Consider the following 54624-nt stretch of genomic DNA (forward strand, 5'->3'; position numbering starts at 1 on the left):
GATCGTAGTCGAGGTTGCCGGCCTGCATGTCTTCCATCAGGTCTTCGGCACCGACCTTGTCGGCACCGGCAGCGAGGGCCTTTTCGGCGTTGTCGCCGCGAGCGAACACGGCGACCTTGACGTCCTTGCCCGTGCCCGACGGCAGCGAAACCATACCGCGAACCATCTGGTCGGCGTGACGCGGGTCGACGCCGAGGTTCATCGCGACTTCGAGAGTCTCGTCGAACTTCTTGCTGGCGTGCTCGCGCAGGGCCTTCAGCGCTTCGGCAAAGCTGTAATTCGCGTCGCGGTCGATCTGCGCGGTGACCTTGTTCTTCTTCGTCTGCTTGGCCATCGGATCAGCCCTCCACCACTTCGAGGCCCATCGAGCGCGCGGAGCCCTCGATGATGCGGGTTGCCATCTCGATGTTGTTGGCATTGAGATCGGCCATCTTCAGCTCGGCGATTTCCGAAAGCTTGGAACGCTTGATGGTCCCGGCCTTCACCTTGCCCGGTTCCTTGGAACCCGACTTCAGGTTGGCCGCCTTCTTGATCAGGAAGCTCGCCGGGGGCGTCTTCGTGATGAAGGTGAAGCTGCGGTCGGCAAAGACGGTGATGACGGTGGGAATGGGCATGCCCTTTTCCATCTCGCCGGTCGCCGCGTTGAACGCCTTGCAGAATTCCATGATGTTGACGCCGCGCTGGCCCAGCGCGGGGCCGATCGGGGGCGACGGGTTTGCGGCGCCCGCGGGCACCTGCAGCTTGATATAGCCGTCGATCTTCTTGGCCACTGATGGCCTCCTTTCTCACTGTCGCAGGGGTGCTTCCACCCCGGCTCATGGTAAGCGGTCAGTCGAGACGCCTTCCGGCGGCTCTCCCGCATGGATTTCCCGATGCTGTCGCGTGGGAAGGCGCGCACATAGCGTCCGGGGCGCAAAACGCAAGCAGATCGGCGTAGACCGCGACCGGCCGGGAATGCCGTTCGTCGAACCGACATGGATCGGGCCTTGCCCCGGGCATAAGACCTTCGGATGCGCTTACCCCTGTCTCATTTGCTGGCGATGACTGCGATGACGGCACTGGGCGCTCCGTCGGCGGCTTCCGACGCCCCGGCCGAGGGCCAAGCTCGCGGCAGCACGCCGCAACCGAGGATGCCAGCGCTTCCACCCGCACAGATCGACGATACGCTCGCGGTCGGCGGGGACGAGATTGACGCGCGCAAGCTGCGCACGCGCATGACGGTGCAGGTCCGTATCAACGACACCGGGCCCTATCGGTTCGTCGTCGACAGCGGCGCGGACACCTCGGTGGTGGGCGAGCGGATCTCGACCGCGCTCAGGCTTCGACCGGGCCAGCCGACGATGCTCAACGGCATAACCGATTCGCAACCGGTCCAGCGGGTTTTCGTCGACGAGCTTGAACTAGGCCCCAGCCGCCTGTTCGACCTTGAAGTCCCGGTGCTCAAGGAAAGCAACATCGGGGCCGAGGGCATGGTGGGTCTCGACGCGCTCGTCCATCAGCGCCTCATGCTCGACTTCGAGAAGCGCCAGATTTCGGTCGACGATGGACGGCGAAAGGATACGCGGATGGACGGCGAGATCGTGGTCCGGGCGCGGCTCCAGCGCGGACAACTCATCCTTACACAAGTCATGGCAAACAAGGTGTCGGTCGACGCCATCATCGATACCGGTTCGGAGGTTTCGATCGGCAACGCGAAACTGCGCGACGCGTTGATGTTGAAGAACTCGCGTCAGTTTCAGACGATAACCGTCATCGGTGTAACGGGGACTCCGGCGGAGTTGCAGTTGATCCGGGTCTCGCAGTTGAAGCTGGGATCCGTCACGCTGCGCGATGTCCCGATCGCATTTGCCGACATTCCGCCGTTCGCGGTGTTCGGGATCGACGATCAGCCGTCGCTCCTGCTCGGAACCGACGTGATGGAGACCTTCCGGCGGGTTCAGCTCGATTTCAGGGAAAGGCGGGTGCGCTTCCAGCTACGCAAATGCGCGCAGGTCGTGCGGATTAGCACGACCGGCAATTACGCATCACGCCTGTCGACGGATAACGAGGCGACCTGCCGGCGCTAGGCCGCGCCGCCTGCCTTACTTGACGAGTTCGACCTGCTCGAAGTCGAGTTCGACCGGGGTCGCACGACCGAAGATCGAGACCGAGACCTTGACCTTCTGCTTGTCGAAATCGAGTTCCTCGACAAGGCCGTTGAAGCTTGCGAAGGGGCCGTCGAGCACCTTGACCTGGTCGCCGATCTCGTAATCGACGCTGACGTGCTTCTTGGGTTCGGCCTTCGCCGCCTCGACACCGCCGAAGTACCGCGCGGCCTCGCGCTCGGAAATGGCCTGCGGCTTCTGGCCGGAACCGAGGAAGCCGGTCACCTTCGGCGTGTTCTTGACGAGGTGGTACACGTCGTCGGTCATGGTCAGCTTGGCGAGCACGTAGCCCGGCATAAACTTGCGTTCGACCTGGACCTTCTTGCCGCGCTTGACCTCGGTCACCGTCTCGGTCGGAACCTCGACGGCCTCGACCGCTTCGGAAAGGCCCAGACGCTCGGCCTCGGCGATGATCGAATCGCGGACCTTGTTCTCGAAACCGGAATAGGCGTGGATGATGTACCAACGAGCCATATGTGCGCTTGTCTGTCCGTGTTTGCTCAGGCGAGCGACAGCAGCCAGCGCATCACTGCGCCAAAGGCCGAGTCGATCCCGAGGAAGAAGAGCGAGAGGATAACCATCATGATCCCGACGAAGATCGCCGTGCGAACCGTTTCTTCGCGGCTCGGCCAGACGACCTTGCGCCCTTCGGCACGCACCTGATTTACGAACTCGCCCGGACTGGTCTTGGCCATGATGTTGAAGCTTTCGCCCCCCAGAGATTGAACCGCTTCTTCCGGGATGGGGTCAGCGCCGCCCCGGTTCAAGTACCGGGAGGGCCTAGCATCGCTCATCTGTCGGAAAAAGCGGTGTCGCCCTAGCCCTGCCTCGGCATGAAATCAAGCGGGGCCGCCCACCCGCAGGCGAGCGGCCCCGCTTTCCCCTTTATTCGGTATCCCGGTCAGCGCATGCCGAACAGCCGCGCAATAAGGCCGGGTTCTTCCATGGGGCGGATCGGGCCGTACTTGCGGAGCCGCGTGGAGGGGTCGGAATGCGGGCGGGGTTGCATCCAGCTATCGGGACGACTGCTGCGAAAAGACAATCCGGACATGCGAGCCTCCATCGAACGAGGTTACCCTCTGCTTGTCGATGAAAACAAACGGCTCGTGCCGGCGGTTCCCCGGTCTCGACCGTTACCTGAACGGTAACCATCTAAGTCACGACAGGACACCGGGGATTTTTGGTCGCCGCGTTTACGCGCACGTCCGGACAATCCCGAGGCCGAAGAAAAAAATTGGCAGGGGTGACAGGATTCGAACCCGTGGCCCTCGGTTTTGGAGACCGATGCTCTACCAGCTGAGCTACACCCCTGCGCAGGGACGCGCGCTTTAGGTGCAAACGAAACGCACCGCAAGCGGGCAAACCCTGCTATCGGCGAAAGCACGACCGATGCATGCTCCCGCCCTGCCCCTGATCCCGACCGACCTGTTGTTGCTCGCCTATCGCAACGGCATCTTTCCGATGTCGGACAGCCGTGACGATCCGGAAGTGTTCTGGGTGGAGCCGCGCCGCCGGGCGATCCTGCCGCTGGACGGTTTCAGGCTATCGAAGTCGCTCGCCCGGACGATCCGGCGAGAACGCTTCCGGGTGACGTGCAACGCCGCTTTCGAGCGCGTGATCGAGGCCTGCTCCCAGCCGCGTCCCGATCATCCCGAAAGCTGGATAAGCGGGCGAATCATGGCGAGCTACCGGGCGTTGCATGAAGCCGGGCACGCGCACTCGATCGAGTGCTGGCAGGGCGACGACCTCGTCGGCGGGCTTTACGGAGTCGGTTTCGACCGGGTGTTCTGCGGCGAATCGATGTTCAGCCGGGTCCCCGATGCCAGCAAGGCCGCGCTCGCGTGGCTCGTGGCGCTCATGCGGCGCGGCGGAGCGCGCCTTCTCGACTGCCAGTTCATGACCGATCACCTCGCCTCGCTCGGTGCGATCGAGATCGCGCAGTCGCGCTACGTGGCGTTGCTGGGCGAGGCGTCGGGTGTGGGGGAAGGCGAAGGCGCCGTCTCGGGCGCCGCGGCCGCCTCGCTGCCCGAAGCGTTCGCTTCGCTGGTGTCCGAATCGGAAGCCGGAGGCGTCGCGCCGTCGAAGCTCATCCTGCAGTCCTTGACCCAGGCATCGTAGATCGGGTGCTCGACCACGTTGATGCCGGGCGATTCCTTGAACAGCCAGCCCGAGAACACCTTGCCCCACTCGCCTTCGTCGCCCGCGGCGCGGACGAAGACCTGCGCAAACGCGCCGGTCTGGCGGGGAAATTCCCACGGCGCGGTGCGTTCGCAGGCGGCAAGGCGGACGATCACGTCGCCCCAGCGACGCGCTTCGCCCGGCTTCATCTCGAAGGTCTGCGACAGGTTGTTGCGCTTGTTCAGGACGCCGATCACCGCGACCCTGTCCTCCATCGGCGTGCCTGAGGACTGATCGACCGGCTCAACCATCTTGGGCGAGCGGAGCTCCTCGGGAATCTCGGTCTCGACGGGCCGCGGCGCGGGCGCCTCCTGCGTGCAGGCAAGCAGTGCGCCCGTCGCGGCAAGAGCGATCGCGGCCCGGGCAATGGTCGGGCGCATCGTCAGCCCTCCGGGCTCCACGCTTCGTAATCGCCCGTCGCGGCCGCGCGCTTGCCGCCGCGCTCGAGCGCGCCTTGCGGGCGATAGGCGGCCTGCGTGCCGGTGGCGTTGGGGCTGTAGTCGGCTTCCCAGATGCGCGGCGGCGGAAGGTGGCTTTCGGGCACGGCCGAGCCTTCCTCGTCCGCCCGCGCACCGTGGAGCCAGCCGTGCCATTCGGCGGGCACGTTGCTGGCGTCGTTGGAGCCGGCGTAAATCACCCAGCGACGCTCGTTCCCCGCGAAAGGCTGGCCCGCAGGCACCCGCTTTTTCGAGCGGCAATACTTGTTGCCCGCGAAATCGGTGCCGACGTGCTCGCCGTTGCGCGCCGACCACAGCGATGTGCCGATGGTCGCACCGTCCCACCAGGTGAAGATCTTGGAGAGAATTCCCATGCGACGGGCGCCTAGCCGATTCGCCCGAACGCGCCAAGCACCTGTCCGCCGACCCTCACCACTGGATTTCGCTTCCCGGCACTATGCCGAGTTCGGCGGCGCGCCCCGCCTTCAGTTCGAGGACCGCCGCCGTCAGGTCGAGCGCGCCCACCGGGTCGAGCGAATAGGGCACGGTGTTGGCCCCGACATTGATAACCTTGCGATCGGTGCCGATGAAGATGATGTCGAGCGACATCGGCGTGTTCTTCATCCAGAAGCTGGCCACATCCGGCGGGTTTCGCGGGAAGATCATTCCCTCGTTCGCGCCCATCTCGGTCCGGAACATCAACCCTTTTGCCTGTTCCGCCGACGTGGCGGCCACTTCCGCGCGGATGACGTGTCGCCCGCTCGCAGTGGTCACGGTCACCGGAATGACCTGCAGGCCGGAGACGGGGTGCGTGGCCGGGGCTTGCGCCACGGGTGATGCCTCGGCTGCAGGTTGCGGCGAACAGGCGGCGAGCACGGCGACCAGCGCCAGCGCGACTATACGGTTCATGGAAACTCCTCGACCTCGTTCGCCCACGCTTCGGCGTCGGCGATACTCGCCGCATCGACTACCGCGCGGGCGGCATCGAATCCATGCCCCGCGCGTAACATGGCGGCGATTTGTTTCTCGCGCGCGGCGCGATCCGGCCCGGCGCTGCCCCACGGCCCGACTCGCCGCCGCGCGGCATAGGCCAGCGCGGCCCGCCGCTGCTCGGCCTCGCCGGCGCGCACATCGTTGCGGATCGCCTCGTCGATGCCCGCCGCGCCGAGCGTCTGGTCGACCCGCCGAACGCCGTATCCGCGCCTGAGAAGACTGCCGCCCTTCGCGCGCGCCCACGCCTCGTCGTCGATGTAGCCCAACTCGACGAATCGCTCGACGATGGCCCGGGGATCGGGCGAGCGATCGCCCTCCCAGCCGCGCTCGCGCAGTTTGCGACCGAGATATTGCTCGACTTTCGCCGCGCTTGTCGCAAAGCGCGCCACATAGGCCAGCGCGAGTTCTTCGAGCTTGGCTGGACCAAGCGGGGGCGGCGGACGGCGCTCTCTGACGGTTCGGCGGGTCATCGTTCGCCATATTCGTGCCACACTGTGTAACGAATGGGAAACCTTGGACCACACGCGCGTGAAGGGTCGCGCACCGACGGACTGCATACAGGAAGCGCCAAAGGGGCGCGCAGACAACGGGTTATCGCTCCACACATGACAGATTCGAAACTGACGCCGACGCCGAACGACTGCCCGCTGCCGCGGCGCCGGTCGGACTTCGCCACGTTCGCCGATGCCATCGACTACGCCGCGCTCAGCGAAAAGGGGCTGAACTTCCACGACATGCGCGGCGATCTCGAGCGGGCCTATCCGTTTGCCGAGATGCGCGCCGATGGAATCGCCATGGCCTATCGCCTGATTGCCGCTGGCATCGAGCGCGGCGACCGCGTTGCCCTGGTGGCCGAAACGAGCCCCGAATTCGCCGCGCTGTTCTGCGGCTGCGTCTATGCCGGTGCATGGCCGGTGCCGCTGCCGCTCCCGACCACCTTCGGCGGCAAGGAAAGCTACATCGATCAGCTCGCGGTCCAGCTCGAAAGCTCGGACCCGAAGATGCTGATCTATCCCGGCGAGATCGCCGAGATGGCCTTTGCCGCAGCCGAGCGGCAGGGGTGCCAGGGCATCAGCTGGGAAGAATTCGCACAAGGCGATGCCACGGAGAAGCAGCTCCCCGAACTGCAGCCCGACGACATCTGCTATCTCCAGTATTCGAGCGGATCGACCCGTTTCCCGACCGGCGTCGCGGTCACCCACAAGGCGCTGCTGCACAACCTCTACGGCCACGCCACCGGGGTGGACCTGGGCATCAACGACCGCGTGGTGAGCTGGCTGCCGTGGTATCACGACATGGGTCTGGTCGGCTGCTTCCTGTCGCCGATCGCCAACCAGGCAAGCTGCGACTACCTCAAGACCGAACATTTCGCCCGCCGCCCGCTGGCGTGGCTCGACCTGATCAGCCGCAACCCGGGCAACACGCTCAGCTATTCGCCGACGTTCGGCTACGACATCTGCGCGCGGCGCATCTCATCGCAAAGCCATGTGTCGGAGCGATTCGACCTGTCGCGCTGGCGCACCGCGGGCAACGGCGCCGACATGATCCGGCCGGACGTGATGCAGAACTTCGTCAACGCCTTCGCCGAAGCCGGCTTCCGGGCGAGCGCTTTCACGCCGAGCTACGGCTTGGCCGAAGCGACGCTGGCGGTCACCGTCATGCCGCCGGGCGAAGGCATCCGCGTGGAACTGGTGGAGGAAGAGCGGCTCTCTGGCGCGGAACGCGATCTCAGCCGTCCGGCCCGCTACCGAGCGATCGTCAACTGCGGCAAGCCGCTGCCCGGCATGGAAGTCGAAATTCGCGGCGAGCATGGCGAGATCAAGGGCGACCACCAGATCGGCAAGGTCTGGTGCCGCGGCGAATCGGTCATGCACTCCTATTTCCGCAACGAGGAAGCCACCAACGACTGTCTGGTCGCCAAGGAAGACGGGGAAATCTGGCTCGACACCGGCGACATGGGGTATCTGGGCGACGGCTACCTGTTCATCGTCGGCCGGGCGAAGGACATGATCATCATCAACGGCAAGAACCACTGGCCGCAGGACATCGAGTGGGCGGTCGAACAGCTGCCCGGCTTCAACCACGGCGACGTGGCCGCCTTCAGCTTCGAGACCGACAGCGGCGAGGAAGCGCCCGCGGTCCTGGTGCACTGCCGCGTTTCGGACCCGGAAGAACGACTGCGGCTGCACGAACAGATCCGCGACAAGGTCCGCTCGATCACCGGGATGAACTGCGTCGTCGAACTGGTGCCCCCGCGGACGCTGCCCCGGACGAGTTCGGGCAAGCTGTCGCGCGCCAAGGCGAAGCGGCTGTACCTTGCGGGCGAGATCGAACCGATCAAGCTGCTCGAAGCAGCCTAGGCTCCGTCGTCCGCATCGCCCGCGCCGGGCGCACCCCAGTCCATGCGGATCGGGGCAGCGCCTGCCCGCACGCTGACATCTGTCGCCCCCGCTTCGGACAGGAGCTCGGAGGCGCGGGTCGTTTGCGCGGCGGGTCCGGTCAGGACGAGCGGCGCGCCGATCCGGCGCGATGCCCATCCGGCAAGCGCCAGCGCCCGCAGGCCGTCGGCAGTCGGCTCGCCATCGGCAAACGATACCGTCGGCAGGGCACCGGCGAGCGGCACGATCTCCACTGTCCAGTCGGGCGACGATTCCCTGATCCGCCGCTCGAGCGAGCGCCATGTCGCAAGGTCCGCTCCTTCGAGGGACGACACCCGCACCAGCGCCCGCCGGTTCTCCCGGTCGATCAGCACTTCCTCGCGCTCGACCCCGGCAAGGACGGCCAGTTGCCGTCCGAGCTGGACCGCTTCCTGGTCGGCGCGTTGCTGTCGGTCGCGCGCGGCGGCGAGCTGCGCCTCCTCGGCGGCACTCGCGGTCGTTCCGACCCTGTATTGGACGAGCGACAAGTTTATCGGCTGTCCGATGGCGGCCTCGATCTTCTGGCCGATCCTGCGCTCGGCGCCAGGGTCGAGGCGCGGAGTTAGCACTGCTGCGGAGACGGCGATCGGCTGCGCGCGGAAATCGAACGTGGCTTCCGACAATCTGGCGGACGAACCGAACGGCCGCACGACCTCCGCCCGGATCACGCGTTGGGCCCGCGTTTCCCAACCGATCCGCACCAGCGATAGTCCCAAGGGAACCGCGAGAGCGACAAGCACCCCGAACATGATGATGTTCTGAACCATCGTGTGACGGCCCGACAGGTAGGTCTTGAACCCGTAAAGCCGCGCGATGAGCGCCGCGAACAGGGCGATCGCCACGAAGTTGGTCACGAACAACAGCAGCGCGCCGGAAAATACCGTCCAGTTCAGCGTCGCGAGGCCGAAGCCCACCGTCGCCAGCGGCGGCATCAGCGCGGTCGCGATGGCCACGCCCACGACAGCGCCCTCCTTGCCCCGGATCAGCGCATATGCGCCTGCGAGGCCCGAGAATACGGCCACCAGCAGGTCGAAGAGGTTGGGCCGGGTCCGCGCCGCGATCTCCGACGTGATCTCCTGGAGCGGCGACAGGGCCACGATCAGCGCGGTAAAGGTGACGGCGAGCAACGACCCCCAGGCCAGCGACAGACCCGTCTGGCGCATCCACCGATAGTCGGCGGTCGCCAACGCAAACCCCAGGCCGACGATCGGACCCATCAGCGGCGAGAGCAACATCGCGCCGATGACGACCGCGGGAGAGGACAGCAGTAGGCCAAGGATCGCGATACCCGCCGACATGGCGGTGAGGAACAGGTAGCGCGCAGACAGCGCCCCCTCGTCACGCCGCTCCGCCATGACCCCGGCATGATCGACCGTGCCGATGACCTGCTCGGTCCACCAGGTTCGCCAGCGTACGACGATCCGTCCGATACCGAAGCGACTGATCGCCGGCGAACCTGCCCCCATCACGCGTACTCCTCGTTCGGGCCCGCAAAAAGGCTCCGGTCCGCCAGCCTCTAGCCCGCGAAAGCGCATGGACGCCACCGCCTGCTTGAGGCAAATCGTCGGCTTGAATATTGAAAACTGTGTCTTACACCCCTAATACAGTCGCTGGAGGAGCAAGAGAGCGCAATGTCCACGACCCAGCCCAAGACCGAAACCGCCACGGCGACCGAATTCGAACTGACCCCGCCCGATCCGGTGCCGGTGGTCACGGCCGCGAAGGCATCGGGCCTTGTCCCGGTTTCCGACGACAAGAAATCCAAGCTGGAGGAAAAGGCCGACGCATTCGTCGCCGACCTCGTGGCCCAGGATGCGAACTCGCCCGAATTCGGCAAAAAGGTCGACCAGCTGACCAACATGGGCCGCAAGGAAATCATGGCGGCCGCGGGCATGTCCAACCGCTTCCTCGACCGACCCGTGCGCGCGATGGACAAGGATGAGGGCGTAGGCGCGAACCTCGCCGAACTGCGCCGCGTGGTGGAAGACCTCGACCCCGGCAAGCGCGGCGCGAAAAGCGGACCGCGCAAGATCCTCGGCATCATCCCGTTCGGCAACAAGCTGACCAACTACTTCCGCAGCTATCAGAGCGCGCAGACGCATATCCAGTCGATCCTCGGCAACCTGTCGAGCGGCAAGGACGAGCTCCTGATGGACAACGCCGCGATCGACGTCGAACGGCAGAAGCTGTGGGAGGCGATGGGCAACCTCGAGCAGATGATCCACATTTCGAAGGTGCTCGACGAGAAGCTGGAGGAAAAGGCCGCCGAACTCGACGCGACCGATCCGGCCAAGGCCAAGGCGCTGCGCGAGACGGCACTGTTCTATGTCCGTCAGCGTTCGCAGGACCTGCTCACCCAGATGGCGGTCAGCGTGCAGGGCTATCTCAGCCTCGACCTGGTGAAGAAAAACAACGTCGAACTGGTCAAGGGCGTCGACCGCGCCAGCACGACCACCGTCGGCGCGCTGCGCACCGCGGTGACCGTGGCCGAGGCGATGACCAACCAGCGGCTCGTGCTGAACCAGATCACCGCGCTCAACTCCACGACCGCCGGGATCATCGACAGCACGTCGAAGCTGCTGCGCGAACAGACCGGCAAGATCCACGAACAGGCCGCCGCTTCGACCATCCCGCTCGAGACCCTGCAGCGCGCGTTCCAGAACATCTACGACACGATGGACGAGGTCGACGCGTTCAAGCTGCGGGCGCTCGATTCGATGAAGCAGACGGTGGAGACGCTGTCGGGCGAGGTCGAGAAGTCGAAGGGCTACATTGCGCGCGCCGAGGGCCAGGCCAAGGCCGCCGCTTCGGTCACTGAATCCAAGCTGCTGACGGTCGAAAATTGATCCCGGGAACACCGACTTGTCGAACCTGACCCGCCAGTCCGATCGCGTCCTCGACGAGGCGCGCCGAGTGCGCGACGACAATCGCGCGGGCGGGCGGCATCGGCGCGAGCTGCCAAGCTCGATCGGCAGGGGCTCGCGCAAACTGAAGCAGCGCCACCTGTTCAAGAAGCTGCGCAACATCCTGATCGCGATATTCGCGATCTGGATCGGCGCGGGCATCCTTGGGACGATCGTCAGCGGCATCGGCTTCATGGGCGTGATGGCGCTGATCTTCGCCAGCGTCGTGGCCGTTGCGGTCCTCGGCAAATATCCGAAGATGAAAGTGCCCCAGCGCGCCGACCTGTCGCGAAGCACCGACGCGCGGCAGCTCGTCGGGCGGACGGAGCTTTGGCTCGAGGCGCAGCGACCCGCGCTTCCTGCGCCCGCGGCCGACATGGTCGGCAAGATCGGCGTCCAGCTCGATTCGCTCGGCTTGCAGCTCGACGGGATCGACCCCAACCATCCCGCCGCACGCGAGGTACGAACCCTGGTCGGCGAGACGCTGCCCGAGATGGTCGACAGCTATCGCCGCATTCCGCAGCACCTGCGAGCCGAACAGCGCGCCGGGGCGGCTCCCGACGATCAGCTCGTCGGCGGACTCGGCAAGATCAGCGATGAGATCGAGCGGGTAACCCGCCAACTGGCCGAGGGCAGCCTCGACGACCTGGCGATCAAGACCCGCTATCTCGACTACAAGTACGGCGGCGAGGATGTCGCCCTGCCTCCTCCCACCAAGGACATCACCTGATGCGCGTCGCCATTCCGCACCAGCTCGACAACGACACCGTGCGCGAGCGCCTGCGGTCCAACACCGGATCGATCGGCGACAGCATACCCGGCGGGGGCGCGGTGCAGACCGCGTGGCCGAGCGAGGACCGGATGACGATGGACATCAGCGCGATGGGCCAGTCGCTGCGCGCCAACGTCAATCTCGAGCCGGGGCAGGTCGTGCTCAACGTCGATCTTCCGCCCGCGCTCGCCTTCGTCGAGCCGATGATCGCCGGCGCCATCAAGAGCCAGGGCCACCGGCTGCTGGCCCCGCCCAAGGACTAGATCCGCCGGTCCGGTTCCAGGTATTCGTCCGGAATGCGCAGCGCAGCCGACGCGGCCTGCGTTTCGCGCAGGAACAGGACCAGCGCCCACATCATCAGCCCCACCGCCAGGATGAAGGTCGTGGCGGCCACGCGCTGAAGGTCGGCGCTCAGCAACTCCTCCACGAACAGCACCGCGACCGTCACGCCGGTCGCAAGGCCGCTCGTCACCAATAGACGCAGCGCCCTGCCCACCAGCTTGATCCGCAGATTGACGACGCGCATCTCGCGCACCACCATGTCGTGGTCCACGCCCACGGTCTCGCCGTGCCGCACCTGCAGCGCGCGGCTGCGGTCGACGATCCGGCCGAGGCGGGTGGAGAGCAGGTTCATGATGTTGCCGATCGCCACCAGTACGAAAACCGGGGCGAGCGCGAGCTGAATGGTCTGGGCGATCATCGCCGTCAGATAGGGTGCCTTGCCCCGATTGGAAACGAATCGACGCGCCGCGAGTCGAGTCACCAACAAGAGGGGACATTGCAATGGCCGCACGCGCATACTGGCAGGGTCAGATCAGGCTGGCGCTCGTTTCGATTCCGGTGGAGATCTACCCCGCGACCAAGTCCGGCGCGGCGATCTCGTTCCGCCAGATCCACGAGCCCAGCGGCAAGCCAATCAATTACGAAAAGGTCGTGGCGGGGATCGGTCCGGTCGACCGCGACGAGATCGTCAAGGGATACGAGATCTCGAAGGGCAATTACGTCCTGCTCGACGACGACGAGATCGAGGCCGCGAAGGTCGAGAGCAAGCGGACGCTCGAACTGGTGCAGTTCGTCGATTCGAGCGAGATCGACGTGTTCTATTTCGAAAAGCCCTATTTCGTGGTGCCGCAGGACGAACTGGCCGAGGAAGCCTACATCGTCCTGCGCGACGCGCTGAAGGCGAAGAAGAAGGTCGCGCTGGGTCAGCTGTCGGTGCGCGGTCGCGAACAGCTCGTCAGCCTCAAGCCCTGCGGCAAGGGGCTCGTCCTCGAAACGCTCCGCTACGAGGACGAGGTTCGCAAGGCGCAGACCTATTTCAAGGACATTCCGTCGGCGAAACCCGCCAAGGAAATGCTGGCGCTCGCCGGATCGCTGATCGACCAGAAGACCGCGCCGTTCGAAGCGGGCGAGTTCCACGACCGCTATGTCGACGCGCTCAAGAAGCTCGTCGAGAAGAAGGCGAAGTCCAAGGGCAAGAAGGTGCTCGAGGATGTCGAGGAACCGTCCACCGGCGGCAAGTCGAACGTGATCGACCTGATGGCCGCGCTCAAGCAGTCGGTCGGCGGCAAGGAAAAGGCCAAGCCTGCCGCCAAAACTCCGGCAAAAACGCGCAAGCGGGCCTGATGGACCTGAACCCGCCAACGCTGGTCCACTGGATTCACGTCGACCTGCTCATGCGCCTTTCGGTCGCGGCGGGGCTGGGCCTGCTGCTCGGCCTCGACCGCGAACTGCGCGGCCATGCGGCGGGGCTGCGAACCCACGGCCTGGTGTGCTTCACCGCCGCGGCGATGACGGTGTCGATCATCGCGCTCTACAACCAGCTCGGCGGCGAGCGGATGGATCCGCTGCGGGTGTTCGAAGCGACCGGTTCCTTCATCGGCATCATCGGCGCGGGGCTGATCGTGTTCAGCAAGGGCCGGATCAAGAACCTGACAACGGCCGCCAACCTCTGGCTCGTCGCGGTGATCGGGATCGCCTGCGGTGCGGGTCAGTGGCCGCTGGTCGCGATCGGGGTTGGCGTATCGCTAATCATGATGACGTTCCTGTGGTTCGTCGAGACGCGCTGGTTCCCCGACACGGAACGGGCAGCCGACGAATGAGCGCCCGCGATCCCCTGGCCGAATACAACCGCAAGCGCGATTTCAAGCTGACGGCGGAGCCTGCCGGCAAGCGGGCAAGCTCCAGCGGCGGCAACCGCTTCATCGTCCAGAAGCACGATGCGACCCGCCTGCATTGGGACCTGCGACTGGAAGCGGACGGCGTGCTGAAAAGCTGGGCGGTGACCAAGGGTCCCTCGCCCGATCCCGAGATCAAGCGGCTCGCGGTGCGGACCGAGGACCACCCGCTATCCTACGCCGAGTTCGAGGGCACGATCCCCAAGGGCGAATACGGCGGCGGCACCGTGATGCTGTGGGACCGCGGCACGTGGGAACCGGTCGAGGGCAAGAGCTGGAAGGACATCGACAAGGGCCACCTGCACTTCACGCTGACCGGCGAACGCATGAACGGCGAGTGGCTGCTGATCCGCCTGAAACCCCGCCCCGGCGAAAAGCGCGAGAACTGGCTGCTGCGCAAGATTTCCGACGAATTCGCCGAAGAGGGCGACCCGTTGGTCGAACACGCGCTGACCAGCGTGCTGACCGGGCGCACGATGGCCGAGATCGAGGCGGATACCGGCGGCGAGCACTCGCTGCAGGGCAAGAAGGGCGATGCCTTCGCGGCGGAGATGAAGAAAGCGGCGAAGCACAACGCCAAAGTCCTCCCCGTCACGGGGAGGGGGACCACCCGCAGGGTGGTGGAGGGGGCGGGTCCCAAGCGCGGGGTGGGAGGATCGAAACCACCGAAATTCCGCGCACCCCAGCTCGCCACGCTCGTCGACAGCGTGCCAGCAGGCAATCGCTGGATGCACGAGATCAAATTCGACGGGTACCGCGCGCTGATCGCGGCGGCCGGGGACAAGGTCCACGTCTTCACCCGCAGCGGCAAGGACTGGACCGCCAAGTTCGCTCCGCTGGTGGGCGCGATCGCCGCGCTCGACCTGCCACCGGTCCTGATCGACGGCGAGATCGTCGCTTACGGGAAGGACGGCAATCCCGATTTTTCGTCGCTCCAGGCAGTCCTCAAGCGCGGACACGGATCGGAGGGCGAAAAGGACAATCTCAGCTTCCACGCCTTCGACCTGCTCGAAGCCAACGGCGAGAACCTCGCCAAACTGCCCAACATCGAGCGGAAGGAACGGCTGGAGGCCCTGCTCAAGGGCGTGCAGCCGCCGGTCCACGTGGCCGATCACGTCATCGGAGCAGGGGAGAAGCTCTACAAGGCGATGTGCGACGCCGGGCAGGAGGGGATCATTTCCAAGGCCATCGACGCGCCATACCGGTCCAGCCGCAGCAAGAGCTGGGTCAAGGTCAAGTGCACCCGGCGGCAGGAATTCGTGATCATCGGCTGGAAGAAGTCGTCCGCGAAGGGGCGTCCGTTCTCTTCGCTCCTGCTTGCCCAGCACGAGGGAGATTCCCTGGTGTACAAGGGCAATGTCGGCACCGGCTTCACGCAGGACACGATGGCAGAGCTGGCGGGCACGTTCGCCAAGCTGGAGCGCAAGACGCCGCCCGCCGAGGTCGATCGGGTATCGTCGCGCGGAGTCACCTGGCTCAAACCGGATCTCGTGGCAGAGGTCGCGTTCGCCGAATTCACTGCCGACGGCAACGTCCGCCATGGCAGCTTCCTGGGCCTGCGCGGCGACAAGAAGGCGAGCGCGGTCGTGCCCGAGACGCCCGAAAAGGCGCCCGAGACAGACGACGCGGTGACGATCACCAACCCCGACCGGGTGATCTTCCCCGAGAGCGGCCAGACCAAGGGCGAGCTTGCCGAATACTACCAGGCCGTCGCGCCGCTGATGCTGCCATGGGCCGCGCAGCGCCCGATCAGCCTGGTCCGTTGCCCCCAGGGCCGCGGCAAGAAGTGCTTCTTCCAGAAGCACGACAGCGGATCGTTCGGCCCGCACGTCCACCACGTACCGATCGTGGAAAAAGACGGCGGAGCGGAGGATTACCTATACGTCGAGGATGCCGCGGGTCTGATCGCCTGCGTGCAGATGGGCACGATCGAATTTCACGGTTGGGGTTCGCGGTCGTCCGCCGTCGAAAAGCCCGACCGGATGATCTTCGACCTCGACCCCGACGAAGGGCTCGATTTCGCGGACGTGAAGACCGCCGCCAAGGACATTCACGACCGCCTGAGCGACCTCGGCCTTGCCAGCTATGCCATGCTGTCGGGCGGCAAGGGGGTGCACGTGGTGGTGCCGCTGACGCCCGGCCACTCGTGGGAAGCGCACAAGGATTTCGCCCGCCGCTTTGCCGAGGCGCTGTCGCTGGCCGAGCCGGACCGCTTCGTCGCGACGATGAGCAAGGCCAAGCGCAAGGGGAAGATCTTCATCGACTGGCTGCGCAACCAGCGCGGCAGCACCGCCGTGCTACCCTATTCGGCACGGGCCCGCGAAGGGGCGCCGGTCGCGATCCCGATCGCCTGGGGCGAACTCAAGGATTTCGACCACGCGCACCCGTTCTCGATCTCGGACGCGAAGAAGCTGCTGGCCCGCGCGAAGAGCAAGGGATTGGCGGGATGGTGCTTTGCCGAGCAGGCGTTGCCCGAGATCTGACGCTAGAGCCCTTCGGCGATGTCCATCCGGCCCGCATCGCCAACCGAGCTTCCCCCGTCGACGTCGAGGATGGTGCCGGTGACATAGGCGGCCGAGGGCGAGGAAAGGAACACGGCCGCCTCGGCGATCTCCTCGATCTGGCCCCAGCGTTTCAGAGGTATGCGATGCTCGCTCGCCTGCCGCAGCGCGGGATTGGGCGCGAGCCGGGCCATGCCTTCGGTCCCGTCGATCGGCCCGGGCGAGATGCCGTTCACGCGCACGTGCGGGCCCCACTCGATCGCCAGCGTGCGGATGACCTGGTTCACCCCCGCCTTCGCGGCACAGGCATGTACCTGCAATGCCATCGCCTGTTCCGCCTGACCCGCGGTGATCGCGATCAGCGAGGCGGGCGTGTTCAAAAGGTCGTGGCACGCGCGGAAGGTATTGAATGTGCCGAGCAGGTCGATGTCGACCACCGTCTTGAACGCATTGGCCGACATGCCGAGCGCGGGGGCGAGGAAGTTGCCCGCCGCCCCCGCCACCACGATGTCGAACGCGCCGAACCGGTCGCTGGCGGTCTCCAGCGCGCCGCGGATCGCCGCGAAATCGCGCACGTCGGCGCTGAGGCCCAGGGCATGGTGCCCGATCGCCTCGGCCGCGCGGACCGCCTTGTCGGGATCGCGCCCGCAGACCGCCACGTGCGCACCGAGCGAGGCGAACCGCTTGGCTATGCCGAGGTTGATCCCGCTCGTCCCGCCGGCCACGAACGCGACCTTGCCTTCGAGCAGGCCGTCGCGGAATGCCGATCCGTTCACAGCGCTTCTCCCCTTACATCGACCGGGCGATGAGCATCTTCATGATCTCGTTCGATCCGCCGAAGATGCGCGTGATGCGGCTGTCGCGATACATCTTTGCGATCGCGTATTCGTTGATGTAGCCCCAGCCGCCGTGGAACTGCAGGCACTTGTCGACGACTTCGCCCTGCAGTTCGGTGACCCAGTACTTCGCGATCGACGCGGTGGTTACGTCGAGCTCGCCCTTCAGCACCTTGGCCGTGCAATCGTTGAGGAACACCTTGGCGGCGGTCGCCTTCGCCTTGAGGTCGGCGAGCACGAACTGGGTGTTCTGGAAGTCCCAGATGGTCTTGCCGAACGCCTTGCGCTGCTTGACGTATTCGACCGTGGTATCGAGCGCCTTCTCGATCGTGGTCATGGCGCCGATCGCGATGACGAGGCGTTCCTGCGGCAGCTCGCCCATCAGCTGGTAGAACCCGCGCCCCTCGACCCCGCCGAGCACGTTGTCGCCGGGGATGAACACGTCGTCGAAGAACAGCTCGCTCGTGTCGGACGCGTCCTGGCCGATCTTGTCGAGCTTCTTGCCGCGGCGGAACCCTTCGGCGCCCTCGGTTTCGAGGCACATCAGGCTGATGCCCTTGGCGCCCTCCTTGGGGTCGGTCTTGGCGACGACGATGATGAAGTTCGCCAGCTGGCCGCTGGAAATGAACGTCTTCGCGCCGCTGAGGCGATAGCCGTTGCCGTCCTTGATCGCGGTCGTCGTGATGCTCTGCAGGTCAGATCCGGCGCCCGGCTCGGTCATCGCGATCGCGCTGATGAGCTCGCCCGAGACGAGCTTGGGCAGCCACTTCTTCTTCTGCTCTTCCGTGCCGTGCCGCACGACATAGGGCAGGATGATCACGTTGTGCAGCGAGGCGGCGAAACCGTCGACGCCCTTTTCGGCCTGCTGGTCGAGCACCACGAGATCGTGGCGGAAATCGCCCCCGTGACCGCCGTATTCGACCGGAACCGTCATGCCGAGCAGGCCCGCGGCCCCGGCCTCGCGCCAGAACTCTGCCTCGACCTGCCCGTCCTCGCGCCATTTCTCGACCCGCTTGGCCGGCGCGTGCTGTTCGTAGAACTTGCCGACCGCATCGCGGAAGATGGCGATTTCCTCGTCCTGCATGAACTCGGGATCGGGAACGTCTACGACGGGCATGGAAAGGGTCCTCTCGATTGATTCTGCTATTGGCGCGAGCGTATCAGGCGGGTAGCGATCCGCAACCGAATTTTCCGCTTACGTAAAGGGCAGGCATGGAACTGATTGGCCCCACCTCGCAAAGCTACATCAGCCAGCGCACCCGGCTCCATTATGCCGACTGGGGCAATCCGGATGCGCCCCCGCTGATCCTGCTGCATGGCGGGCGCGACCACTGCCGCAACTGGGACTGGACCGCCGAACACTTTCGCAAGGACTGGCACGTCATCTGCCCGGACCTGCGCGGCCACGGCGACAGCGAATGGAACAACAACGGCCACTACCCGGTGATGGGCTACGTCTATGACCTCGCGCAGTTGATCCACCAGTTGAGCCTCGCCCCGGTCACGATCGTCGCGCACTCGCTGGGCGGCAATATCGCGACCCGTTACACCGGCCTTTATCCGGACAGCGTGCGGCGGCTGGTGACGATCGAGGGGCTCGGCCCCAGCCCCAAGATGATCGAGCAGCGCCGTGCGAAGCCGTACGGCGACCAGTGGACAAGCTGGATCGACAAGAAGCGCGAGGCCAGCGCCCGCTCGGTCAAGAGATACGCCACGTTTGCCGACGCGCTCGAGCGGATGCGCGAGGCGAACAGCTATCTGTCGGACGAACAGGCCCGCCACCTCACGCTGCACGCGGTGATGCGGAACGAGGACGGCACCTTCAGCTGGAAGTTCGATCCCCACCTCCACGCCTGGCCGCCGGACGACGTGCCGACCAAAGGGCAGCAGGCGCTATGGGCGGCGATCACCTGCCCAACGTTGATGATTTACGGCGCGGATTCGTGGGCCAGCAATCCGGAAACGGACGGCCGGCTGCAATACTTCGGCGATAACGTGACGGTGAGCGAGTACGAGCGCGCCGGCCACTGGGTCCATCACGACCGGTTCGACGATTTCATCGCGGAAGTGGCGGCGTTCATCGCCTGACGATCATCGCGCGGGAACCACCTGATGCGCGGCGGGTCTAGTCTATCACGCTCGGTCGCCAGGTCGCGTTCCGAGGCGAACGAGGAGATTGAGAATGAGGAAAATTCTTGTGGCGCTCGCCGTATCGAGCGGTCTGCTGCTTTCGGCGTGCAACACCGTCCGCGGTGCGGTCGACGACGTGGAATCGGTGGGCGATTGCGCTGACGGTCGGCCCGGCAACTGCTGATCGCCAAAAGCCAGACGAAATGAAGGCGGCGCCGCTCGATCAGGTCGAGCGGCGCCGCTTTCACATCCGAACCTCAGGCGACCGTGCCGGCCTGGCGCAACCCCGCGACTTCTTCCGCCCCCATCCCCAGCGAGCCGAGGATTTCCTCGGTCTGGTCACCCGGCATCGGAGCAGGTTGTGGGGCAGCAGTGACGGTTCCCGAATAGCGCGGCGCGGGAGCCGGCTGCATTGCACCCCCGACATCGACGAACGTCCCGCGCGCCGCGTTGTGCGGGTGGGCCACCGCCTCGCTCATGGTCAGAACCGGGGCATAGCAGACGTCGGTATGCTCCATCAGCGCATCCCATTCGGCGCGGGTCTTCGACTTGAACAGTTCGGCGAGCTTGTCCTTGAGCGGTCCCCACGCCTTGCGGTCGTGCTGGGCATCGAACGCGGGATCGTCGGTAAGGCCCGCGCGGGCGCGCAGTTCGGCGTAGAACTGCGGCTCGATGCTGCCGATGCTGACGAACTTGCCGTCCGCAGTTTCGTAGGTGTCGTAGAAGTGCGCGCCGGTATCGAGCATGTTGGCGCCCAGGTCCTCCGACCAGACGCCCATGGCCTTCATGCCGTGCATCATGCTCATGAGCACCGCGGTCCCGTCGGTCATCGCGGCGTCGATCACCTGTCCCGAACCTCCGCGCGCGACGTTGAGCAGGGCCGCGACCATCCCGAACGCGAGCATCATCCCACCGCCGCCGAAATCGCCGACCATGTTGATCGGCGGGGTCGGCTTGCCTCCGGCGCGGCCGAAATGCGCCAGCGCCCCGGCGAGCGCGATGTAGTTGATGTCGTGCCCGGCATAGGGGGCATAGGGCCCCGTCTGGCCCCAGCCGGTCATGCGCCCATAGACAAGCTTCGGATTGTCGCCGAGCAGTTCGTCCGGACCCAGGCCGAGCCGCTCCATCACTCCGGGGCGAAAGCCCTCTATGATCCCATCGGCGCTGGCGCACAGTTTCCGGGCCAGCGCGACGCCCTCGGCGCTCTTGAGGTCGATCGCGATCGACTTGCGCCCGCGGGCGAGCACGTCCCTGGATGTCACCGGTTGCGAGCCTCCGCGCGTTCCGCTGGCCCGGTCGATCCGGATCACCTCGGCACCATGGTCGGCGAGCATCATCCCGCAGAACGGCCCCGGACCGATGCCCGCGAACTCGACGATGCGGATGCCGGCAAGAGGTCCCGCCATCGCTTTACTTGCCCTTCCAGTTGGGCGCGCGCTTCTCGGCGAAGGCGAGGCTGCCTTCGCGCGCGTCCTCGCTCATGAAGACCTGCGGCATCAGTTCCGCCTGCTTGTTCCAGCGGTCGGCGTAGGACCAGTCGGGCGATTCGTTGATCACCTGCTTCGACACGCGCACCGCGACCGGCCCGTTGGCGGTAACCTTTGCCGCGAGCTCAAGCGCGGCATCGAGCGCCGCCCCATCGGTGACGCGGTTGACCAGGCCGAGGTCGTAGGCGCGCTGGGCGTCGATGAATTCGCCGGTCAGCGCCAGTTCCATCGCGATCTTGGGCGGGATCATCTGCGGCAGTTTCACCAGGCCGCCAGCCGCTGCCGCGAGCCCGCGCTTGGCTTCCGGAATGCCGAACTTCGCGTTCGCATTGGCGACGACCAGGTCGCAACTGATCATCAGTTCGAACCCGCCCGCGAGCGCGTATCCCTCGACTGCGGCGATCAGCGGCTTGACCGGCCCTTTCTCGGTGATCCCGCCGAAACCGCGCCCGTCGACGCTGGGTCGCTCGCCACGCAGGAAGCCCTTCAGGTCCATCCCCGAACAGAACGTACCGCCGGCACCGGTCAAAATTGCGACCCGCAGGCTGTCGTCGCTATCCAGCCGGTCCATCGCCGCGGCGATGCCCTGCGCCGCGGCCTGGTTCATCGCGTTCTTCGCTTCGGGCCGGTTGATCGTGACGATCAGCACGCCGTCACGCACTTCGGTCAGCAGTTCTGCAGTCTCGGCTTCCGACAAGGTCACTCTCCCATTTCGCTTTGCAACTGGTCTTGTGCCGGTTGTCCCCAAGGCTTACGCTTGCGTCAACCTGATTCCCGATAACGAGAGAGGATTTGACGACATGGCCGAGGCCTACATCATCGATGCGGTTCGCACGCCCCGCGGCGTGGGCAAGCCCGGCAAGGGCGCGCTGAGCCACCTGCACCCGCAGCACCTCGCCGCCACCGTCCTCAAGGCGATCAAGGAGCGCAACCACCTCGACACGGCGACGGTCGACGACATCGTCTGGTCGACGAGCAGCCAGAACGGCAAGCAGGGCGGCGACCTCGGGCGCATGGCGGCGCTGTCGGCAGGCTACGATGTGAAGGCCAGCGGCACCACGCTGGACCGGTTCTGCGGCGGCGGGATCAGCGCGGTCAACTTCGCTGCCGCCAGCGTGATGAGCGGGATGGAAGACTGCGTCATCGCGGGCGGCACCGAGATGATGAGCTACACCGCCGCCTATGCCGCCGAGCAGGCCAACGCGGGACTTCCGCCGCGCCTGATGGGTTCGGGCCACGAGGCGCTCGACGAGCTCCACCCGCAGAGCCACCAGGGCGTGTGCGGCGATGCCATCGCGACGATCGAGGGGATCGATCGCCAGGCGCTCGACGACCTGGCGCTCGTCAGCCAGCAGCGCGCCGACCGCGCGATCAAGGAAGGCCGCTTCGACAAGTCGTTGGTGCCGGTCCACAATCCGGACGGAACGGTGGCACTGGACCGCGAGGAGTTTCCCCGGCCCGAGACCACTGCCGAAGGTCTCGCCGCCCTCCAGCCGAGCTTTGCCAAGATCGCCGACTTCGAGATCGGCGGGACGACGTTCCGCAAGCAGATCAACCGGCGCTATCCCGATCTCGAGATCCAGCATTTCCACCATGCGGGCAACAGCTCGGGCGTGGTCGACGGCGCGGCGGCGCTGCTGATCGCCTCGCCCGAGTACGCCGAAAAGAACGGCCTCAAGCCGCGGGCGCGCATCGTGGCCTACTGCAACCAGGGCGACGATCCGACGCTGATGCTCAACGCGCCGGTTCCGGCGGCGAAGAAGGTGCTCGAGAAAGCCGGTCTGACCAAGGACGATATCGACGTCTGGGAGATCAACGAGGCGTTCGCGGTCGTGGCCGAGAAGTTCATCCGCGACCTCGATCTGGACCGCGAGAAGGTCAACATCAACGGCGGCGCGATGGCGCTGGGCCACCCGATCGGCGCGACCGGATCGATCTTGGTCGGCACCGCGCTCGACGAACTCGAACGCTCGGGCGGCCGCTATGGCCTGATCACCATGTGCGCGGCCGGCGGCATGGCCCCGGCCCTGATCATCGAGCGGATCGAGGGGTAGTCCATCGGCCCGCGGGCGATGGGATCAGCCGCAGGCGAGAGGAGTGGCGTGCGCGCGATGCCGCGCCCTTCCCCGCACTGACGACGGGCTACTCGTCTACCCGGACGAGCGCCGTTTCCTCGGGCGAACCCGGTCCATTGGCGGATCGGTAGATCTCCCCCCGGATCGGCCGGGCGGGATTCGAAAGATCGAACCACAACTCGTGCTGATACGATTCCGTCGCGGGATCGAGATCGGTCGCGTCGCGGAAAGTGAAGTGCAGTCGTCGCTCCGTCTTTCCGGAGGCGAACAGGCGCGGCTGGTTGCCTTGCGGGCAATAGTGCGTCGCGATCAGGCCGGGGCCGTCGCGGTGATAGATCGTGAGCGAATGCGGACGCCCCCGTACCTCCCAGCTTTCGACCAGGACCGTGCCGCGCGCCGTGAGATAGAACTTGATCCGCAAGGGACTGTCGGTCTCCCCGGCCGGTTTCCACGTGCCGACAAGCTGCGACAGGGCCTCGAACGGGCCGATCGCGCCGGGCACCTCCGCCGTCGGGGCTTGGGCAGCAGACGACGCGTTCGCCAAGCCGGTGGCCTGCAGGAACACGAACGCGGCAATCAAATACTTCATGCTGGCCAGGGCTTCCCCAAAGTCGATCGGAGCCTCCCCTACCCGACCTGCACACGCGTCGCCAGCGGCCGCCAAATCGGGCCCGAACCGATTTGACACCGGGGCGGCAAACCGCTATTTAGTTTCAAACGAAACCACATCTCGCGGAGACCTGCCATGGCCGACCTGTTCGAAAATCCCGCCGGCCTAGACGGCTTCGAATTCGTCGAGTTCTGCGCTCCCGAAAAGGGCGTGCTCGAACCGGTGTTCGAGGCGATGGGCTTTACCCGCGTGGCCCAGCACCGCTCGAAGGACGTCCACCTCTGGCGCCAGGGCGGGATCAACCTGATCGCCAATTACGAACCGAAGAGCGCCGCCTGGTACTTCGCCCGCGAACACGGCCCAAGCGCCTGCGGCATGGCGTTCCGCGTCCGCGATGCGCGCAAGGCTTACGCTCATTTGCTCGAAAAGGGTGCCGAGCCGGTCGCGGTCGAGACCGGGCCGATGGAACTGCACGTCCCCGCCATTCGCGGCATCGGCGGGGCGATTCTCTACCTCGTCGATCGCTACACCGATGAAAACGGTGAGGGATTGACCATCTACGACGTCGATTTCGACTATCTTCCGGGCGTAGAAATTCATCCTGAAGGTGCGGGTTTCGACCGCATCGATCACCTGACGCACAACGTCTACGGCGGGCGGATGAAGTACTGGGCGGACTACTACGAGACGCTGTTCAACTTCCGCGAGATCCGCTTTTTCGACATCAAGGGCGAATATACCGGCCTGACCAGCAAGGCGCTGACCGCACCCGACGGCAAGATCCGCATCCCGCTCAACGAAGAGGGCAAGAGCGGCGGCGGCCAGATCGAGGAATTCCTGCGTGAATTCAACGGCGAAGGCATCCAGCACATCGCGCTGATCTGCGACGATCTGCCCAAGGCCTGGGACAAGCTCAAGCAGCTCGGCGTGCCCTTCATGACCGCGCCCCCGGCCACCTATTACCAGATGCTCGAGGAGCGCCTGCCCGGCCACGGCGAGGATGCCGAAGCGCTCAAGACGCGCGGTATCCTGCTCGACGGTACGACCGAAGGCGGCCAGCCGCGGCTTCTCCTGCAGATTTTCGCGCAGGCGCAAGTCGGCCCGGTCTTCTTCGAGTTCATCCAGCGCAAGGGCGACGAGGGCTTCGGCGAGGGGAACTTCAAGGCCCTGTTCGAAAGCATGGAGCGCGACCAGATCGAACGCGGCGCGCTCGAGGTGAAGGAACCGGCGGAATGAACGCAAACCCCATCAAGCACCCAGTTTCGCTCGGGGGCATCCATCACGCGGCCTACCGCTGCAAGGACGCCAAGGAGACGGTCGAATGGTACGGCCGCGTTCTCGGCATGGACTACACGACCGCCTTCGCCGAAGATCACGTGCCCTCGACCGGGGCATACGACCCATACATGCACGTCTTTCTTGACGCCGGTAACGGCAACGTCCTCGCGTTCTTCGAGCTGCCTCACCAGAAAGACATGGGCCGCGACGAGAACACGCCAGCCTGGGTCCAGCACTTGGCATTCAAGGTCGGCAGCGAGGCGGAACTTCTCGCTGCCAAGGAGCACGTCGAAGCGCAGGGGATCGAGGTGCTTGGTCCGACGCACCACGGGATCTTCAAGTCGATCTATTTCTTCGATCCCAATGGTCACCGGGTCGAGCTCGCGACCGACATCGGCACCGATGAGCAATATGCCGAGCTGAAGCGTGTCGCGCCGATCATGCTTGAGGAGTGGAGCGAGACCAAGAAAGCACCGCGCCACGCCGACTGGCTTCACGAGATCGCCCGCAAAGAGCATGCAGAATGACGCAGTCACGGCGCCCGGGATTCAATTCGGGACGCAGTAACGGCGTCCCGGCTTCAATTCGTTAGTCTGGAATGGGCGCCCTCGGATTCAGCACTTTTCGAGGGAGATCTCGCCTCCGCCGATCATCTACATGCGAGCCGTGTAGCTCCAGACACAATCCCACCCCAGCCAAAATCCCAGCGGCGCTCCCGCCTCCGAACACCAGATTGCTCGCAGCAGCCTATAGTGACTGAGCGCCGTTGCGATATCCGCAAGGAGGCCCCTGCATCGCACGGCTACACTTAGATCCAGTGTTAAGAAAAAGTCGCTGGCTGTGATCAGGCCGGCACCGGGGCCCACGTATTGACTTTCCACCAGAATGAAGGAATTCAGCGCATGTTTCAGGCGCTGATGCGCAGTTGATTGGTCGACGCCTTGCCCCACTCACAAACAGCCAGGGAGTGGTCAGGCAAGGTCGCAGCGTTTGTCCTGTTTTGCGAGGATTTCGATCCAGCTGAAGACCTCGGCGATGTTATCGTTCGCCTTGCCGGCCTGTTAGCGATCGCACCGTCTCCAGTGGCGAAATTATTGGGCTCTCAACCCAGGCGTGGTGTTGTCGACCGCCAGCTGGCCGCGGAGGCCTTCGAAAGCGCCGCTCTGACACTGGTAGGCTCCGAGATCGGATACCTACTGTCGCGATCTCCAAACGGAACAGCTGTCGCCTCGACCTGGATTCCCGGAATGGGTGAAGAGCACACGCTGAAAGCGGCCGACCCGGTTCCGGCGCTGTGCGGAGCCATTGCGCTCACCTGCCTGAGCATAGTCTCGGCACATCCGTCTGTTTCCCGCTCGCCGGCCAGTTAATCGAGATCCGCCTCTGTAACGAGGCGCACGACTTCGGTTGAGGATCGAGCTTCAAGGCGATCAATTACATTAGCCCGATGAATTTCGACGGTTCGCGGACTAATGCCAAGGTGGTTTGCTATCTCCTTGCTCGAATAGCCATGGGCCAAACCGCGCATAACTTGGTGTTCGCGTGGTGACAGCCGGGAAATGAGTTTCAGGGCGCGTGCACGTCGCTCCCGACGCATGTGCTCCGCGTTCGTCCGCCCGATCGCTTCGGGAAGGCGAGCCGCAACGGCGTCCGGATCGAATGGCAAGCGCCAGTAGTCGACTGCACCGGCCCGGATCGCATCTACCACCCGCTCGAGCGTGGCTTCGGCCGAAACGGCAACGAGCGGAAACCAATCCCCCCGCTGGGTCATCAACGCGGCCGACTTCTCTATCGCATCCTCTTCGTCGTGCACGAGAAGCATCGAACGCCTACCGGGCCAGTATCGCTCCAGTTCTGTCGTGTCTTCCACCGGGACAGTGTAGGCAAACCAAGAGATGCTGTTGAAGAGGGTCGCTCGCAGGCGAGCATCGCTGGCGACGACGACGACCGACCTGACTTCGTCCAGTTCGTTCCGATCGAGCATGGGGGAGATGGAGTTCATATCTTTGCGGACCCTGACAGTTGATCAATTATATGCTGGAGGCGTTCAGCTCGGTAAGTAGATTGACCATCGTAGCCAGACCCTTCGGGGTCAGGCGAAGGTTGCGAACGCGCAGGTCGGTGGGGCATGGTATGGTCTCGACCAAGCCAAGCTGCGTGAGTGTGCCAAGCCAACGCAGAGCCGTCGCCATCGGAGCGCCTGATGCGTCACAAGCACGGGTCGTGGACAGTGTTCCGCCGCGCGCGGTTGCGGCGAACAGGGCAAGGAGAATGTTCCAAGCTGGTTCGCTCAGCAATTCGGTAGGCAGGAATAGCGCCCGTCTCGCCCTAGCGTCATGGATCCGGTCGGCATAATCGGCGAGATGTCGCAGTTGGGCAGGGCTCCGTGGTAGACTAGTGTTGTAGCGCCCGATCATACGTCGTTCTTCACAGGCAGATGTCGGTCGCAACGGCAGCGCCATCTCGTCGCCGACTTCCCTCGTGTCCTGCTGTTCGCTCACAGGAGACCTCGCCGCCGCATGCTGACCATCGACTTGCGCCCAATCACGAAGTGATCGTGCACCACCAGGCCAATTGGCCGGCAAAGCGCCACGAGCTGCCGCGTAGCGACTACGTCGTTGGCGCTCGGACAGGGGTCTCCCGAGGGGTGATTGTGGAAGAGCAGCATCCCGCGGGCGTTGTTTGCGAGCGCAGTCTCGATCAAATCGCGATAATCGATGGTGATTCCGTTGTGATCGCCGGCGCGTATGAAATTGCTTATGTATTGTCCGTCGGCGTCGTGGAGCGTGAATGCGAGATGTTCGATCCGCGCGCGAGACAACTGGGTGATGGCCGCTGCCAGGACGCTGCCGTCGCCCGTCCAGATGACCCCGTCGACGATCCGGACTGCATCCTCGCACGCAATCGGGATCGATAATTGGTCGTGCCGATGATCAGGAGGACGAAAACCAGAAAGGTCGGCATTGTCTTCATCGCTGCGTAGACACGCGGGTCTACCGCCACGTGGACCGCTCGGGCGAAATGCGCGGAGAGGCTGAGCAATTGCAGGGCTGCGGCTAGTAATGGCCAGTACCTCCGGGCACGAAGCCCTATCCAGACGAACCCCGCAAAACCGATCAGGTCCTGTGCGAGAGCCAGAGGATTGAGAACATCGAAGCGCGATGGAACGAAGGGCTCAAGTGCCATCCGAAAAAGAAAGAAGCCGAGGAGGAGACCCGCACCGACCCTTTCCGCACCCCCGCCCTTCGACCATGCGAAGACGAGTGCGAATGCCATGACCGCGTAGAATGCGACAAGAAGTACCGCGGTCATGGCAACGCGAATATCATGCGGCTACGCGGTCCTCGTCTTCGATAGCGGTCGTCCACTCCGGGCAATCGGTCGGGGTGTCGGCGGTCTCGGCGATTCGACTCAGATCTTCATGCGCACGGATCAGATCCTGGCGCGCGGCGATCATCTTTGCTTGAGCGGCAGCGACCTTTGCGATTGCGCGGTGACCTGTGATGGCGGGCTGACCCGTGGCGACGCGTGCGGTCGTCAGGTGGGCCATGAGAGTGCCCGTGTCGGCAATAGCGGAATCAATGCCGTTCTCACTTGCGAGCAGGCTTCGACCGATGCGCAGCGCGGCGATTTGGGGTGTCATCATCTTCGTCTCCGGAGGCCCACGGGCCGGGGTTGCTGGACGAAGGCTTCGCTAGACAATCTCCGAAAATGCCTGGGCCACTGCGAGCCCGCAAAGCAGCACCATCGCCAGGGCGAGGGCGAGCAGCGGAATCGCGGCAATTCTCCAGGCCTTCCCGAACCGTGCATCGAGAGCCTCCAGACCCTCCGGTGCGACCTGGTCCCGAAACTCGAACGGCTCACTGGCGAGCACGTCGGAGAGTCTGAATTGGGTCGACCTTGGCAGGTCTGGCACGGTGTCTGGCGAAGTGATCAGGTACTCGTCACGGGCCAAAAATCGGGGGGGCCAATTTTCGGCCCCCTCGTCACGAAGGTAGATGAACACCTGTGCGGTTTCGTTCCGGTCGCGCGTACGCCACTTTCCTCGAACGAGCTTGATTTGTTTGTCGACGGTGTTGGGTGTCATTCCGAGATCGAGCGCAATCTGCTTGCTCGACTTGTGCTGCGCAAGATGTGCGAGAATTTCCCGTTGCTTTGCTGTCAGCTGCTCCAGGGAGCGGTTCAGCTCGAATGTCTGCGATATGACGTTCATCGTGGCACCCTTAAATCAGGCGATAACCAATCGTCAGTCGAAATTCAAACGCATCCAAGACCGCTTGGGTCCGCCGCGAACGACGCCATTGTTTCGCCATTCAATTTTTCTGAGCCTTATCGGGGCGGCGAGTTGCGATCTTGGTATTTCGACCATCGGCGTGCGCGCCTTCCACCAATTAGATGCGCTCCGTGATGGGGCCGGGTCCAAGACCTGTCCGTATCCAACAGCCCGCGCTTCGCTTCCAAGCCCTCATTATGGAGAAGATTGAAATCGGACTTATGCTTTTTGTAACCTGTCCTTAAGCATAAGGGTTTCATCGGGTAAGGGTCATGCCCCAGACCTCTCCCAAGATTCTCATCGCCGACGACGAACCGCTACTCACTGAATTACTGGAATTCCGCTTGTCCGCTCGCGGGTACCAGACAATCGTCGCGCGTGATGGCCGGGAAGCGCTGGCCATACTTGCCGATGACAAGCCTCAAGCCGTGTTGCTGGACATGATGATGCCGGTCCATGATGGACTCGAGGTTCTGCGCCGTATGCGAGCGAGCGATCAGCACGCATCGACCCCTGTCATCATGCTAACAGCCCGCAGGGGAGAAGCCGACGTCATCGGAGCGCTTGAACAGGGCGCCGACGATTACCTGGTCAAGCCGTTCCTTCCCGAAGAATTGCTGGTTCGCCTAGCCCGGCTCCTCGCTGGAAAGACAGCATGAGCCTTGGGCAATCGTCTCTTCGCCTCGCGGCGACGCTGGCGCTCGCGATCCTGTCAACGGGCGCGATGGCGCAACAGGCCAACCCATACGAGGCGGGCGTAGCTGCACGATTGAATGGCAAGCCCGCTGATGCCAAACGCCTTCTCGAGCGCTGGTTGTCGGAGCATCCGGACGACATCGACGCCCGGTTGCAGCTTGCCTATGCCGAGCTTGCACTCGGCAGCCTCGACGAAGCGGAAGCTGGCTTCAGGGCCGTCCTGCTTGCCGCACCCGACTATGTCGACGCGCGGTCCGGCCTCGACCAGGTCCGCGAACGCCGTGTGCAAGCAGGCGAATCTCGCACGGCGCAGATTGCGCTTGAGGGAGCATTGAGCGACCTGTCGGGAAATCAGCAGGGATGGACCGAGGCGGCTCTCGACGTTGAAATCCCGACGGGGGACACAATCCTTGGCGGCCGCGTGAGCCATTACCGCCGCTTTGGCCTTGAGGACCTTGAGTTCACCGGACGCGTCGGATTCCATCCGTCAGAAAACCTGTGGCTGCGCTTGCACATGGGCACCGCGCCTCATGCAGATTTTCGGCCGCAGTTCGAGATCGGAGGCGGGGCGGACCTGCGGCTTGCTACGACGAGCGGAACCGTTCTCACCATCGATACGGCTTACCAGAAGTTTCCTTTGCAGGATGTCGTCAGCATCAACCCTGGCATCGTCCAGTATTTCGATGAAGGTCGCACTTGGCTGACCCTTCGCGGGATTGGTACGGTCGCCGGCGATGGTCCCCTCGAGATTGGCGCACTCGTGCGGTTTGATCATGCTCCGAGGGACCGCTGGCGACTCTTCGCAGGGGCAGCGACCGGCCCCGATACCGACTTGGGCATTGTCACACGGGTTAAAGCTCTCTTCGGCGGCATCGAGGCGCCGCTGGGAGGAGTCGTATCTGGCAGTGCTGCGCTTTCACGCGAGTGGCGCGAGGTCGGAGACAATCGAACAGAGCTGCGCGTGACCCTTAAGGCGCGGTTTTGACCGCTACGCTCCAGTCGCTGTGGGAAGTATCGCTGCTGCTGTGCGTTTTCGCACTGCTCGCTATCGCGGGGCTGTTGCTCGCGCGGGTGGTGGGCGAGCGAAAAGCCAACAAGCGGGAAAGCCTGCGCCGGCAATTGCTACCGCAACTTCTACGCGGTGAGCCTGTGCCAGTCGAGAGATCGCGCGTGGCGCGTCGAATGGCTGCCGACCTGACAATCGAACTCGCCGAACTCGTACAAGGAAATGATCGTGAAGGCTTTCTCGCGGCGGCCTCCCTCGCCGGTGCCGACGCAGAACTAGTGCGCCGGCTGCGTTCCAACGCCGCGCAGGACCGTCTCGTTGCGGCGGAAACGCTCGCGATGTTCCCGCCGTATGCGTCCGCCGTGTCCGCCGTCGCACTGAGCGATCGCAACGCCGACGTTCGCCTCGGTGCCGCGCTTGCACTGGCACAGGAAGGTCGTGCACCGCCAGTGGGCAAACTCGTCCGTAGCCTCGGTATTGGCTCGAAAGAGCAATCCCTGCTTGTCGTTTCGCTGATGCGCGATCTTGCGCGCACCAATCCTCACGCAGTCGAGGCCCTGCTGTATGATCTCGAGGTACCCGATACCGCCAAGCTGGCCGCCACGGATGCACTGGCGGAGAGCAGCAGCGTTGATCATGAAGCATTAGTCGCCTGGATGGCCGAGGCGTCCGAAGAAGATAGTGACCTCAGACCGCGCATTTTCCGTGCGCTGGGGCAGCTGGGTCATCCGTCTGGCCACGTCGCAATTCTCGCAGGGCTCGACAGCGAACGATGGCAGGTGCGCAGCGCCGCAGCAGAAGCCGTGGGCCGCTCGGCACTGCATTCCGCGATTCCGCGGATTGTCCAGCTGCTTGCCGACGATCAATGGTGGGTACGCTTCCGGGCAGCCGAAGCGCTGACCCGCCTTGGCGCAGAGGGACGTCTCGCTCTTCAGCGCGCGGCTGCCGACCCTAATTGGATCGTGCGCGAGGCGGCTAGTACCATCCTGGCCGAGCAGGCCGCGGCATGATCGGCCCTCCAGCGTGGGCTGATCAATGGATGATCGGCGCGGCAGAACTCATCGCACTGATCGTGATCCTCACGGGGCTGTTGCAGATCGGCTTCTATCTAATTCAGCTGATCTTCGCAGCGATAGCCCTTTCATTTCGTCCTCCGGTACCGAGGGGTGCAACCTTGTGGCGGCGCTATTCCGACCAGGCCCCGCCGATTTCCATTTTAGCGCCAGCCTTTAACGAGGAGCTGACCGTCGTGGAGAGCGTGCGTTCGCTGCTATCGCTCCAATATCCCGATTTCGAGATACTCCTGATAAACGATGGGTCGAAGGACGGCACCCTCGCCAGACTCATTGACGCGTTTGGGCTGGCGCCTGTCGCGCGTTATGTCGACAACGCGGTTCCGCACGCCGCCATTCGAGGATTTTACGCCAATCCCGCCCTTCCCCGTCTCCTCGTCATAGACAAGGACAATGGCGGCAAGGCGGATGCGCTGAATGCCGGCATAAACGCCAGCCGCACCCCGTTGTTCTGCGCGATAGACGCGGATTCGATTCTCGAGCCCGATGCGCTGCTCAGGGTCGTTCGCCCGTTCATCGACGAACCCAACCTCACCATCGCCGCGGGCGGAACGATCCGGATCGCCAACGGGTGCACGATCGATTCAGGACGCGTGATCGATGTCCGTTTGCCCCGCAACTTCCTCGCTCTGGTCCAGATCATGGAATACTTGCGCGCGTTCCTGATGGCGCGCCTTGCACTCGGCAAAATGCAGGTTCTGACGGTCATCTCGGGTGCGTTTGGATTGTTCAGCCGACAACGTGTCGTCGAGGTCGGCGGATACAGCCACGCAACGGTCGGCGAGGACATGGAGCTCGTTATAAAGCTGCATCGGCACATGCGTGACATCGGCACGCCCTACCGGATCGAATTCATTGCCGAACCCGTTTGCTGGACGGAATGTCCAGAAGACCTCGCGGTACTCGGCCGCCAGAGAAGCCGGTGGCAACGCGGCGCACTCGAGTGCTTTTCCAAGCACAAAGATATGTTCTTCAACCCGCGCTACGGACGGATCGGATTCATCGGGTTCGGCCAGATTCTGCTGGTGGATGTCGTGGGGCCCGTAGTCGAGGTCCTGGGATACCTGCTGGTCCCATTGCTCTACGGGCTCGGCCTACTGGCCTTGCCATGGCTGCTGGCCTTCCTGTCGGTGACCGTTACCTTCGGGGTCTTCGTAAGCGTAGCGACCCTCATCCTGGAGGAAGTGCAACTCCGGCGGTTCCCGCGAGCTCGTGCCATTCCAGTGCTGGCGGCGATCGCCGTGGTCGAGAACCTTGGCTACCGCCAGCTGTCCAATTTGTGGCGAATGCAGGGTTGGTGGCAGTTCCTGCGCAAGCAGCAGGCTTGGGGTACTATGACCCGCAAGGGCTTTGGGGTACCCCCCTCCTCCTAAAGAGAGTCTAGCAGGCGCAGCAAACGATCGGTTGCCAGCCGGGGATCGTCCCCTCGCTCTATCGCGTCTTCCAACTCGATCGCTGCCTGGCCGAGGGAGGGATGGCCGAACATGCCAGCGATACCCGCTAACTTGTGGGCCAACTCGCCGAGTGCTGCCATATTGCCCTCACTTACCAGGACGCGCACCGCTTCAGCTTGCCCGGGTGCCTGCGCCGCGAACCGTTGGGCGAGGTCCGCCAGCTTGTCCTCCAGAGGATTGTTCACAGGAGACTACGCACCTGCGCCGCCAAAGTCATCGGATCGAATGGCTTAGCAATAACCCCGATGGCATCGAGCGTCTGGAAGGTCTGAATCTCGTTGCGCTGGGCGCGTGCAGTGACGAACACCACCGGGATTGGAGCTGTCGACGGATCGGCGCGCAATCGGCTGAGGACTTCGGGTCCGTCCATACACGGCATCATTACGTCGAGAAGGATCAGGCCCGGCGTCCAATCCTGGATCATCGCGAGCGCCTCGGTGCCGCCAGCGGCGGTTCGCACCTCGAAATGGGGATCGAGCGAGAGCGCCATCTCCGCGATTTCGCGGATATCGGGTTCGTCGTCGACGTAGAGGACACGGGTCATGCGGCCTCCCGCTCTGCGCGCGCCACAAGCGCCATCGTCGTTTCGACGAGGGTGGCAATGGGGCTGCGGCTCTTGACCAGGACAGCGTCGACGTCGGACGTGTCCGGGGGGTCGTCCAGCGCGGTGAAGACCACAATCGGAATGCCGGGCACCGCTTTTCTCAATTCGGGGACGAGGTCCAGGCCGTTGTCTGGAGGAACGACTGCGTCGACGACAACCCCGGCAAATGTCTGCCTTGCGATTTCCCGGCGCGCGTCCGCGAGCGAGTTGACCGAAACGAGCGCCGCGCGATGGACGAAAGCACTCGCGACGACCGACAGGCAATCCTGATCGTCGTCGATGTGGAGCAGGACTGGCAAGCCCGCATCGCCCCCCGATTGAAGGGGAGTGTCGTCGCAATCTGCCATGGGAAGCTCGACAGTAAATATCGTCCCGCCGCCGGCGCGGTCTGCGAAGCCCAGTGTTCCGTTATGCCGCTCAGCTATTTCCTTGGCGATGGTGAGTCCAAGACCGGTCCCTCCGCGCCGCCGGCTGTCCGAGCCGTCGGCCATTGCGAATTTGCCGAAAATTCGGGCGCGGAAGGCCTTTGGGATGCCCGCTCCGCGGTCCAGAACGGATATCCTCGCTTGGCCGTTGACCGTATCGATGGCCACTTCGACTGTTCCTCCTTCGGGCGAGTGCTTGATCGCGTTCGAAACGAGATTGGTCAGCAATTGCTCGAGCCGATCAGGATCGCCCATTATCGTGACGGGCCACGGCGGGATGGACACCGCCAGCGTGACCGAGTGCGCCTCACCGAATGACTGGTTCGCCGCGACTGTTCGATCAACTAGTGGTCCGAGCGGCAATCGACGCAGGTCAAACTGCATCTTGCCGGATTCAATCTTCTCTATGTCGAGGATATCGTTGATCAGGCGGATCAACCGCTCGCAATTGCTATGAGCGATCGAGACCAACCGCGCAGCCTTATCGCCAAGGGGTCCGGCCGCTCCGGCAGAGAGGAGACCAAGCGACCCTCCGATCGATGTAAGCGGGGTGCGTAGTTCGTGGCTAACGGTCGAGACAAACTCGGTCTTCATGGCCTCGATACGCCGCCGTTCGGTCACGTCCCGAATGACGACGACGTAGGAGACCTCCTCGCGGTCGGAGAGCCGGCTGATCGAAACGTCGGTAGCGAGCGTTGAGCGATCGCTCCGGCGGCCAATAAACTCCTGACGCTGGCCCGACCCTTCCTCGCCCGCCGCACCGACGACCCGAAGCCACGCGAGGCTTTCTGCAAAGGGAACCGGCTTCGCCATCAGGTCGGTGTTGTGCATGCCCACCAGTTCATCCTGAGTGTACCCGAATAACCGCGTCACACTGGGGTTGACCTCGCGGATGTAGCCCTCGTCATCAAGCACAAGCATGCCATCAACCGCGCTGTTGAGGATCGCGCGATTGCGCCTGCTGAGACGGCGGATGCGTTCGAGCGCGGCGCGGCGAAGGCTCATTGTGCGCCAGATGAAGACTGCCAAGATGCCTAGGAGCAGGGCCAGCCCACCCAGGGCACCGTTGATCAGCCTCTCGGCGGTCTGCCGGCTCGTGTTTCTTGCCTCGGTGAGCTCGCTGAGGCGCGCGCCCTCGATCCGGTCGAGCCGCGCGATCTCCGCGCGGATAGAATCCATGAGCCGCCTGCCCTCGCCGCCAGCGACCATGCGTTTCGCGGCTTCCTGCTGTCCGTTCGCAACAAGATCGATCGTGCGTTCCGCGAACTGAATTTTTCGGTCTGACAACTGCCGGATCGCGGAAAGTCCACCGACCGAGCTATCGCTTGACGCAGAACCCTGAAATCTTGCCGCGATACGCGCCCTCGCCTGGTCGTAAGGTGCAAGAAAACTCGGGTCGCCCGTGACGACGTATCCACGCTGCCCTACTTCGATATCCTGATAATCCGAAAGCATCCGAAGCAGATCCTGCCGTGCAGAAGCCGATTGCTCGACGGAAGCCCGCAGGTTGCGGCTCTCTGCGAATTCGCGCTGGATCTCCACGAACACGAACAGCAGGCTCGCCGGGACAGCAAGCAGCGTCAGCCATGCGAGAATTTGCTTTAGGACAGTCTGTCGTGCCATCGGGTCTATCTACCGGCAAAGAATGACGAATTGTCTACCCGGTTCTTACGCAGACCCGGCATCAATCGAGACTATTCGACCTGAATTCGGACGAGGCAAGTCCGCCCGGTCCATAACGAAGTTCGCACCAAGCTGCCCAACCGACATCGCCTGATCAAATATCCCAAGTAACGGCAAGTGGGGCTCGATCTCTCAGATCGCGTTCCCCGCCCGTTCTAGGCAGATGCTGGTTGTCCATTGCGACCTCGTATCCGTCCGTGCGAAAAGCCCGGGCCGATTGCTCGGCCCGGGCTTCCCGGGAGACCATGCCGAGCGGTTGGATCAGTCGGCGCGGTCGGGATTCTCGCGTTGCTGTTCCTGGCGACGCGCCGTCTTCTCCAGCTTGCCCTCGCTCATCGCGGAGATAAGCAGCGCGCCTTCGCCGGTGAAGTTGGCGGCGGGAACGGTTGCCGCACCATCGTCGGTCATGACGACGACCTGATGAACCTGTCCCCGTGCGTCGGCGAGTACCCCGCTCACGGTGCCGATCCGTTCGCCGTCGTCGTCGCTGACAGGCATTCCGCGAGCGATATCGAAGCTGCCTGCCGCCTGGCCTGCGGCGCTCCCGGCAAGCGCTAGCTGCCCAGCGGCACCCGAGAATACACCGCTCGCGGCAGCCGAGCCGGAACTGGCTACCGCGCCTATGATCTTGCGCCCCGCGCCGGCTGCGCCGCGAGCGGTGCCAACCGCGCTGCCCGCGAGACCTCGGACCGCATCGGTCCCGAGCAGCTGCGCTTCGGCCCTACCCGATCCGCTTGCCTCTCCGCGGCCTGCGACCGAACTGCCAACGCTGCCTACCGACGCGCCGATCGACTGGTCGAGCGATCCCGAGCCCTCGGCGTCGGCACTGCGACTGGCAGCCACGCGACCCGATTTGCGATCAACTGTCTGTGTTCCTCGCGTCTCACCGCGTGCCGCACCCGTGCCCCGCGTGACCGTCTCGACGGAGCGGATAGGAAGGTCGAGCGAGCCGGCGCCCCGCAGCGTGCCGCCAAGGCTTCCGCCACCAAGAAGCTGTGCCTGGCCCGGTGCGGCGATCAGGAGGAGCGCAGCGGTGCCGAAAAAAATGATCTTCATCGGTCTGTTCCTTTTCCGTTGTAGGACCGGAGGCGTCTTGCCGTCCGCTGCTCAGAAAACGGACCGACCTTTCCGATCCATCCGCGGCGTCTTGGAAAAAGTGTGCATCACTCCGATATTCAACGACATTTTCCGCACAGGAGACCACGACCGTAGACACTGTCGGCGCCCTTCTTGCCCAAGTCGATAGCCTCGTTGTCGGCCGCCGCGCGCCAGTCTCCGCCGATTGCGGCCGCGATCCGCGCGGCCGCCAGAGGTGCCGCGAATGATGTACCTCGCAGCCTGATCCGCCGCCCCCTGGCGTCGAATCCGGTCATGTCGGCAGCGGGAGCAGCATAGTCGAGGTCAAGCGCGCGCCCGGCCTCGATTAGCGCACGATCACGGCCGTCGACGCCAGTCACTGCGATGACGCCGGGATAGCTGGCCGGGTAGGCATATGGTGAGGCCGGGCCATCATTGCCGACCGGGGCGACAATCACCACGCCCTTTCCTCGCGCTGCGGCCACCGCCCGCGACAGTAGCAAATTGTCGGCACCGACGAGGCTCATGGTAATGACCTTCACTCCATCCGCGACCAGCCATCCCAGGGCGCGCGCGACGGCGGTTGCACTGCCGCCGGCCGGATCGGTACCATAGACATCCGCCACCGCGATGGACCGCACACCGGCACGCCTGAGCAGCGAGACCACTGCGCTGCCGTGGTTGCTGGGCGCCGGGGCGCCCCTTGCGAAGCCCTTGCTCGCTGCGACCCTCTGACTTTCACCTGGCGCACCATCGATCACGCCCACGCGGGCTGATATCGGCGCTGCTTCGGCTTTGAGGTCAGCGGCACTTGGGGCCCGCCCCGCTTGCTCGTAGACATGGTCGGGTGTCCAGCGCACGCCAGGTGCGGCGCGATCCATCAGCGCGGAGACCTCTCGCATCCTGACGCCGGGAGGGAGCTGCAGACGTGTGACCGGTAGATCCAGCCCCTCGATCGCCTCCCGCTCGAGTACGCGGAACCCCAGAATGCGGAGCCCAGAGAGTGCAGGTTCACCGGGCTCGAACATCAGGATCTCGCCCCGTCGTGCCGGGTAGCCATCCGCTGTGAGTTCCAGGAGCTTTGGATTGGCGCGCACGAGCTTCTCGATCCGCCCCGCGCGCAGTTGCGTGAGCTCCCGCGCGCTGAAAACCACCGGCTCGACCGTGCCCATGGCGCGGTCAATAACCCGGTCTATACCGCCGGTGGGCAAGGGCACGCCCGGCAAGCCCAGCTGCGCTAAGGCGGCTCCCGGGAGGAACAGCAGCAGCACGGCGAGGCAGGAAAATCGCTTCAGCATCGTTCATCCAGTGACGTTTTTGGGCTTAACCTGGATGGAACGTAGCGGGTCAGCCGTTTCATCCATAGGAACCCCGAAGAGAAGGGCCGGTCCGATCGCCAACGGGTTTGAAGACGAGATGGTCAAGCTGCTCCCCCGGCTCCGTCGCTTCGCTGCAGGGCTGGCGCGCGACCGTGTCGATGGCGACGACCTGGTTCAATTGACGGTGGAACGAGCGCTGACCTCTCGTGCGCAATGGCAGGAGGGTACGCGGCTCGACAGCTGGATGTACCGTATTATGCGCAATATCTGGATCGACGAGGGCCGCAGCCGCACGCGCCGCGCACAGACGTTTATCGGTGAAGAGGCGGGCCTCGCCATTGGACGCGATGGAGGGCAGGAAGCTGTGGCCGAACTCGGGACGATTGGCCGCGCCATGCAGCAGCTTCCTGACGAACAGCGCGAGGCCGTGATGCTTGTCCTAGTCGAGGGCTACAAATATGCGGAAGCCGCCGACATCGTCGGCTGCCCGGTCGGCACGTTGACCTCGCGACTGGGCAGAGGACGCGAAGCCTTGATGGCAATGCTGGGAGAAGCGGCATGACCCAAGATCCGGATACCCTGCGCGCTTATGTAGACGGAGAGCTCGATGAGGTGACGGCCTCGCGATTGGCTAAAGCGGCCGAAGTTGATCCCGAGCTGGCCGCCCGGATTGCGGCCGAAACCCGGCTGCGCGATATCCTCAGCGCCCATTTCGACCCGGTGCTTGCAGAGCAAGTGCCGCAGCGCCTCGTCCTGCCGATCGAGACGTCGCGCAAGGTCGTTTCGCTCCAGGATCGGAGGCCGCTTCGGTCGATCGTGCCAACTCGCATGGTGCGGTGGGCCGTTCCCGCCATGGCGGCTGCCCTTGCCCTCACAGTATTTTTGCCTGGAAGCGGGGGACCCACCGAGACGCGAGACGGCCTGATTTTCGCTGCGAACGATTTGGCAGAGGCGCTCGATACGCAGCTCGTTGCAGACCGGGTTGCCGGGAACGACACGCGCATTCTGCTCAGCTTCGCCGACAAAGAGGGAACGCTGTGCCGCGCCTTCGCGCGGACCGACCTGTCAGGCATCGCATGTATGGATGACACCGGTTGGCACTTGCGGATCCAACAGGGCGGGGTCGACATCAGGCCCGGCGACTATCGCCAGGCAAGTTCCGTCGACAATGCGATCATGGCCTCGGCACAGGAGATGGCGGTTGGACCGGCGTTCGACGCGGAACAGGAGCGCTTGGCGCGCGCGCAATCATGGCGTCCCCGGTAACTCCAACGAACTGAGCGTAAAAGTCCTCGTGGCGGTCATGGAAGTTCACGGAGTCCCGTGGTCGCATAATGACTCAATCGCTGGCGTTTAAAACGCGCGAAGGTTGAAACGGGGGCGAAAGGTTCGCCTTCCTTTTTTTCTCTCTCGCGCAGGTCAAAGTGTTGCCGGATGTGATCGAGCACTGACGGATAGAGCCGTGTCGTGAACTCGATGCCGATCCGGTCGTCGCGCCGCCACCGGGCGACAGCCTCGAGCGGGCCGATCGGGCCGATCTTGATCGTCAGGCGGTTACCCGATTCGAGCTTCTCGGCGTCGTCGGAGAACGGGCAGCCGGTTTCCGACAGGTCGGTGATGACGAGCTCGCGCGAGCCGGCGGTCGTATAGATCCGTCCGACGATCGCGATCTTGTGCCGGTCCGCAGCGCGCTCCATGGAAGTGCGCGGCGGGGGTGGCGCTGCGGGCGGGCGGCCGGGCGGCGGTTCGGGGGCGGGATCTTGCGGGGGCGGCGGTGGTGCGGGTTCGCCGGCTTCGGCAGGCACTGCATTCGTCTGGCTGCCCAGGAACTGCGCCAGGGCAGCACGGACCGCGGACTCCTCGCCCAGATTCACCGCGGGCTTCCCGCTGAGCCAGCATGCCCAGAGCGATCCGTTTCTGGCCACGAAGAACAGATCGTCATCCATCCCGTCGGAATGCGGAGCATCGCCATGCGGGTCAACCGGGGGTGGGATAGGTAAAGTCACCTAGCAAAGCCGTTCGTTCGGCGACCCGATCCGTATTGTCCACTAGGCCCGCCGCGAGACAATCGCAATTGCCCGCCTGTACGAAACGATGTGCCCGGGTAGAGTTCCCTTGGGTCGCCCCGGCACGAACGGCTCTGGACATCTTCGTTGACCCTGAATCACAGCCGAGGTCGGCCCGGACGCGCGAGATCACCGCTTCGTCTGGACCGGTTTCGTGCCTCGGGTCCGACTGTGCCGGCAAATACCCCTGGGGTGGAACCATTACTTACGCGAGTTCGGCAGATTTGTGGTGCTCTTAATGCAGCATGTCAGCCATTGGTGTTGCCGATCGAGGGTTGGGGTTGATCCAGCCATAAGATGGCTGTGAGGCGCCTATGAGCTGGAAGCCGTTGCCTAAGTCACCGCCGCTGCAGTCCAAGCCCTTGTTGATGCAGTTATCAAGCCACATCCGCTTCACGGACCCGACCCACTGTTCCATATAGTCGGAATGCAGCGTCTCACCGGGCTTAGCACCGGCTTTCATGTGGTCGCTAGAAAGGCGCAAGCGAGAGCGCTTCGTCCCTCCCGATATCGTCGCGTACATGTCCTCCGTGACTGTCCATGCGACCTTGCTTTCATTCTGAGGTATTACATAGGGATGTGTCGCAGGACACTTCAGGTATCCCCAACTGCCGTAATCAGCGTACGCAAGGTGCGAGCGGTGGTTTGGCGTATCAAGATGCTTTCCATCCCAGCAGTTTGGCGCAGCCATGTCCGCCACAAGGGTGTCCCCCGCCTTGCAACCCGACTGGAAAACTGCGTCAAGATCGCTGTAGTGGCCACCTGTGCCACCAGTGCAGTACCAGCTTGCACCCTGCCCCGGAGTGTCCGGATTGGTCGGGTCCCAGCCGAATACCTTTCGTAAGCCATTGGGTAGACCAACACATTTCCCTTGAAACGTCGCACTACCAGGCGTGCAACGGGCAGAGCTCGCCATCGGGCGCTTGTAGTAGACAGCGATCCAGTCGCCATTACGGACATACCCTTTGTCGTCGATGAGTGCGGGCATCCAATAGGCTGATCTGTTGAGCGTATGCGGGCCATAGTTGCAGTTTGAGTTGCCAACGGAGGCCGCTAGAGACGACATCGTAGTGTTCGCATCGACGCTGGAAGGTCCCCAAAACAGGTGCAGGTGGGATGCTCCGCTTTTGCCAGGCTTTACGAGTGGGTCATCGTACCGTAGCGGACCTTCCGCCCCGCACGTCAGGCGAAATGCCCCTTCCTCGGCGCCATACAGACTGGGTATTGCCCCTGTGCCCCAAGAAAGTTGTAGCCCGTGTGCGACGGGAAAGCTCGCTACCAAGTCAGGGGCCCCGTCGAGGGTCGGTGACAAGACGTAGCCATCTCCCGAGCTAACAGCAGTCGTGGGAGTGGGCGTAGGAGTGGGGCTGGGTTGTGCGTCAGAGATCTTTTCTCGGCTCTTGCCACCTTTTGCGGCGGTAGAGACTTCGCCCTCACCTTCGTCAGGGACACAGCCGGACAACAACAGTGCTGTGACCATCACAAGCATCGAGCTAAATTTGCGCATACAGTCCCCCACTTGAGGAGACTTTGCAGGACGTTGGTTAATTCCGGCCTTACGGCCTCAGTGAACGAATTTAACCGGACGCCCTTGCTGGCGGCGCCGGTCCGCTCAGGACAGCCTTCAACCTAAGGCTGACGATGGTCAAAGCGGAAGTCATTTAAGGCGAAATCCGGCCGGTTAAGATGATATCGCCATTATTATGCTAATTCCTCATTAACCATTTTCGCTCACTCCAAGGAAGACCAGCCTATGAGGAGGTAACCCGTGCGCATTCTGCTGATTGAAGACGAGCCGACGACGGCCAAGGCAATTGAGCTGCTGCTCACAATCGAAGGGTTCAATGTCTATTCGACCGATCTGGGCGAGGAGGGCCTGGATCTCGGCAAGCTCTACGACTACGACGCCATACTGCTCGACCTTCACCTGCCTGATATGCACGGTTACGACGTGCTCAAGAAGCTACGCGTGGCCAAGGTGCAAACGCCGGTCCTGATCCTCTCGGGCAATTGCGAAATGGACAGCAAGATCCGGAGTTTCGGCTTCGGCGCAGACGACTACGTGACAAAGCCATTTCATCGAGAGGAACTGGTCGCGCGCATCCACGCGGTAGTCCGCCGGTCAAAAGGCCATTCGCAGTCCTTAATCCGCACTGGCAAATTGGCCGTCAACCTCGACGCTAAGACCGTTGAAGTCGACGGCGCACGTGTGCACCTGACAGCCAAGGAATATGCGATAGTGGAGCTCCTTTCCCTCAGGAAAGGCAGCACGCTAACCAAGGAAATGTTCCTGAACCACCTCTATGGAGGAATGGACGAACCCGAGGGCAAGATCATCGATGTATTCATCTGCAAGCTGCGCAAGAAGCTGGCCCATGCGAGCGGGGGCGAGAACTACATCAATACGGTGTGGGGCCGAGGCTATAACCTACGCGATTCTGAGGAAGAATTGAAGGCTGCGTGACGGTGCCGGCGTAAAAGAAAATCAGCGGCAAGTTGCGGACATCGGCAGCATGAGGCCGCTTTCCTTGCAATTTAAGGCACTTATCAATCGACGGTCATTTCCCTGATCGCTTCGAAGATACTTTCCCCGGCGGCGAGCCGCTTGTCACAGAATAGCGGGAGAGATTGCGGACCGATGTTTGGGAGCTTTGCGCGAAATGACTTGGCTGCGGAGCATATCCCGAGCGCAGGCAGATTATCGCCTCGACATGATGCGCAGACTCAACATTGGCACGCGGGATCTCGGGCGCGGCCTGTTCGTCTCAAAGCACAAGAGGGACGGCAATGATGGCCCAGCTACTCGACCCCATCCGGCCACTCTGATCATTGAAAACTATGGCTCGACGGGGCCGAAAGATTGCTCGTGGTTCGCGACCTCCTTCAGCATTTCAATGAGATTGGCCCGCCAATGAACCGCAGGCTCCCCGAGCACTTTCCTGGTCTGTGAGCAATCCAGGAGTGAGAAGCGCGGACGCCTCGCAGGCGTGGGGTAGTCAGCCGTACTGATCGGCACGACGTTGACGCTTGCCTCGAGCAAGCCAAGCCGGTTGGCTTCCTCTTTAATCGCTACGGCAAAATCGTACCAGCTGGCCACTCCGGCATCGGTGTGGTGCCAAATGCCACTCTTCTTCTGGATGCCCAGTTGCCAAACGGTGCTTGCGAGCCCCGCTACCCACGTTGGTGATCCGATCTGATCTGAGACCACTCGAACTTCCTCTCGCGACCGCATGACTCGCAGCATCGTATTGACGAAATTCGCCCCTTGTCGCCCGTATACCCATGACGTTCTGACGACTGTTGCGGAAGCCCCCGCGGCATCCTCGCCGTCGGACTTGGTGCGACCATAAACTGAAAGCGGATTGCGCTGATCTTCGGGTTTATACGCTCTAGAGGTGCTGCCATCGAAAACGAAGTCGGTCGAGACGTGGACAAAATGCGCCCCGCATGCGCGCCCGGCTTCAGATAGCGCTCCCACCGCGCGAGCGTTGACCGCATACGCAGTATCAGGCTCGGATTCGGCACGATCGACCGCAGTATAAGCGGCCGCATTGATCAACAAGTTAGGGACGTGCATCGCGACAACGTCCCGAATGGCGCCCTCGTCGTTCAAGTCGAGCTCGTGCCGGGAAATGCCCGTGCATTGCCAATTTGCCGGAACTCGCTGCAAAAGCGCGCGTCCGAGTTGACCAGTTGATCCGATAATCAAGGCTCTAGGAGGAACTGTCATAGGCCCGCGCCTGTGCACGGCTCCAGACTGCGGTCAAGGCAACAATCACCAAATTGAAGCGATGACCCGTCCCGCGTTTGCCCAAGCAACCGCCACGATAAGCCCGATCACGAGGACTTCCGGCACACGCCTCCATATGGGGCGAGTGTCGATGCGGCGGTTCTTCCGCTGCACATCGACGATCCCCCGAAACTGGGTCTGATTCCGCACGGGAGGCAGCTTGTCTTGCGGCATTCGGGATCCATGGCTGGTAAGGACCTAAGAAAGCAAGCGTGATGTGACAAAGACCCCTTCGAAAGCGGCAGGCCCAACCCTGCGACGCCCACTGAATCCGAGAGGTTCAAAATGCCAGTTTCGTCACCCGTGATCCCCGGGCCACAGAAAAGTGCGCTGGAGTGTCGTGGGGAAGGGTCTGCTCCCAGATCGCCCCGGCATAGAGTCTCTTGGCGGGTAGCGCGCGGCAGTCCTTGCCCTCCCCATCACATTGCTTGCCGTCGAAAATCTCCTGCGAAGCGTTGCCCTCGTTGCGTATTAGCAGGGCTCTCCCGACCCGCTCACTTGTGAGCGCATCGGTCGCTTGTGCCGGGCGGGCAAGTACCAGTACGTCGTAGCCCACCAGAACCTTGACCGCACTCACCTCGGACGTCACTTCTCCCGCGACCGGCCTGATTGCGACCCGGTAAACACGCTCGCGCGCGGGCCGGACGCCAGCCAAAGCTACACGGATCACGCGCCGCTCACCGGGAGCGAGGACTATCCGCTGGGGGGATACCAGCAACCCCGCTGCTAGCGGATCCCGCGCATCGACGCGGCTCTCTTCTCTCGTGCCAGGATTGAGAATCTCGAATGGCTCGGCCAGGACATACATGCGTTCAGACCCGGTATTCGAGACCTCGATATCATCGCGAGGTGCCTCGTTAGGTTCGAGGTCCACGATGACCTGGCTCAGAACCATGTCCGCACTTGCTGCCGAGGGTGAAAGCATCGCGAGACTGGCAAGCAGTACATGTCCAGCAACGAAGCTACGCATTCAATTTCCCTTTCCTTTGGGCGTGTTGACCAGCTGCGAAAGTTGCTGGCTGGTGCCATCGATTTGATCCTCGCAGCATATGACTGCGCCCAAACGGACTACAGATTTGTCGGTACTCGACTCCTCCGGGAGTTCGAGTGCGTAGCGTGCGCCGGTGGAGGTCATCACCTCGAGCGTCACCCCTTCTGGTACCTCGAGCTGGAAGTACCCTGCGTCGTCCGTCTGGGTCCAGACACCCCGGCCCGTGATTGTAGCCCTTGCAATCGGCGCGCCGCTCAAATCCATGAGCTGCCCGAACTTGATGACGACCGGTGCGGCAACCCACCTAAGCTGAGTGACCGATCCCGGGTACAGGCCGATTTCTCTCGGCGACCTGTCGTATGACACCAGATCGGCCCCGACGGGTCGGACACGGACATTATAGGCTCTGTACGCTTCGAGGCGAAGATAGGCAGGACGCGGTCCATTGACGTATCCTGATACGTGGTCGTTGACGAGAATGTCGAACCGGTCGCCTTCCCTCGCGCCCGCTATCTGCGCGACTATCACGCTGCCCGTCGTCGATTTGCCGATCGGCCGTGCAGGTGCACCGCCGCCGGCCACGAACGTCGTCTGCAGACCGACCGTATACTGGGTGCTCGCGTTGCCCTCTCGTTCGGTCCGCGACAGATCTCCCGCGACAGAGGCGAACGGATGTGTGAATTCTAGCGAGGCAAGTGCGCTTTCCTCATTGGGACTGTGCTCGTAGCCAGCTCCTGCCGCCAACTCTCCACCAAGGACATCGCCGCTCCACCCGCCGGACACCGATCCGGCGGCCCCGCTACCTCTCTGGTCATCCTCGATCGAGGACTTCCTGATCCCGCCCAGCGCAGTGATTCCCCCGCGCCGGCCTGTGAACCGCAGTGCGACACCTGCAAAACCGGCGGTACCGGATTCGGTCGCCGTAAAATCGCTGCGAAGCGTCAGAACGGCCGTTCCCATCCGGGCCGCATCCCATTCGATCGCCGGTCCAACCGCGTACTTGAGTTCGCCCTTGGCCTCGTCGCGAAGGAACATCGTACCAAGCAGGCGGAAATTGCCGCGGGTAAATGACACTAGTCCGCCCGCCTGCGTATAGCCCCGCCCGGTCACGCGGCTCGTCTCACCCAATCCGGATGGCACACCCTGAATGAAGGGATTCGAAGCTCCGACTGTGTTGCTTTCTGCCGCCGACAAGGCCCGTAAATCGAAACTGTAATTAAACGGGCCGGACCCCGTCGAGTTAACGCGAACTAGGCTTCCCAGGCGCCCATCGCTGCTCGCAAGGATTGCCGCTCGCGCCTGCGCGATGCCGGACAGGATGGTTACTCCTACCTCGGCAGACTGAAAGGGGTCTCCCAGCGAAACCTGACCGTCCAGGGCTAGTCCCTGGGACAACCGCCTCGCATAACCACCCTGCAGCAGGAAACCGTCGGATGCGACTGCAATGGCGTCGCGGTGGCTACCGGCATTGACCCCGCCAAACAGATAAAAATCGCTGCGCCCGAGCGAAGGGATCCGGCGATTTTTGGAATAGAACCGTCGTTCCTCGCGTATGAGGTCGCCAGGTTCATCGATGCGAAGCGTCAGCTCATAGCTGCCCTCCGGTAGACCCGAAGTGTCGATCTGCTGGCTTCCCGCCTCATAGATCTTCGAGCTGACGACCCGGCCATCGTATAACGCGTCAACGCGGGCCCGTCGGTCGAGGTAAACAATGACCGGACTGCCAAAGAGCTGTTCCCGATCGCGGCGCGTGTCGATCTGGCTCTCGATACCAAGCCCCACGATACGCGTGCTTCCCACGAGGCTATTGCCGGCCGTCCAGAACAACCCGGCGCTGTACCGGCGCTCAGGCTTGTCCCATTCGGCGACCATCCGGTCCACTGAAATGCCGTTGCCGTCCTGAAAACTGAAGTCTGCACGCAGTCGCTGCTCGCCTCTCGCCACGACGAGCTGGTTCTGGATGTTGACGTATCGCTCACCGCCCTCGCTCTGGCCCGAAACGAACCCTCCAATCGAATTGACCAGCGATAGCTGGCGAGCCGGCACGGGCAGGTATCGCTCCTCGATGCGGTCTTCAATTCTGACGAAACGGGGATTGAGAAAGATATCCAGTCGGAAGCGGTCTCGCGAAAAGATCACGCCAACATCATTGGGAGCGAGGCGGCCACACCTCAAGCGATCACTCGAGGGAGTGCAGGCAAGATCGCCGTTTGCGGGAAGCGGCAAGCTGATCGTCTGGAGAACTGCACTCGCATCAGCGAGGGAGGGCAGGATACTGACAACTGCGGCCGGCTCAGCGAACGTGACCTGGTCGGGGCTGACGCGCACAATGGCCTCGCCCCGGCGGATGCCGCCAAAATATACGTCCACCATCAATTCATGATCGCGGGTCAGGTCCGAGAAGCCGTCGGGCTCTCCGACCGCGATCATCGGCGAAGAAGCCGCTGCTATCGCGGGGACACAAGCGGAAGCCATCGCCGCAACAAGGAGCCGCATCCGCCACGCCGAAGTCCCTCGACCGGGTGAGCTCGATGCCACGGTCTGGACCTTCACTCAGGCGCGATGGTGATGGACAGGACACCGCTGTATGAGCCGGCGCGCGCATTCTGCAGAACCTGGTCCCGAAGCCGGATGGTGAGGCTTGCCGATGTCGGAGGTCCACTGTTGCAGGTCTGCTGTTTTACGCTTGAGACGAACCCAGGTGTGGCAGCTCCTGGAATGAGGCTGGTACCGCTGGTGGCGCCAGGCGCATCCGCCCACAGGACATCGTAAGCCAACTGCGAAGTTCCGGACACCAGCACAAAAGCATTTCCGGCCCCACCTCCCGCGGCGATGACAGAATAGCGTTCGATGCGGCTGGACGTGAATGCGCACACGCTTTGGCTGAGCGAAGTGTCAGCAAGGCTGGTCACAAGACCGAAGCTCACGTCCGCGAGGCCTGTTAGCCGCGCCCGCTCCTGCGCCTGCGCGGTGGCCGGCACGAGCATCGTCGCATAACAAGCGATCACAGGCCCGATAAGGAGAACCACGTACCTCATGGGAACGTGGTAAAAAGTTTTGGTTAAGATTTGCTTGAGACAGCAAAAACCCGCCGCGGAGTATGAACTCCTCGGCGGGTCGTTTTGGGGGATGCCAGGATCAGAGCGGAGTGACGAGAAGTGTCAGCGTGCCCGTGTAACTGGACCCGGCGCTCATGGTGCCAAGGTTAGCGGTGTCAAGCCCAACGATCAGGCTTGCGCTGGCGCTGGGTCCGCTCGCACAATTCTGGTTAGTGGCGGTAGAGGTGAATGAAGATGACGCGGAGCCGGCGGTGAGCGTCGTTCCCGTCAGAGCCCCCGATGCACCCGCCCATTGCACCTGGTAAGGAACGGTAGCGCCGCCGTTGCTTAGGGTGAAGGCCGAGCCCGTGCCGCTGCCACTTGCGGTGATTGTATAGGCCTTGGTCGCGGTATTGCTCCACACGCACACATTCTGCGCCGCGCTCGCTGCGCTCGCGGGATCCTGGTTAGTGAAGTCGATATCCGAAAGTCCCGAGATGCGCGCCCGGTTGGGAACTGACGCCGTGATCGAGACAGTACCCGTGGAGGTGGCGCCGAGCGTACCGTCGGTCGCCGCGAGGGCGGGCATAGAGGAGATCGCGGCAGCAAGTGCGAGCGAGCCGACGACGGCGCGCGGCGCCAAACTTGCAATCTTCATTCTGGTCACTCCGGTCGTTCCTGTGATTGGTATCCGGAGTTTTACGTAGCCAAGGTTAATATCTTGTTGTGCATCTCAACGAGCAGGGATCGGGCCCCTGCCCGATGACACCATCTCTAGCGATACTTCAGGCGGGGCGTCCGTCTCGCTATTTCGCCGATTGCCGAGAACCAATCTTCCTGCGACGGACGCGCAGGGAGTGCCCGAGCCTAGTAGGTCCATTCTCCCCAAGTACGCGCAAACGATGGGAGGTCGTCCGTGAACCAGGTGGGACAGAGCCAAGTCAACGAGTGGCGCCAGGCGATCGGCCGCACGGAAGAGCGATCGGAGCGACTTGGCACAGAATCGCTGCGCCGCTTTGCCTTGGCGGTGGGATCCCATGCCGCCGTCGAAAAAGCCGCGCCGCCGCTATCCCATTGGGCATTCTTCCTACCCGCACCCGAGGATGAAGCGATCGGCGCCGATGGCCACCCCACGCGGGGTGGGTTTCTGCCTGGTATTACGCTGCCGCGCAGGATGTTCGCGGCGAGCAAATTGGAGTTCGGTGCGCCTCTCTTACTGGAAACGGATGCACGCCTCGTTTCGCGCATTGCAGACGTGAAGCACAAGCGGGGGCGCAGCGGCGATCTCGTGTTCGTCGAAGTCGAGCGAACGATTGAGCAGAACGGTAAGGTAAGTGTGCGCGAGCAGCAAAGCCTCGTCTATCGTGGAGAGGGAGAACCCACGGCGCTGCCCGAGGCGCTTCCCATACTGCCTGCAGGCGAAGTATGGTTTCCGAATGCGGTCAACCTGTTCCGCTTTTCCGCAGCGACATTCAACGCGCACCGCATTCATTACGACCTGGGCTATGCCCGGGAAATTGAAGGGTACCCGGCACTCGTGGTCCACGGCCCATTTACCGCTACCAAACTGGCTGCCGTCGCCATGCGCAATGGACCGCTGAAGCGCTTTTCCTTTCGCGCGCTTGCGCCGATTTTCCTCGGCCAGCCGATCTATCTCCGCTCCGCCGGCGACATGGTAGAAGCAGTTCGGTGCGATGGAGTTGTCGCAATGCAAGCCAGATTCGTCCTCGCCTGACTCCTCGTGACAGATCTCGACCGATTGTTCGTTGATGAGTGGATGCCGGGTGGCGGCACTCATTGACCAAGCCTCGGGCCATTATCGGCTAATCTAGCCACCTGGCGCTGGGTCAGCCGGCCTGTTCTGATCGGAAAAGGAAAACGGGAAACAATGGCTCGTATCTCTCAGACGTGCCGGCCACCAAATAGCGCAACTTCGCACTCCTATTGAGACAAGAGAAACCAGTGGGGCCTAGCCGTCCGCTGCCACTCCGAGTAATTTCCGCTGCCTTTGCTTCATAAAACAGTACAAGCGACTAAATGGTCTCAGTAAAAATGGAACGTTGGCAATTGGATCGGTACGCAGGGAGTAATGATTTTTGAAGTGATCCTTGTGAACATATTCCCCGGAAATGCTGTAGTGCAGTCCTATCTCTGAATTATTGCCAATGCGTCGATGAGGGAGATCATCCGACAAGGGCATAATCGCTTGGGTGTAAGCTATGGGCCCGGTAACCCGCAATACGCCAACGCGACCTATGCCTTGGCGCCACGGCCTATATCCTTCGACGTTGCTGAGCACCTTTGCGATAACGCGCCGGAGGAAAGGATGCCCTGGGGCTGCAATGATATGCCATTGCTGCAGCTCCCCCTGAGGCCATCGCGCAAGCTCTTTATGAAGACCAAAACCTGGATATGATCCACCAGCCTTGTTATCCCAATGCGATATTATAAATGAATCATTTTTCGAAATGGCCTGCTCTATAGGACGATCGAAGTAGCTCTTAATGTCTAGATACACCCCGCCCACACAATACATCAGTAAATATCGGAAAAGATCGGCCCTCGCAGCCCCATAATGCGGATTAATGCGGCAATAAATACTTAAAACCTGCTTGCCGAAAAATTCATCGATGACATGCTCGCAAGCAGAGTCATCGTAGAAACGATACTCCCAGCCTGGATTCATGGCCCGTAAACGGTCAACGTTATCCTTCAAGTGAGAAGGCAGGTTTCCCGTCCAGAAAGTTTGATGAATAATCTTGGGAAGCTCATCCGACATGCGGATCAAGGGAAGTGCCGACATCCAGAACGCTTCGCGCTTCATCATCGGTCCTCCGTTTGTCCAGTATGGGCGGTTGACGCGCCATCTCAGCCCCAAGGTTGGTATACGACGATTACTTACAATCGACTACTGGTCTCAATATGTGGTGACAAGACAGCTGCGCTCCAGTTCAGGCGTCGAAAAGTCCAGCTACGGTGGGAGCCGTTCCCAAGTTCCTGGTTTGCTCATGAGACGCGGGCCGGAGGTGGATGGACAAAAATTTGCACCACCATCCAGGTCCCGGCTGACGGCAGCGACGATCGGAAAGTGTGTTCAATCATTTGGCAAGCTCGAGGGATTATCAAACCTTTTGATACTGAGACGGCGTGATGATCGAGACCGCTCATGGTAGGCGTTGACCGGCAAGTTTCGCTAAGGATATGTGGCAGTCTCAGATGGCGACTCCAAATGCCAGCGGCTCGGATCTCGACTTAATGGCGCCCGCCGAAGCACTCAGTATCCTCGATGATGCGGCTTGCCCGATCATCGTAGACCTGGACGAGACGCTATTTCTCCACAATTCTACAGAGGAGTTCCTCAGGCTCGCCCAGCCAATCCTGATCGGCGAAATTCTGCTTCGTGGTCTGGAGTTCGTGCGGCCCTGGCGGTGGCTCGGAGGTCCAACTTGTCGCGACACCTGGCGTGTTCTGATTGTGATCGCATTCCTGCCTTGGACGTATGCGCGCTGGCGCAGATATTGTGCCGTTGAGGTGCCGCGCCGCCTCAATACTCCGCTGAGAGATGCGCTTCTTCGGGCACCCGGCCCCCTCATCATCGCCAGCAATGGGTACCGACGCTTGATACGTCCGATGCTTCCATTCCTAGGCCTTCCCCATGCCACGCTGGTAGCCTGTGAACTGCGGCGGCCTTCGCACCGCCGTGATGGAAAGCTTGCACTCGTATTGTCGCACGTCGACCCGGAGATAGTTGAACGTTCTGTAGTCGTCACAGATTCCCTGGATGACCGCAAACTGCTGGACCGATGCGCCGTACCTTGCCTGGTGACATGGGATGCGGCTGAATTGAGACCTGCACTCCAGAACCGCATCTATATACCGGGCGATTACCTTGCGAAGGTCAAACAACCGAATTCCTTAGCTCGGCAGCGGCTCGTACGAGAAACATTGGCGATCTGGATAATTGCCGCGTTAACAAGCGAGGCACCGAGCGTTCCGCTGTTCGCTGGCCTAGTATTTTTGTTTCTTTCTTTTTGGTCGGTTTACGAAGCAGGCTACCACGACAATGACCGTTGCGCGGCCCGTTATGAGGACGATCCTGGCCTAACCGCAGAGGCGAGAGTTTTCGAGGATCCACGGTTCGAATGGAAAGCCTGGATCTCAGCATCATTTTTCGGGACTGGTGGCATCCTGCTGATCGACGGCCTGGATCGTCCGTTAGCCTTTCTGATTTGGACCGCGACGCTGCTGGCCACGCGAGGAACATATTGGCTGTACAACCGGATCGACAAGGACACTCGCATCTGGCTTTATCTGCCACTCCAGTGCTTTCGTTATGCTGCTTTCGTAGGGCTGATTGCGATCGGCCCCGTCGGCTGGGCCCTGAGCTTGTCGATGATAATCCCAGCCTGGATGGACTACGTGAATTATCGTTATGGTCGATCGTACGGCGTCACGAGCTTCCCAACAACGCCGACGCGCACCTATCGACTCGTGTTGTTTTGCATGCTGCTTATCCCGATTGCCATGGTCGGTGGTCTTGTTGAGATCTGGACTTTGGCCACACCGGCAGCGCTTATTTGGTTAGGACTACTGGTGTGGCGAAAAGACTGGCAAGGTCTGTATGCCCGCGCGCATCGCCTGGATCGCAAGAATTCCAATTCGTAGTAAGTTCATTATCTGTGTCTTCCAGAACGGGGGCTTTGTGGGACACAATCAAGGACGGGATGTCGGGTTCGGCTGGATGAGTCAGGTCGTCCCAGTGCGGAACGATGCCCATGTGCAGCGTTGTCACATGACACTGAACGCTTTTGAATTTGGCACCATGCACGCCTTCACCACCGAATCGCAATTGATTGCACATTACATCAGGCAGCAGGCTGACCACTGCATAGAAGTGTCGCATGCGGTGCCAAACGACATGTGCCTCGATGGAACGCCGAGGGAAATGTGGATGGCGATGGCCGGGGTGTTATCTAGCGTAGCCGACGATATCGAGAACGGGCGACACCTATCTCAAGGGCAAACTGGGCAGCTTGAACGGGGTGCGGCATCCAGCGATTGAGCCCGCTTCGCGACGTTGTCGTCGTTAGCTCACCTAAGGTTTTCGCCAGCCACACACCTGCGCGACACTTGCAGCGCATTCCGCATCATCGATCCTGGTACGGGCCGCCCGTAACATCATTGACGGTGCACAAGATCCCGTGAATCTCTTTTCCCCAGTAAATTAGAGGCATCGGTTGACCCGTTAGTCGGTTTAGCTTTCTCTCCTCACTGAGGCAGCTAACACTTGGCGGATTGACCAATGGGTGATCGATACCAGCCAATCGTAACTTACGCAGGACGTCCTACGCACAGGCAGGTCGGGAGGAGTCTTGGCCAGAGCATTCGGGCCAACTCAAAAGGTCTGGCAAGCACTGCTGGCGCAACGTCTATTGCCCTCGCGGCCTACGCAGTCCTCTATTCCGGCATGCCTCCTGTCGTTTCCGGACGGGCAAACGTTGAGGGCGGTGTCAGAGACGGCGCTATAGAGAGAGTGGGTACGAGACGGACGCCCCCTATTGCCAACCGTTCGTCAGCCTCTGCTTTCAAGGACCAAGTCACTTTAAATAGGGTTGGGTTTGCTGGAACCATAGGCCCGGTGCCCCAAGGAGCGCGGTCGGCGACCCTGCCCTTCAAGAGCCCTGCCATTGACCCTCCTTTGAACGATGCGGGATCGGGCAGCGAACTTCTTACTTATTCCGCTCTGCCGAAGCAGAACCCTGGGCAGATGATCGTCCCTCCACCTGCCGCCGAGAGCAGGGCAGCTGGAAAAATTGAGCAGTTCGCGATTGGGGCGCCTCCCTCCCAGCTCGCCGCTGATCAAGGGAACAGATTACCATCCAACACCAACCGGCTTTCGAATGATACCTTGGCGGGAAATCTATCAGTCCCGACCAGTTTGCTGCTGGCCGGGTCTTCTTCCGATGATGGGTCAGATAAGTCACTGGTCGACTTGGCAGGCAAGCAGGTTACCGTTGAAGCGCCTGGTTCCGATCTTGAAGCGACGGGATCCATCCAATCTGCGGTCATCGCCGAGGCCATGGATAGCTCGGCGATAGAGCGAGCTTCCGCGACGGGCATCCCGCCAACCGCTCTGATCGACGCTGACGAAAACCAATCGGCAACTGTCGATCGCGGACGCAGTTCCGAAA

General features: G+C 62.8%; 58 protein-coding genes, 1 tRNA gene and 1 pseudogene (2 of these 60 cut by a window edge). 26 read left to right on the top strand and 34 right to left on the bottom strand.

Translation table 11 applies throughout. The annotated features are described in order from the left end of the window. Both rplA and rplK read right to left on the bottom strand, forming a co-directional pair. Positions 1-334, bottom strand: partial view of a 50S ribosomal protein L1 gene (gene rplA, locus AR323_RS13570; RefSeq protein ID WP_057884523.1) — the beginning only. Its footprint begins 362 nt before the window's first position; only the first 334 of its 696 coding nucleotides appear in the window; the start codon lies at positions 332-334; the stop codon falls past the left edge of the window. Positions 335-338: 4 nt separating this feature from the next. Then, positions 339-770 carry a 50S ribosomal protein L11 gene (rplK, locus tag AR323_RS13575; RefSeq protein ID WP_057884524.1) on the bottom strand — a complete coding sequence of 144 codons (432 nt, stop codon included), beginning with the start codon at positions 768-770 and terminating at the stop codon, positions 339-341. 270 nt (positions 771-1040) lie between these two features. On the opposite strand from rplK, the gene AR323_RS13580 reads away from it, so the two are divergent. After that, the gene (locus AR323_RS13580; RefSeq protein ID WP_057884525.1) at positions 1041-2066 is read left to right on the top strand and encodes a retroviral-like aspartic protease family protein; all 1026 of its coding nucleotides are present in this window, start codon (positions 1041-1043) and stop codon (positions 2064-2066) included. 15 nt (positions 2067-2081) lie between these two features. On the opposite strand, the gene nusG is transcribed toward AR323_RS13580, so the two are convergent. The 3 genes from nusG to AR323_RS13595 form a co-directional block, all read right to left on the bottom strand. Beyond that, on the bottom strand, positions 2082-2618 hold the full coding sequence (gene nusG, locus AR323_RS13585; RefSeq protein ID WP_057884526.1) for a transcription termination/antitermination protein NusG: 537 nt from the start codon (positions 2616-2618) through the stop codon (positions 2082-2084). Positions 2619-2644: 26 nt separating this feature from the next. Then, positions 2645-2839: a preprotein translocase subunit SecE gene (gene secE / locus AR323_RS13590; protein ID WP_057884615.1), complete on the bottom strand. Its 195-nt coding sequence runs from the start codon at positions 2837-2839 to the stop codon at positions 2645-2647. Positions 2840-3379: 540 nt separating this feature from the next. Beyond that, positions 3380-3455: transfer RNA gene (locus AR323_RS13595), tRNA-Trp, on the bottom strand. Between the two features lie 78 nt (positions 3456-3533). On the opposite strand from AR323_RS13595, the gene aat reads away from it, so the two are divergent. Continuing rightward, positions 3534-4262, top strand: a complete 729-nt coding sequence (gene aat / locus AR323_RS13600) for a leucyl/phenylalanyl-tRNA--protein transferase (RefSeq protein WP_057884527.1) — start codon at positions 3534-3536, stop codon at positions 4260-4262. 35 nt (positions 4263-4297) lie between these two features. Here aat and AR323_RS15305 read toward each other — a convergent pair. From AR323_RS15305 to AR323_RS13620, 4 genes and pseudogenes are all read right to left on the bottom strand, one after another. Then, positions 4298-4702, bottom strand: a pseudogene (locus AR323_RS15305) (DUF2155 domain-containing protein); the annotation flags it as partial. A 2-nt stretch (positions 4703-4704) separates the two neighbouring features. Then, the gene (locus tag AR323_RS13610) at positions 4705-5133 is read right to left on the bottom strand and encodes an NADH:ubiquinone oxidoreductase subunit NDUFA12 (protein ID WP_057884529.1); all 429 of its coding nucleotides are present in this window, start codon (positions 5131-5133) and stop codon (positions 4705-4707) included. A 55-nt stretch (positions 5134-5188) separates the two neighbouring features. Beyond that, positions 5189-5668 carry a DUF192 domain-containing protein gene (locus AR323_RS13615; RefSeq protein ID WP_057884530.1) on the bottom strand — a complete coding sequence of 160 codons (480 nt, stop codon included), beginning with the start codon at positions 5666-5668 and terminating at the stop codon, positions 5189-5191. Next, a complete protein-coding gene (locus AR323_RS13620) occupies positions 5665-6222 on the bottom strand; it encodes a RecX family transcriptional regulator (protein WP_057884531.1) in 558 nt (185 codons plus the stop codon). The genes AR323_RS13615 and AR323_RS13620 overlap by 4 nt, the downstream gene beginning before the upstream one ends. Before the next feature lie 135 nt (positions 6223-6357). Between AR323_RS13620 and AR323_RS13625 the strand changes: the two genes are divergently transcribed. After that, a complete protein-coding gene (locus AR323_RS13625; protein WP_057884532.1) occupies positions 6358-8112 on the top strand; it encodes a fatty acyl-AMP ligase in 1755 nt (584 codons plus the stop codon). Here the strand turns inward: AR323_RS13625 and AR323_RS13630 are convergent. Then, positions 8109-9635, bottom strand: coding sequence for a DUF389 domain-containing protein (locus AR323_RS13630; RefSeq protein ID WP_057884533.1), 1527 nt, complete (start codon positions 9633-9635; stop codon positions 8109-8111). The two genes, AR323_RS13625 and AR323_RS13630, sit on opposite strands and share 4 nt — an antisense overlap. A 165-nt stretch (positions 9636-9800) precedes the next feature. Between AR323_RS13630 and AR323_RS13635 the strand changes: the two genes are divergently transcribed. The 3 genes from AR323_RS13635 to AR323_RS13645 are packed head-to-tail and all read left to right on the top strand — an operon-like array spanning position 9801 to position 12107. Then, positions 9801-11015, top strand: coding sequence for a toxic anion resistance protein (locus AR323_RS13635; protein ID WP_057884534.1), 1215 nt, complete (start codon positions 9801-9803; stop codon positions 11013-11015). 16 nt (positions 11016-11031) lie between these two features. Further along, complete coding sequence (locus AR323_RS13640) at positions 11032-11802, top strand: hypothetical protein (protein ID WP_057884535.1); 771 nt, start codon at positions 11032-11034, stop codon at positions 11800-11802. Further along, positions 11802-12107: a polyhydroxyalkanoic acid system family protein gene (locus AR323_RS13645; protein WP_057884536.1), complete on the top strand. Its 306-nt coding sequence runs from the start codon at positions 11802-11804 to the stop codon at positions 12105-12107. Before AR323_RS13640 ends, AR323_RS13645 begins: the two co-directional genes overlap by 1 nt. Here AR323_RS13645 and AR323_RS13650 read toward each other — a convergent pair. Next, complete coding sequence (locus tag AR323_RS13650) at positions 12104-12544, bottom strand: DUF2721 domain-containing protein (RefSeq protein WP_057884616.1); 441 nt, start codon at positions 12542-12544, stop codon at positions 12104-12106. The two genes, AR323_RS13645 and AR323_RS13650, sit on opposite strands and share 4 nt — an antisense overlap. An 83-nt stretch (positions 12545-12627) precedes the next feature. On the opposite strand from AR323_RS13650, the gene ku reads away from it, so the two are divergent. From ku to ligD, 3 genes are read left to right on the top strand one after another with little or no spacing between them, the layout of a single operon-like run. Continuing rightward, on the top strand, positions 12628-13470 hold the full coding sequence (ku, locus tag AR323_RS13655) for a non-homologous end joining protein Ku (RefSeq protein WP_057884537.1): 843 nt from the start codon (positions 12628-12630) through the stop codon (positions 13468-13470). After that, positions 13470-13946 (top strand): MgtC/SapB family protein, encoded by a 477-nt coding sequence (locus AR323_RS13660; protein WP_057884538.1) that lies wholly within the window; start codon positions 13470-13472, stop codon positions 13944-13946. The genes ku and AR323_RS13660 overlap by 1 nt, the downstream gene beginning before the upstream one ends. Continuing rightward, positions 13943-16504 carry a DNA ligase D gene (ligD, locus tag AR323_RS13665; protein WP_057884539.1) on the top strand — a complete coding sequence of 854 codons (2562 nt, stop codon included), beginning with the start codon at positions 13943-13945 and terminating at the stop codon, positions 16502-16504. The genes AR323_RS13660 and ligD overlap by 4 nt, the downstream gene beginning before the upstream one ends. Before the next feature lie 2 nt (positions 16505-16506). On the opposite strand, the gene AR323_RS13670 is transcribed toward ligD, so the two are convergent. Together AR323_RS13670 and AR323_RS13675 are read right to left on the bottom strand one after the other, a co-directional pair. Beyond that, positions 16507-17298, bottom strand: a complete 792-nt coding sequence (locus tag AR323_RS13670; RefSeq protein ID WP_057884540.1) for an SDR family oxidoreductase — start codon at positions 17296-17298, stop codon at positions 16507-16509. Positions 17299-17311: 13 nt separating this feature from the next. Then, on the bottom strand, positions 17312-18475 hold the full coding sequence (locus AR323_RS13675; protein ID WP_057884541.1) for an acyl-CoA dehydrogenase family protein: 1164 nt from the start codon (positions 18473-18475) through the stop codon (positions 17312-17314). 95 nt (positions 18476-18570) lie between these two features. Here AR323_RS13675 and AR323_RS13680 point away from each other — a divergent pair, with 95 nt between their 5' ends. Both AR323_RS13680 and AR323_RS14740 read left to right on the top strand, forming a co-directional pair. Beyond that, complete coding sequence (locus tag AR323_RS13680; RefSeq protein ID WP_057884542.1) at positions 18571-19446, top strand: alpha/beta fold hydrolase; 876 nt, start codon at positions 18571-18573, stop codon at positions 19444-19446. A 94-nt stretch (positions 19447-19540) separates the two neighbouring features. After that, positions 19541-19672: an entericidin EcnA/B family protein gene (locus AR323_RS14740; RefSeq protein ID WP_200956718.1), complete on the top strand. Its 132-nt coding sequence runs from the start codon at positions 19541-19543 to the stop codon at positions 19670-19672. A 73-nt stretch (positions 19673-19745) separates the two neighbouring features. Here the strand turns inward: AR323_RS14740 and AR323_RS13685 are convergent, their stop codons facing one another. Both AR323_RS13685 and AR323_RS13690 read right to left on the bottom strand, forming a co-directional pair. Next, positions 19746-20894, bottom strand: a complete 1149-nt coding sequence (locus tag AR323_RS13685; RefSeq protein ID WP_057884543.1) for a CaiB/BaiF CoA transferase family protein — start codon at positions 20892-20894, stop codon at positions 19746-19748. 4 nt (positions 20895-20898) lie between these two features. Continuing rightward, positions 20899-21678: a crotonase/enoyl-CoA hydratase family protein gene (locus tag AR323_RS13690; RefSeq protein ID WP_057884544.1), complete on the bottom strand. Its 780-nt coding sequence runs from the start codon at positions 21676-21678 to the stop codon at positions 20899-20901. 97 nt (positions 21679-21775) lie between these two features. Between AR323_RS13690 and AR323_RS13695 the strand changes: the two genes are divergently transcribed. Further along, a complete protein-coding gene (locus AR323_RS13695; protein WP_057884617.1) occupies positions 21776-23029 on the top strand; it encodes an acetyl-CoA C-acetyltransferase in 1254 nt (417 codons plus the stop codon). An 88-nt stretch (positions 23030-23117) separates the two neighbouring features. Here the strand turns inward: AR323_RS13695 and AR323_RS13700 are convergent, their stop codons facing one another. Beyond that, positions 23118-23639, bottom strand: a complete 522-nt coding sequence (locus AR323_RS13700) for a hypothetical protein (RefSeq protein WP_057884545.1) — start codon at positions 23637-23639, stop codon at positions 23118-23120. A 156-nt stretch (positions 23640-23795) separates the two neighbouring features. Here AR323_RS13700 and hppD point away from each other — a divergent pair, with 156 nt between their 5' ends. The 3 genes from hppD (at position 23796) to AR323_RS14745 (ending at position 26308) form a co-directional block, all read left to right on the top strand. Further along, positions 23796-24896 (top strand): 4-hydroxyphenylpyruvate dioxygenase, encoded by a 1101-nt coding sequence (hppD, locus tag AR323_RS13705; protein ID WP_057884546.1) that lies wholly within the window; start codon positions 23796-23798, stop codon positions 24894-24896. Next, entirely contained in the window at positions 24893-25465 is a 573-nt protein-coding gene (locus tag AR323_RS13710) for a VOC family protein (RefSeq protein WP_057884547.1), read from the top strand. The genes hppD and AR323_RS13710 overlap by 4 nt, the downstream gene beginning before the upstream one ends. A gap of 402 nt (positions 25466-25867) precedes the next feature. Next, entirely contained in the window at positions 25868-26308 is a 441-nt protein-coding gene (locus tag AR323_RS14745) for a hypothetical protein (RefSeq protein ID WP_152980359.1), read from the top strand. Here the strand turns inward: AR323_RS14745 and AR323_RS13715 are convergent. The 5 genes from AR323_RS13715 to AR323_RS13735 all read right to left on the bottom strand — a co-directional run bounded on the left by AR323_RS13715 (position 26305) and on the right by AR323_RS13735 (position 29151). Continuing rightward, complete coding sequence (locus AR323_RS13715; RefSeq protein WP_083495451.1) at positions 26305-26940, bottom strand: response regulator transcription factor; 636 nt, start codon at positions 26938-26940, stop codon at positions 26305-26307. The genes AR323_RS14745 and AR323_RS13715 overlap by 4 nt on opposite strands. 28 nt (positions 26941-26968) lie before the next feature. Next, on the bottom strand, positions 26969-27400 hold the full coding sequence (locus AR323_RS15390) for a helix-turn-helix domain-containing protein (protein WP_407701080.1): 432 nt from the start codon (positions 27398-27400) through the stop codon (positions 26969-26971). Between the two features lie 35 nt (positions 27401-27435). Further along, positions 27436-27759 (bottom strand): JAB domain-containing protein, encoded by a 324-nt coding sequence (locus tag AR323_RS15395; protein ID WP_057884550.1) that lies wholly within the window; start codon positions 27757-27759, stop codon positions 27436-27438. 504 nt (positions 27760-28263) lie between these two features. Then, a complete protein-coding gene (locus AR323_RS13730; protein WP_057884551.1) occupies positions 28264-28584 on the bottom strand; it encodes a hypothetical protein in 321 nt (106 codons plus the stop codon). A 48-nt stretch (positions 28585-28632) separates the two neighbouring features. Next, positions 28633-29151 (bottom strand): helix-turn-helix transcriptional regulator, encoded by a 519-nt coding sequence (locus tag AR323_RS13735; protein ID WP_057884552.1) that lies wholly within the window; start codon positions 29149-29151, stop codon positions 28633-28635. A gap of 332 nt (positions 29152-29483) precedes the next feature. On the opposite strand from AR323_RS13735, the gene AR323_RS13740 reads away from it, so the two are divergent. Genes AR323_RS13740 through AR323_RS13755 form a run of 4 tightly spaced genes read left to right on the top strand, consistent with a single transcriptional unit; the run spans position 29484 to position 33359 of the window. Beyond that, on the top strand, positions 29484-29870 hold the full coding sequence (locus AR323_RS13740) for a response regulator transcription factor (RefSeq protein ID WP_057884553.1): 387 nt from the start codon (positions 29484-29486) through the stop codon (positions 29868-29870). Further along, complete coding sequence (locus AR323_RS13745) at positions 29867-30892, top strand: YaiO family outer membrane beta-barrel protein (RefSeq protein WP_057884554.1); 1026 nt, start codon at positions 29867-29869, stop codon at positions 30890-30892. Before AR323_RS13740 ends, AR323_RS13745 begins: the two co-directional genes overlap by 4 nt. Next, positions 30889-31923, top strand: coding sequence for a HEAT repeat domain-containing protein (locus AR323_RS13750; RefSeq protein ID WP_057884555.1), 1035 nt, complete (start codon positions 30889-30891; stop codon positions 31921-31923). Before AR323_RS13745 ends, AR323_RS13750 begins: the two co-directional genes overlap by 4 nt. Next, entirely contained in the window at positions 31920-33359 is a 1440-nt protein-coding gene (locus AR323_RS13755) for a glycosyltransferase family 2 protein (protein ID WP_123321914.1), read from the top strand. Before AR323_RS13750 ends, AR323_RS13755 begins: the two co-directional genes overlap by 4 nt. Here the strand turns inward: AR323_RS13755 and AR323_RS13760 are convergent. From AR323_RS13760 to AR323_RS13780, 5 genes are all read right to left on the bottom strand, one after another. Continuing rightward, positions 33356-33625 (bottom strand): Hpt domain-containing protein, encoded by a 270-nt coding sequence (locus tag AR323_RS13760; RefSeq protein WP_057884557.1) that lies wholly within the window; start codon positions 33623-33625, stop codon positions 33356-33358. The genes AR323_RS13755 and AR323_RS13760 overlap by 4 nt on opposite strands. Further along, positions 33622-33984 (bottom strand): response regulator, encoded by a 363-nt coding sequence (locus tag AR323_RS13765; protein ID WP_057884558.1) that lies wholly within the window; start codon positions 33982-33984, stop codon positions 33622-33624. Before AR323_RS13765 ends, AR323_RS13760 begins: the two co-directional genes overlap by 4 nt. Further along, positions 33981-36092: an ATP-binding protein gene (locus AR323_RS13770; protein WP_057884559.1), complete on the bottom strand. Its 2112-nt coding sequence runs from the start codon at positions 36090-36092 to the stop codon at positions 33981-33983. The genes AR323_RS13765 and AR323_RS13770 overlap by 4 nt, the downstream gene beginning before the upstream one ends. 321 nt (positions 36093-36413) lie before the next feature. Then, the gene (locus AR323_RS13775) at positions 36414-37208 is read right to left on the bottom strand and encodes a hypothetical protein (protein ID WP_057884560.1); all 795 of its coding nucleotides are present in this window, start codon (positions 37206-37208) and stop codon (positions 36414-36416) included. A 119-nt stretch (positions 37209-37327) separates the two neighbouring features. Continuing rightward, entirely contained in the window at positions 37328-38527 is a 1200-nt protein-coding gene (locus tag AR323_RS13780; RefSeq protein WP_057884561.1) for a S8 family serine peptidase, read from the bottom strand. Between the two features lie 118 nt (positions 38528-38645). On the opposite strand from AR323_RS13780, the gene AR323_RS13785 reads away from it, so the two are divergent. Next, positions 38646-39110 carry an RNA polymerase sigma factor gene (locus AR323_RS13785; RefSeq protein WP_057884562.1) on the top strand — a complete coding sequence of 155 codons (465 nt, stop codon included), beginning with the start codon at positions 38646-38648 and terminating at the stop codon, positions 39108-39110. Beyond that, positions 39107-39814, top strand: a complete 708-nt coding sequence (locus AR323_RS13790) for an anti-sigma factor family protein (protein WP_057884563.1) — start codon at positions 39107-39109, stop codon at positions 39812-39814. Before AR323_RS13785 ends, AR323_RS13790 begins: the two co-directional genes overlap by 4 nt. 35 nt (positions 39815-39849) lie before the next feature. On the opposite strand, the gene AR323_RS13795 is transcribed toward AR323_RS13790, so the two are convergent. After that, positions 39850-40494: a PilZ domain-containing protein gene (locus AR323_RS13795; protein ID WP_057884564.1), complete on the bottom strand. Its 645-nt coding sequence runs from the start codon at positions 40492-40494 to the stop codon at positions 39850-39852. A 355-nt stretch (positions 40495-40849) separates the two neighbouring features. Continuing rightward, positions 40850-42121, bottom strand: coding sequence for a DUF1996 domain-containing protein (locus AR323_RS14570; RefSeq protein ID WP_083495454.1), 1272 nt, complete (start codon positions 42119-42121; stop codon positions 40850-40852). A gap of 261 nt (positions 42122-42382) precedes the next feature. Between AR323_RS14570 and ctrA the strand changes: the two genes are divergently transcribed. After that, the gene (gene ctrA, locus AR323_RS13805; RefSeq protein ID WP_057884566.1) at positions 42383-43078 is read left to right on the top strand and encodes a response regulator transcription factor CtrA; all 696 of its coding nucleotides are present in this window, start codon (positions 42383-42385) and stop codon (positions 43076-43078) included. Positions 43079-43450: 372 nt separating this feature from the next. Here ctrA and rfbD read toward each other — a convergent pair whose 3' ends face one another. From rfbD to AR323_RS13835, 5 genes are all read right to left on the bottom strand, one after another. Beyond that, on the bottom strand, positions 43451-44344 hold the full coding sequence (gene rfbD / locus AR323_RS13810) for a dTDP-4-dehydrorhamnose reductase (RefSeq protein ID WP_057884567.1): 894 nt from the start codon (positions 44342-44344) through the stop codon (positions 43451-43453). 340 nt (positions 44345-44684) lie between these two features. Beyond that, a complete protein-coding gene (locus tag AR323_RS13820; RefSeq protein WP_123321915.1) occupies positions 44685-45374 on the bottom strand; it encodes a fimbrial biogenesis chaperone in 690 nt (229 codons plus the stop codon). Continuing rightward, on the bottom strand, positions 45375-47825 hold the full coding sequence (locus AR323_RS13825) for a TcfC E-set like domain-containing protein (protein WP_057884570.1): 2451 nt from the start codon (positions 47823-47825) through the stop codon (positions 45375-45377). Between the two features lie 119 nt (positions 47826-47944). Beyond that, complete coding sequence (locus tag AR323_RS13830) at positions 47945-48433, bottom strand: hypothetical protein (protein ID WP_057884571.1); 489 nt, start codon at positions 48431-48433, stop codon at positions 47945-47947. 100 nt (positions 48434-48533) lie between these two features. Then, positions 48534-49091 (bottom strand): Csu type fimbrial protein, encoded by a 558-nt coding sequence (locus AR323_RS13835; protein WP_057884572.1) that lies wholly within the window; start codon positions 49089-49091, stop codon positions 48534-48536. Between the two features lie 258 nt (positions 49092-49349). Between AR323_RS13835 and AR323_RS13840 the strand changes: the two genes are divergently transcribed. Beyond that, the gene (locus AR323_RS13840; protein WP_083495456.1) at positions 49350-50168 is read left to right on the top strand and encodes an FAS1-like dehydratase domain-containing protein; all 819 of its coding nucleotides are present in this window, start codon (positions 49350-49352) and stop codon (positions 50166-50168) included. A 234-nt stretch (positions 50169-50402) separates the two neighbouring features. Here the strand turns inward: AR323_RS13840 and AR323_RS14575 are convergent, their stop codons facing one another. After that, positions 50403-51260 (bottom strand): glycosyltransferase family 32 protein, encoded by an 858-nt coding sequence (locus AR323_RS14575; RefSeq protein WP_083495457.1) that lies wholly within the window; start codon positions 51258-51260, stop codon positions 50403-50405. Between the two features lie 374 nt (positions 51261-51634). On the opposite strand from AR323_RS14575, the gene AR323_RS14750 reads away from it, so the two are divergent. From AR323_RS14750 to AR323_RS14755, 3 genes are all read left to right on the top strand, one after another. Next, on the top strand, positions 51635-53098 hold the full coding sequence (locus AR323_RS14750) for a haloacid dehalogenase-like hydrolase (RefSeq protein ID WP_152980360.1): 1464 nt from the start codon (positions 51635-51637) through the stop codon (positions 53096-53098). 76 nt (positions 53099-53174) lie between these two features. Continuing rightward, positions 53175-53495, top strand: a complete 321-nt coding sequence (locus tag AR323_RS13855; protein ID WP_152980361.1) for a hypothetical protein — start codon at positions 53175-53177, stop codon at positions 53493-53495. Between the two features lie 636 nt (positions 53496-54131). Beyond that, positions 54132-54624: the 5' portion of a hypothetical protein gene (locus AR323_RS14755; protein WP_152980362.1), read on the top strand. It continues 413 nt past the right edge of the window; the window shows 493 of its 906 coding nt (coding positions 1-493); the start codon lies at positions 54132-54134; its stop codon lies beyond the right edge, outside the window.

This window comes from Tsuneonella troitsensis (genome assembly GCF_001441535.1).
GTDB lineage: Bacteria > Pseudomonadota > Alphaproteobacteria > Sphingomonadales > Sphingomonadaceae > Tsuneonella > Tsuneonella troitsensis.

What these genes read in the sequence shown, in the direction of transcription:
- AR323_RS13785 (WP_057884562.1), top strand. Translation starts at nt 38,646, where the DNA reads ATGGTCAAGCTGCTCCCCCGGCTCCGTCGCTTCGCTGCAGGGCTGGCG.
- ku (WP_057884537.1), top strand. Translation starts at nt 12,628, where the DNA reads ATGGCCGCACGCGCATACTGGCAGGGTCAGATCAGGCTGGCGCTCGTT.
- AR323_RS13820 (WP_123321915.1), bottom strand. Translation starts at nt 45,374, where the DNA reads ATGCGTAGCTTCGTTGCTGGACATGTACTGCTTGCCAGTCTCGCGATG.
- AR323_RS13650 (WP_057884616.1), bottom strand. Translation starts at nt 12,544, where the DNA reads ATGATCGCCCAGACCATTCAGCTCGCGCTCGCCCCGGTTTTCGTACTG.
- AR323_RS13615 (WP_057884530.1), bottom strand. Translation starts at nt 5,668, where the DNA reads ATGAACCGTATAGTCGCGCTGGCGCTGGTCGCCGTGCTCGCCGCCTGT.
- AR323_RS13825 (WP_057884570.1), bottom strand. Translation starts at nt 47,825, where the DNA reads ATGATCGCGGTCGGAGAGCCCGACGGCTTCTCGGACCTGACCCGCGAT.
- ligD (WP_057884539.1), top strand. Translation starts at nt 13,943, where the DNA reads ATGAGCGCCCGCGATCCCCTGGCCGAATACAACCGCAAGCGCGATTTC.
- AR323_RS13790 (WP_057884563.1), top strand. Translation starts at nt 39,107, where the DNA reads ATGACCCAAGATCCGGATACCCTGCGCGCTTATGTAGACGGAGAGCTC.
- AR323_RS13795 (WP_057884564.1), bottom strand. Translation starts at nt 40,494, where the DNA reads ATGGATGACGATCTGTTCTTCGTGGCCAGAAACGGATCGCTCTGGGCA.
- AR323_RS13695 (WP_057884617.1), top strand. Translation starts at nt 21,776, where the DNA reads ATGGCCGAGGCCTACATCATCGATGCGGTTCGCACGCCCCGCGGCGTG.
- AR323_RS13715 (WP_083495451.1), bottom strand. Translation starts at nt 26,940, where the DNA reads ATGAACTCCATCTCCCCCATGCTCGATCGGAACGAACTGGACGAAGTC.
- AR323_RS13700 (WP_057884545.1), bottom strand. Translation starts at nt 23,639, where the DNA reads ATGAAGTATTTGATTGCCGCGTTCGTGTTCCTGCAGGCCACCGGCTTG.
- AR323_RS13580 (WP_057884525.1), top strand. Translation starts at nt 1,041, where the DNA reads ATGACTGCGATGACGGCACTGGGCGCTCCGTCGGCGGCTTCCGACGCC.
- AR323_RS13660 (WP_057884538.1), top strand. Translation starts at nt 13,470, where the DNA reads ATGGACCTGAACCCGCCAACGCTGGTCCACTGGATTCACGTCGACCTG.
- nusG (WP_057884526.1), bottom strand. Translation starts at nt 2,618, where the DNA reads ATGGCTCGTTGGTACATCATCCACGCCTATTCCGGTTTCGAGAACAAG.
- AR323_RS13835 (WP_057884572.1), bottom strand. Translation starts at nt 49,091, where the DNA reads ATGAAGATTGCAAGTTTGGCGCCGCGCGCCGTCGTCGGCTCGCTCGCA.
- AR323_RS13730 (WP_057884551.1), bottom strand. Translation starts at nt 28,584, where the DNA reads ATGATGACACCCCAAATCGCCGCGCTGCGCATCGGTCGAAGCCTGCTC.
- AR323_RS13620 (WP_057884531.1), bottom strand. Translation starts at nt 6,222, where the DNA reads ATGACCCGCCGAACCGTCAGAGAGCGCCGTCCGCCGCCCCCGCTTGGT.
- AR323_RS13630 (WP_057884533.1), bottom strand. Translation starts at nt 9,635, where the DNA reads ATGGGGGCAGGTTCGCCGGCGATCAGTCGCTTCGGTATCGGACGGATC.
- AR323_RS13770 (WP_057884559.1), bottom strand. Translation starts at nt 36,092, where the DNA reads ATGGCACGACAGACTGTCCTAAAGCAAATTCTCGCATGGCTGACGCTG.
- AR323_RS14740 (WP_200956718.1), top strand. Translation starts at nt 19,541, where the DNA reads ATGAGGAAAATTCTTGTGGCGCTCGCCGTATCGAGCGGTCTGCTGCTT.
- AR323_RS13745 (WP_057884554.1), top strand. Translation starts at nt 29,867, where the DNA reads ATGAGCCTTGGGCAATCGTCTCTTCGCCTCGCGGCGACGCTGGCGCTC.
- AR323_RS13610 (WP_057884529.1), bottom strand. Translation starts at nt 5,133, where the DNA reads ATGGGAATTCTCTCCAAGATCTTCACCTGGTGGGACGGTGCGACCATC.
- rfbD (WP_057884567.1), bottom strand. Translation starts at nt 44,344, where the DNA reads ATGACAGTTCCTCCTAGAGCCTTGATTATCGGATCAACTGGTCAACTC.
- AR323_RS13780 (WP_057884561.1), bottom strand. Translation starts at nt 38,527, where the DNA reads ATGCTGAAGCGATTTTCCTGCCTCGCCGTGCTGCTGCTGTTCCTCCCG.
- secE (WP_057884615.1), bottom strand. Translation starts at nt 2,839, where the DNA reads ATGGCCAAGACCAGTCCGGGCGAGTTCGTAAATCAGGTGCGTGCCGAA.
- AR323_RS13775 (WP_057884560.1), bottom strand. Translation starts at nt 37,208, where the DNA reads ATGAAGATCATTTTTTTCGGCACCGCTGCGCTCCTCCTGATCGCCGCA.
- AR323_RS13625 (WP_057884532.1), top strand. Translation starts at nt 6,358, where the DNA reads ATGACAGATTCGAAACTGACGCCGACGCCGAACGACTGCCCGCTGCCG.
- AR323_RS15390 (WP_407701080.1), bottom strand. Translation starts at nt 27,400, where the DNA reads ATGGCGCTGCCGTTGCGACCGACATCTGCCTGTGAAGAACGACGTATG.
- hppD (WP_057884546.1), top strand. Translation starts at nt 23,796, where the DNA reads ATGGCCGACCTGTTCGAAAATCCCGCCGGCCTAGACGGCTTCGAATTC.
- AR323_RS13755 (WP_123321914.1), top strand. Translation starts at nt 31,920, where the DNA reads ATGATCGGCCCTCCAGCGTGGGCTGATCAATGGATGATCGGCGCGGCA.
- AR323_RS14570 (WP_083495454.1), bottom strand. Translation starts at nt 42,121, where the DNA reads ATGCGCAAATTTAGCTCGATGCTTGTGATGGTCACAGCACTGTTGTTG.
- AR323_RS13735 (WP_057884552.1), bottom strand. Translation starts at nt 29,151, where the DNA reads ATGAACGTCATATCGCAGACATTCGAGCTGAACCGCTCCCTGGAGCAG.
- AR323_RS13635 (WP_057884534.1), top strand. Translation starts at nt 9,801, where the DNA reads ATGTCCACGACCCAGCCCAAGACCGAAACCGCCACGGCGACCGAATTC.
- AR323_RS13675 (WP_057884541.1), bottom strand. Translation starts at nt 18,475, where the DNA reads ATGCCCGTCGTAGACGTTCCCGATCCCGAGTTCATGCAGGACGAGGAA.
- AR323_RS13680 (WP_057884542.1), top strand. Translation starts at nt 18,571, where the DNA reads ATGGAACTGATTGGCCCCACCTCGCAAAGCTACATCAGCCAGCGCACC.
- aat (WP_057884527.1), top strand. Translation starts at nt 3,534, where the DNA reads ATGCATGCTCCCGCCCTGCCCCTGATCCCGACCGACCTGTTGTTGCTC.
- AR323_RS13830 (WP_057884571.1), bottom strand. Translation starts at nt 48,433, where the DNA reads ATGAGGTACGTGGTTCTCCTTATCGGGCCTGTGATCGCTTGTTATGCG.
- AR323_RS13645 (WP_057884536.1), top strand. Translation starts at nt 11,802, where the DNA reads ATGCGCGTCGCCATTCCGCACCAGCTCGACAACGACACCGTGCGCGAG.
- AR323_RS13765 (WP_057884558.1), bottom strand. Translation starts at nt 33,984, where the DNA reads ATGACCCGTGTCCTCTACGTCGACGACGAACCCGATATCCGCGAAATC.
- AR323_RS13855 (WP_152980361.1), top strand. Translation starts at nt 53,175, where the DNA reads ATGAGTCAGGTCGTCCCAGTGCGGAACGATGCCCATGTGCAGCGTTGT.
- AR323_RS14575 (WP_083495457.1), bottom strand. Translation starts at nt 51,260, where the DNA reads ATGATGAAGCGCGAAGCGTTCTGGATGTCGGCACTTCCCTTGATCCGC.
- AR323_RS13740 (WP_057884553.1), top strand. Translation starts at nt 29,484, where the DNA reads ATGCCCCAGACCTCTCCCAAGATTCTCATCGCCGACGACGAACCGCTA.
- AR323_RS13710 (WP_057884547.1), top strand. Translation starts at nt 24,893, where the DNA reads ATGAACGCAAACCCCATCAAGCACCCAGTTTCGCTCGGGGGCATCCAT.
- AR323_RS14750 (WP_152980360.1), top strand. Translation starts at nt 51,635, where the DNA reads ATGTGGCAGTCTCAGATGGCGACTCCAAATGCCAGCGGCTCGGATCTC.
- AR323_RS13685 (WP_057884543.1), bottom strand. Translation starts at nt 20,894, where the DNA reads ATGGCGGGACCTCTTGCCGGCATCCGCATCGTCGAGTTCGCGGGCATC.